At 68.9% G+C, this 43,229-nt stretch carries 45 protein-coding genes; 17 read left to right on the plus strand and 28 right to left on the minus strand.

Annotated features, from left to right (window positions below; genetic code table 11):
- The first annotated feature begins 371 nt into the window (after positions 1 to 371).
- The gene (locus D7V77_RS10450) at positions 372 to 761 is read left to right on the plus strand and encodes a hypothetical protein (protein WP_120576120.1); all 390 of its coding nucleotides are present in this window, start codon (positions 372 to 374) and stop codon (positions 759 to 761) included.
- Between the two features lie 21 nt (positions 762 to 782).
- On the opposite strand, the gene D7V77_RS10455 is transcribed toward D7V77_RS10450, so the two are convergent.
- Positions 783 to 1,769: an aldo/keto reductase gene (locus D7V77_RS10455; RefSeq protein ID WP_120576121.1), complete on the minus strand. Its 987-nt coding sequence runs from the start codon at positions 1,767 to 1,769 to the stop codon at positions 783 to 785.
- A 248-nt stretch (positions 1,770 to 2,017) separates the two neighbouring features.
- Between D7V77_RS10455 and sppA the strand changes: the two genes are divergently transcribed.
- A complete protein-coding gene (gene sppA, locus D7V77_RS10460; RefSeq protein ID WP_120576122.1) occupies positions 2,018 to 3,811 on the plus strand; it encodes a signal peptide peptidase SppA in 1,794 nt (597 codons plus the stop codon).
- A gap of 1 nt (position 3,812) precedes the next feature.
- On the opposite strand, the gene D7V77_RS10465 is transcribed toward sppA, so the two are convergent.
- Positions 3,813 to 4,376: a cysteine dioxygenase family protein gene (locus D7V77_RS10465; RefSeq protein ID WP_233596796.1), complete on the minus strand. Its 564-nt coding sequence runs from the start codon at positions 4,374 to 4,376 to the stop codon at positions 3,813 to 3,815.
- Between the two features lie 323 nt (positions 4,377 to 4,699).
- Between D7V77_RS10465 and D7V77_RS10470 the strand changes: the two genes are divergently transcribed.
- A complete protein-coding gene (locus tag D7V77_RS10470; RefSeq protein ID WP_120576124.1) occupies positions 4,700 to 5,710 on the plus strand; it encodes a general secretion pathway protein GspE in 1,011 nt (336 codons plus the stop codon).
- A 10-nt stretch (positions 5,711 to 5,720) separates the two neighbouring features.
- On the opposite strand, the gene D7V77_RS10475 is transcribed toward D7V77_RS10470, so the two are convergent.
- The 8 genes from D7V77_RS10475 to rpmH all read right to left on the minus strand — a co-directional run bounded on the left by D7V77_RS10475 (position 5,721) and on the right by rpmH (position 11,567).
- Positions 5,721 to 6,329 (minus strand): Uma2 family endonuclease, encoded by a 609-nt coding sequence (locus tag D7V77_RS10475; RefSeq protein WP_120576125.1) that lies wholly within the window; start codon positions 6,327 to 6,329, stop codon positions 5,721 to 5,723.
- A 77-nt stretch (positions 6,330 to 6,406) separates the two neighbouring features.
- Positions 6,407 to 7,765: a tRNA uridine-5-carboxymethylaminomethyl(34) synthesis GTPase MnmE gene (gene mnmE / locus D7V77_RS10480; RefSeq protein ID WP_120576158.1), complete on the minus strand. Its 1,359-nt coding sequence runs from the start codon at positions 7,763 to 7,765 to the stop codon at positions 6,407 to 6,409.
- A gap of 56 nt (positions 7,766 to 7,821) precedes the next feature.
- A complete protein-coding gene (locus D7V77_RS10485; RefSeq protein WP_120576126.1) occupies positions 7,822 to 8,049 on the minus strand; it encodes a hypothetical protein in 228 nt (75 codons plus the stop codon).
- A 46-nt stretch (positions 8,050 to 8,095) separates the two neighbouring features.
- The gene (locus tag D7V77_RS10490; RefSeq protein ID WP_120576127.1) at positions 8,096 to 8,890 is read right to left on the minus strand and encodes a hypothetical protein; all 795 of its coding nucleotides are present in this window, start codon (positions 8,888 to 8,890) and stop codon (positions 8,096 to 8,098) included.
- Positions 8,887 to 10,710, minus strand: coding sequence for a membrane protein insertase YidC (gene yidC / locus D7V77_RS10495; protein WP_120576128.1), 1,824 nt, complete (start codon positions 10,708 to 10,710; stop codon positions 8,887 to 8,889). The genes D7V77_RS10490 and yidC overlap by 4 nt, the downstream gene beginning before the upstream one ends.
- A gap of 54 nt (positions 10,711 to 10,764) precedes the next feature.
- Positions 10,765 to 10,983, minus strand: coding sequence for a membrane protein insertion efficiency factor YidD (yidD, locus tag D7V77_RS10500; protein WP_120576129.1), 219 nt, complete (start codon positions 10,981 to 10,983; stop codon positions 10,765 to 10,767).
- A complete protein-coding gene (gene rnpA, locus D7V77_RS10505; RefSeq protein WP_120576130.1) occupies positions 10,980 to 11,399 on the minus strand; it encodes a ribonuclease P protein component in 420 nt (139 codons plus the stop codon). Before rnpA ends, yidD begins: the two co-directional genes overlap by 4 nt.
- A 15-nt stretch (positions 11,400 to 11,414) precedes the next feature.
- Positions 11,415 to 11,567: a 50S ribosomal protein L34 gene (gene rpmH / locus D7V77_RS10510; protein WP_120526629.1), complete on the minus strand. Its 153-nt coding sequence runs from the start codon at positions 11,565 to 11,567 to the stop codon at positions 11,415 to 11,417.
- Between the two features lie 601 nt (positions 11,568 to 12,168).
- Here rpmH and D7V77_RS10515 point away from each other — a divergent pair.
- From D7V77_RS10515 to D7V77_RS10525, 3 genes are all read left to right on the plus strand, one after another.
- Positions 12,169 to 12,765 carry a DUF6310 domain-containing protein gene (locus D7V77_RS10515; RefSeq protein WP_306770452.1) on the plus strand — a complete coding sequence of 199 codons (597 nt, stop codon included), beginning with the start codon at positions 12,169 to 12,171 and terminating at the stop codon, positions 12,763 to 12,765.
- Positions 12,762 to 13,517, plus strand: coding sequence for a DUF5953 family protein (locus D7V77_RS10520; protein ID WP_120576159.1), 756 nt, complete (start codon positions 12,762 to 12,764; stop codon positions 13,515 to 13,517). Before D7V77_RS10515 ends, D7V77_RS10520 begins: the two co-directional genes overlap by 4 nt.
- Positions 13,518 to 13,699: 182 nt before the next feature.
- Positions 13,700 to 14,437, plus strand: coding sequence for a hypothetical protein (locus D7V77_RS10525; RefSeq protein WP_147452035.1), 738 nt, complete (start codon positions 13,700 to 13,702; stop codon positions 14,435 to 14,437).
- 30 nt (positions 14,438 to 14,467) lie between these two features.
- Here D7V77_RS10525 and D7V77_RS10530 read toward each other — a convergent pair whose 3' ends face one another.
- Positions 14,468 to 14,803 carry a hypothetical protein gene (locus D7V77_RS10530; protein ID WP_126936227.1) on the minus strand — a complete coding sequence of 112 codons (336 nt, stop codon included), beginning with the start codon at positions 14,801 to 14,803 and terminating at the stop codon, positions 14,468 to 14,470.
- A 330-nt stretch (positions 14,804 to 15,133) separates the two neighbouring features.
- On the opposite strand from D7V77_RS10530, the gene dnaA reads away from it, so the two are divergent.
- The gene (dnaA, locus tag D7V77_RS10535; protein ID WP_120576133.1) at positions 15,134 to 16,489 is read left to right on the plus strand and encodes a chromosomal replication initiator protein DnaA; all 1,356 of its coding nucleotides are present in this window, start codon (positions 15,134 to 15,136) and stop codon (positions 16,487 to 16,489) included.
- 5 nt (positions 16,490 to 16,494) lie between these two features.
- On the opposite strand, the gene D7V77_RS10540 is transcribed toward dnaA, so the two are convergent.
- Positions 16,495 to 16,935, minus strand: coding sequence for a CBS domain-containing protein (locus D7V77_RS10540; RefSeq protein ID WP_120576160.1), 441 nt, complete (start codon positions 16,933 to 16,935; stop codon positions 16,495 to 16,497).
- A gap of 184 nt (positions 16,936 to 17,119) precedes the next feature.
- Between D7V77_RS10540 and D7V77_RS10545 the strand changes: the two genes are divergently transcribed.
- Together D7V77_RS10545 and D7V77_RS10550 are read left to right on the plus strand one after the other, a co-directional pair.
- Entirely contained in the window at positions 17,120 to 17,932 is an 813-nt protein-coding gene (locus tag D7V77_RS10545; protein WP_120576134.1) for a hypothetical protein, read from the plus strand.
- 10 nt (positions 17,933 to 17,942) lie between these two features.
- The gene (locus D7V77_RS10550) at positions 17,943 to 18,710 is read left to right on the plus strand and encodes a hypothetical protein (RefSeq protein ID WP_147452036.1); all 768 of its coding nucleotides are present in this window, start codon (positions 17,943 to 17,945) and stop codon (positions 18,708 to 18,710) included.
- A gap of 9 nt (positions 18,711 to 18,719) precedes the next feature.
- Here D7V77_RS10550 and D7V77_RS10555 read toward each other — a convergent pair whose 3' ends face one another.
- Positions 18,720 to 19,529 carry a DUF4190 domain-containing protein gene (locus D7V77_RS10555; RefSeq protein WP_233596799.1) on the minus strand — a complete coding sequence of 270 codons (810 nt, stop codon included), beginning with the start codon at positions 19,527 to 19,529 and terminating at the stop codon, positions 18,720 to 18,722.
- A gap of 144 nt (positions 19,530 to 19,673) precedes the next feature.
- Here D7V77_RS10555 and D7V77_RS10560 point away from each other — a divergent pair, with 144 nt between their 5' ends.
- Both D7V77_RS10560 and D7V77_RS10565 read left to right on the plus strand, forming a co-directional pair.
- Positions 19,674 to 21,080, plus strand: coding sequence for a pitrilysin family protein (locus D7V77_RS10560; RefSeq protein WP_120576137.1), 1,407 nt, complete (start codon positions 19,674 to 19,676; stop codon positions 21,078 to 21,080).
- A 2-nt stretch (positions 21,081 to 21,082) separates the two neighbouring features.
- The gene (locus tag D7V77_RS10565; RefSeq protein WP_120576138.1) at positions 21,083 to 22,579 is read left to right on the plus strand and encodes a pitrilysin family protein; all 1,497 of its coding nucleotides are present in this window, start codon (positions 21,083 to 21,085) and stop codon (positions 22,577 to 22,579) included.
- Positions 22,580 to 22,645: 66 nt separating this feature from the next.
- Here D7V77_RS10565 and D7V77_RS10570 read toward each other — a convergent pair whose 3' ends face one another.
- Positions 22,646 to 22,927: a hypothetical protein gene (locus tag D7V77_RS10570; RefSeq protein ID WP_120576139.1), complete on the minus strand. Its 282-nt coding sequence runs from the start codon at positions 22,925 to 22,927 to the stop codon at positions 22,646 to 22,648.
- A 457-nt stretch (positions 22,928 to 23,384) separates the two neighbouring features.
- On the opposite strand from D7V77_RS10570, the gene thrA reads away from it, so the two are divergent.
- From thrA to D7V77_RS10585, 3 genes are read left to right on the plus strand one after another with little or no spacing between them, the layout of a single operon-like run.
- The gene (thrA, locus tag D7V77_RS10575; protein ID WP_120576140.1) at positions 23,385 to 25,841 is read left to right on the plus strand and encodes a bifunctional aspartate kinase/homoserine dehydrogenase I; all 2,457 of its coding nucleotides are present in this window, start codon (positions 23,385 to 23,387) and stop codon (positions 25,839 to 25,841) included.
- 24 nt (positions 25,842 to 25,865) lie between these two features.
- Complete coding sequence (locus D7V77_RS10580) at positions 25,866 to 26,516, plus strand: TIGR02269 family lipoprotein (protein ID WP_120576141.1); 651 nt, start codon at positions 25,866 to 25,868, stop codon at positions 26,514 to 26,516.
- Between the two features lie 29 nt (positions 26,517 to 26,545).
- Entirely contained in the window at positions 26,546 to 27,274 is a 729-nt protein-coding gene (locus D7V77_RS10585; protein WP_120576142.1) for a double-CXXCG motif protein, read from the plus strand.
- 4 nt (positions 27,275 to 27,278) lie between these two features.
- Here the strand turns inward: D7V77_RS10585 and D7V77_RS10590 are convergent, their stop codons facing one another.
- The gene (locus tag D7V77_RS10590) at positions 27,279 to 27,959 is read right to left on the minus strand and encodes a hypothetical protein (protein ID WP_120576143.1); all 681 of its coding nucleotides are present in this window, start codon (positions 27,957 to 27,959) and stop codon (positions 27,279 to 27,281) included.
- A gap of 32 nt (positions 27,960 to 27,991) precedes the next feature.
- Here D7V77_RS10590 and D7V77_RS10595 point away from each other — a divergent pair, with 32 nt between their 5' ends.
- Together D7V77_RS10595 and D7V77_RS10600 are read left to right on the plus strand one after the other, a co-directional pair.
- Positions 27,992 to 28,636 (plus strand): TIGR02269 family lipoprotein, encoded by a 645-nt coding sequence (locus tag D7V77_RS10595; RefSeq protein WP_120576144.1) that lies wholly within the window; start codon positions 27,992 to 27,994, stop codon positions 28,634 to 28,636.
- Positions 28,637 to 28,662: 26 nt separating this feature from the next.
- Positions 28,663 to 29,388 (plus strand): double-CXXCG motif protein, encoded by a 726-nt coding sequence (locus D7V77_RS10600; protein WP_120576145.1) that lies wholly within the window; start codon positions 28,663 to 28,665, stop codon positions 29,386 to 29,388.
- 5 nt (positions 29,389 to 29,393) lie between these two features.
- Here D7V77_RS10600 and D7V77_RS10605 read toward each other — a convergent pair whose 3' ends face one another.
- The 5 genes from D7V77_RS10605 to D7V77_RS10625 all read right to left on the minus strand — a co-directional run bounded on the left by D7V77_RS10605 (position 29,394) and on the right by D7V77_RS10625 (position 34,108).
- Positions 29,394 to 31,187, minus strand: a complete 1,794-nt coding sequence (locus D7V77_RS10605) for an alkaline phosphatase D family protein (protein ID WP_120576146.1) — start codon at positions 31,185 to 31,187, stop codon at positions 29,394 to 29,396.
- Between the two features lie 45 nt (positions 31,188 to 31,232).
- Positions 31,233 to 31,649, minus strand: coding sequence for a VOC family protein (locus tag D7V77_RS10610; RefSeq protein WP_120576147.1), 417 nt, complete (start codon positions 31,647 to 31,649; stop codon positions 31,233 to 31,235).
- 65 nt (positions 31,650 to 31,714) lie between these two features.
- On the minus strand, positions 31,715 to 32,572 hold the full coding sequence (locus D7V77_RS10615) for a helix-turn-helix domain-containing protein (RefSeq protein WP_120576148.1): 858 nt from the start codon (positions 32,570 to 32,572) through the stop codon (positions 31,715 to 31,717).
- Between the two features lie 10 nt (positions 32,573 to 32,582).
- Positions 32,583 to 33,602 carry an alpha/beta fold hydrolase gene (locus D7V77_RS10620; protein WP_120576149.1) on the minus strand — a complete coding sequence of 340 codons (1,020 nt, stop codon included), beginning with the start codon at positions 33,600 to 33,602 and terminating at the stop codon, positions 32,583 to 32,585.
- A 68-nt stretch (positions 33,603 to 33,670) separates the two neighbouring features.
- Positions 33,671 to 34,108 carry an SRPBCC domain-containing protein gene (locus D7V77_RS10625; RefSeq protein ID WP_120576150.1) on the minus strand — a complete coding sequence of 146 codons (438 nt, stop codon included), beginning with the start codon at positions 34,106 to 34,108 and terminating at the stop codon, positions 33,671 to 33,673.
- 56 nt (positions 34,109 to 34,164) lie between these two features.
- Between D7V77_RS10625 and D7V77_RS10630 the strand changes: the two genes are divergently transcribed.
- Complete coding sequence (locus D7V77_RS10630) at positions 34,165 to 34,494, plus strand: metalloregulator ArsR/SmtB family transcription factor (RefSeq protein ID WP_120576151.1); 330 nt, start codon at positions 34,165 to 34,167, stop codon at positions 34,492 to 34,494.
- 10 nt (positions 34,495 to 34,504) lie between these two features.
- Here D7V77_RS10630 and D7V77_RS10635 read toward each other — a convergent pair whose 3' ends face one another.
- The 8 genes from D7V77_RS10635 to D7V77_RS10670 form a co-directional block, all read right to left on the minus strand.
- Positions 34,505 to 35,779 carry an MFS transporter gene (locus D7V77_RS10635; protein WP_120576152.1) on the minus strand — a complete coding sequence of 425 codons (1,275 nt, stop codon included), beginning with the start codon at positions 35,777 to 35,779 and terminating at the stop codon, positions 34,505 to 34,507.
- Positions 35,780 to 35,993: 214 nt separating this feature from the next.
- A complete protein-coding gene (locus D7V77_RS10640) occupies positions 35,994 to 37,802 on the minus strand; it encodes a CapA family protein (protein WP_120576153.1) in 1,809 nt (602 codons plus the stop codon).
- 111 nt (positions 37,803 to 37,913) lie between these two features.
- A complete protein-coding gene (locus D7V77_RS10645) occupies positions 37,914 to 38,420 on the minus strand; it encodes a DoxX family protein (RefSeq protein WP_120576154.1) in 507 nt (168 codons plus the stop codon).
- A gap of 115 nt (positions 38,421 to 38,535) precedes the next feature.
- Positions 38,536 to 39,315 (minus strand): tRNA1(Val) (adenine(37)-N6)-methyltransferase, encoded by a 780-nt coding sequence (locus D7V77_RS10650; RefSeq protein WP_120576155.1) that lies wholly within the window; start codon positions 39,313 to 39,315, stop codon positions 38,536 to 38,538.
- A gap of 2 nt (positions 39,316 to 39,317) precedes the next feature.
- Positions 39,318 to 40,271, minus strand: coding sequence for a glutathione synthase (gene gshB, locus D7V77_RS10655; RefSeq protein WP_120576161.1), 954 nt, complete (start codon positions 40,269 to 40,271; stop codon positions 39,318 to 39,320).
- 81 nt (positions 40,272 to 40,352) lie between these two features.
- Positions 40,353 to 42,065, minus strand: coding sequence for a serine/threonine-protein kinase (locus D7V77_RS10660; protein WP_120576156.1), 1,713 nt, complete (start codon positions 42,063 to 42,065; stop codon positions 40,353 to 40,355).
- Between the two features lie 413 nt (positions 42,066 to 42,478).
- Entirely contained in the window at positions 42,479 to 42,805 is a 327-nt protein-coding gene (locus D7V77_RS10665) for a hypothetical protein (protein ID WP_233596797.1), read from the minus strand.
- An 8-nt stretch (positions 42,806 to 42,813) separates the two neighbouring features.
- A complete protein-coding gene (locus D7V77_RS10670; protein ID WP_233596798.1) occupies positions 42,814 to 43,068 on the minus strand; it encodes a hypothetical protein in 255 nt (84 codons plus the stop codon).
- Positions 43,069 to 43,229: the final 161 nt, after the last annotated feature.

The raw sequence follows: 43,229 nt of genomic DNA on the forward strand, positions 1-43,229 counted from the left end.
GGTCAGGGCGGCCGGCTTCGTCTGGGCGCGCGCGGTCGAGGAGGCAGCGGGTTTCGGAAGGGGAGCCGGGGCCCGGGCCCACACGGGCGGGGCCGCCACGAGCAGGACAGCCAGCAGGGCGAGCGGTGTACGACGCGTCATGCGGTCCTCAGGGTGCGAAGGAGTAGGCACGGGACTTCTAACCGCTCCACCGGGTCCTCCCATCCCGAGAAACCCAGGCCCACCCGGCAGGCGTCCACCCAGGGACACCCGTGGACCGTCCCAGGTCCTGTCCCGCGCTTCCAACCTCACAGGTCGTCATGTATCCTGGCGCGGATCCGATGTCAGGATGGGTTGGTAGGAGACTCGCGCGTCACCAGGGAGGGTACGGAATGGCGAAGGCGATGGGCGGGGACCTGATGCTGCAGATGCTGCAGGAGTTCCGCGAGATGCAGGAGGAGTCGGAGGTGCAGTACGCGCGAACCCAGAAGGCGCTGCGGGTGCTCCGCATGAAGTGCCGGGTCGTCTACAGGAAGACCCGGATCTTCGCGGATCAGGTCCGCGCCTTCTCGCAGGAGGTGGATGGGTTCCGCGACAACATGGGGGAGCTCACCACGCACGTCTCTGAGCTGGCGAGGGAGGTAGATGGCGTCAAACGCACCCAGACGAAGATGTTCGGTCAAATGGGTCGGATGCTGAATCACCTCGCGGATGCCCAGACCACGGACCGCAAGCGCATCGACGTCCTGGAAGTGCGCATGGACGGCCCAGGGGAGAACTGAGCCCTCCATGCGCCTCCTCACTCAGGCGTAGATGCCGCCAGGCGCCATCGCGGAGCCGGCCCCCAGGACCTCCTCCACCTCGCGGACCTCCTCGGACGTCAGCCGGAAGTCCCCCGCGTGGATGAAACCCTCCACCTGCTTCGCGCTGCGCGCCCCCACGATGGCGGCGGTGACGGCCGGATCCCGCAACGTCCAGGCAAGGGCCACCTCCGCTGGAGAACGCCCATGCCTCGCGCCCACTTCACGCATGCGCTCCACCAGCGACAGGTGATGCGACAACTTCGGCTCCTGGAAGTCCGCGCTGCCGCGGCGCCAGTCGTCATCTGGCATCGCCAGGATGCGCTCGCGTGTCATCGCCCCTGTCAGCAGGCCGGACGCCATGGGTGAATACACAATCACCCCGATGCCCTGTTTCTGGCAGTAGGGCAGCAGTTCGTCCTCGATGTCCTGATGGATGAGCGAGTACCGCGGCTGCAACGACGTGACCGGAGCAATGCGCCGCACCCGCTCCAGCTGCGAGACATTGAAGTTGGACACGCCCAACCAGCGCACCTTGCCCTGCCGTTGCAGCTCCGCAAGCGCCGTCCATCCCTCTTCAAGCTCCGCCTCGTCATCCACCGGCCAGTGCACCTGATACAAATCAATGGCATCCACCTTCAGCCGGCGCAGCGACGCCTCACACTCCTTGCGCACCGAGTCCGGCTTCAACCTGCGGCTGACCTTGCCCTCGTCATCCCAGACCATCCCGCACTTGGTGAAGACATACGGGCTCTTGTCCCGGCCCTTCAGCGCCCGGGCCACCACGTCCTCGGAGTGCCCCAGCCCATACACCGCCGCCGTATCAATCCAGTTGATGCCTGAATCCAGCGCGCGCTGGATGGCTTCAATGGACTGCGCGTCGTCCTGCGTGCCCCAGGCGAACGCCCAGCCGCCCCCTCCAATGGCCCACGCGCCGAACCCCAGCGCCGTGAGGTCCATGTCGGAATTGCCCAACCGTCGCTTCTGCATCCCGTGCCTCCCGGGGCCGGATGCCCCCTGGTTCCCCTGGCTCCAAGAGGGACGGTGTGCACCGCGGCGGCCCTCGCCCGGGGCCGGATGCTGGCCCGCCCCCGGGCCACCAGGAGGGGCGGGCCCTGGCTCCCCGTCCGCCGTCCATCAATGCATCGCACGCAAGCGTCGTCGGACGCGCGCGTTGATGGTAGGCCGCCAGATGGGGGAACGCCCCTCGGGTACTTGGGCACCAGGAGTCCTTCCGGATGAAACGCTTCTTCATTGGCGCGCTGGCCTTCATTGGAGCGCTGTCCATCCTCTTCGTGGTGGGTGTGGTGGGGCTGTTGATGCTCGCGGCATCGAGCAAGCCAGGCGTGCCGTCCAACCTGGTGCTGGAGCTGGACCTGCAGCAGCCGCTGCCGGAGTACACGCTGGACACGTCCCTGGCGGGCGCCTTCGGCGAGGAACCCACGTCACTCCGGGACGTGGTGGAGGGCCTGGAGAAGGGCGCCACGGACCCCCGGGTGAAGTCGCTGGTGGTGCGAATCGGGCAGCCGGGCAGCTCGGCGCAGGTGCAGGAGCTGCGGGACGCGGTGAAGGCCTTCCGCGCGTCGGGCAAGCGGGCGGTGGCCTACGCGGACGGCTTCGGTGAGGCGGGCAACGGCACGGGCGCCTACTACCTCGCGAGCGCCTTCGACGCCGTCTACATCCAGCCCTCCGGCGACGTGGGGCTCACCGGCCTGGTGATGGAGACGCCCTTCGCGCGCGACGCCTTCGCGAAGCTCGGCGTGAAGCCGGAGTTCGGCAAGCGCGCCGAGTTCAAGAACGCCGTCAACACCTTCACCGACGAGTCCTACGGCCCCCACCAGCGCGAGGCCACGGAGGCCTTTGGCGGCGGCCTCTTCCAGCAGGTGGTGAAGGGCGTGGCCGAGGGCCGCAAGCTGACCGAGGACGAGGTGCGCGCGCTCATCGACCGCGCGCCCTTCATGGGCCAGGCGGCCGTGGACGCGAAGCTGGTGGACGGGCTGCGCTACCGCGACGAGATCCACGACGAGCTGAAGAAGCAGGCCGGAGACGGCGCGGAGTTCCTCTACGTGGACAAGTACCTGGAGCGCGCGGGCCGGCCGCACCAGACGGGCACCACCATCGCGCTCATCTACGGCGTGGGTGAGGTGCTGCGCGGCAAGAGCCAGTCCAACCCGCTCTCCGGCGGCCAGGTGATGGGCGGCGACACGGTGGCGGCGGCCTTCCGCAAGGCGGTGGAGGACCCATCCGTGAAGGCCATCCTCTTCCGCGTGGACAGCCCGGGCGGCAGCTACTCCGCCAGCGACACCATCCGCCGGGAGGTGCAGCGCGCGCGCGAGGCGGGCAAGCCCGTCATCGTCTCCATGGGGACGTACGCGGCCAGCGGCGGCTACTTCGTGGCCATGGCCGGGGATAAAATCGTCGCCCAGCCGGGCACGCTGACGGGGAGCATCGGCGTGTACAACGGCAAGTTCGTCACGTCGGAGCTGTGGGCGAAGCTGGGCGTGAACTTCGACACCATCGCCTTCGGCAAGAACGCCACCTTCTCCAGCTCCGACAAGGAGTTCACCCCCGAGCAGCGCGCGCAGCTGGAGTCCGAGCTGGACACCATCTACCTGGACTTCACCAGCCGCGCCGCCCAGGCGCGGAACATGCCGTTGGAGAAGCTCCAGTCAGTCGCGAAGGGGCGCGTGTGGACGGGCGAGGACGCGCTGGAGCGCGGGCTGGTGGACGCGCTCGGCGGCTACCCGAAGGCGCTGGAGTTGGCCCGCGAGGCCGCGAAGCTGGAGAAGGACGCCCCGGTCCGCATCGTCGTCTTCCCGCGCCCCCGGCCCACGGGCCAGGTGCTGTCGGAGCTCCTGGGCAAGCACGAGGCGGACAACAGCGATGACGAGGCCACCGGCCACGCCGCCATGTCGTCCCAGGTGCTGGAGCAGGTGCGGGCCGTGTACCGCGTGGGCGCGAAGCTGGGCCTCACCGGGCAGGGCGCGGAGGGGCGCATGCTGTACGCGCCGCTTCCGGAGGTGCGCTGGTAGCTCAGACGTGCAGGGGGACCGGGACGCGGCCTTCGTTGGGCCGCACCGGCCGCCCGAAGATGCTGTGGTAGCGCAGGGCGTGCGACGCGCAGCGGTGGCGCCGCGGATCGAACACGAGACAGCTGGCCACCGGGCCGGCGTAGACGTGCAGCGTGATGCCCGGCGCGTTGCCGGCGATGCTCACGCGGTGGATGGGGGCGCCCGGGTCGCGGAAGTCCACGTGCCCGGCGCCCACCGGCCCCACTCGCACCGGCGCCCCCAGCCGCGCCAGGCCGGGCTGCGTTCCGCCCTCCAGCAGCGGGTAGTTCTCCAGGAGGAACTCGCCGCGCTGGATGCTGAACCAGCACTCCTGACCGTCATGGTCATGGATGGGCGAGGCCACGCCCGGGGACCAGCAGTTGACGATGATCTCCATGCCCTCGTCGCGGTGGACGAGGTTGCGCGTGTAGCGGCCCGGTAGGAAGTGCAGGTAGGGCTTGAGACTGGTGGGCTCCAGGTGCAGCCCCGCCATCCGCGCGTCCACCCCCGCGAGTCCCCCGGGAGCGGCACGGCGCGCGCGGAGCATCCGCACGAATTCTCTCAGGCACGCGTCAGCCATGCGTACAGGCTAGGAACGTCTGCGACATCCGGCCACCCTCGGGTCTGCCAATGAACGTCCGCTTTGTCGTCCCCCCCTCAAGGATTGAGGCGGGGTTCGTTGAAGGACGGAGAAACCGCGGGAAGGCGTGGCCGAACGGCACCTTCTGGGTCCGAGCAGGCAACCAGCACCTGGCTGCAGCTCGCTTCCTACGGTTTAACTGTAATTTTACACCCTCCTGACGTACAGGGGCAGGAGTGGTGGGCAGGTCGTCCCGGCCGGAGCACGGAGGGGGGCCGGAGGAGAACGAGATGAAGAAGCGCCTGGGGGACATCCTGCTCGCGCGGGGTGTGGTGGATGCATTGCAGTTGCAGTCGGCGCTGGCGTACCAGCGCAAGTGGGGCGTGGCGTTGGGGCAGGTGGTGGTGGACCAGCGCTTCTGCACGGCGGAGGCGGTGCTGTCCGCGCTGGCGGCCCAGTCCGGCGTGGAGTCGGTGGACCTGGACGCCTGCCCGCTGGACGCGTCGCTCGCGAGGCTGATTCCGTGCAAGGTGGCGGAGGCCCACCGCGTGGTGCCGCTGCGGCTGGAAGGGCAGGGGCTCCGGGAGGTGCTGGTGGTGGCCCTGGCCGCGCCGGCGAGCCTGGCCACGCTGGACGTGGTGAAGAGCGTGTCCGGCAAGGCGAGGGTGGTGCCCCGGCTGGCCACGGACGCGGCGCTGGGTCGGGCCATCGGGCGGCTGTACCGGGGTGAGCCGGCGACGCCGCGGCGCCGTCCCGGGATGGAGAGCTTCACCCTGCCGGAGTGGGAGGAGTCCATGCCCCTGGTGGTGGGCCAGTCCCTGGCGGAGCTGACGGACATGCTGGCGCCGGAGCCCGTCCGCGAACCCGTGCGGCAGGCGGACAGCGCGAACCTGCCCATGCTGGCGCCGCTGGAGCTCCCCTGGGCACCGGTGCCGAAGCCGCGCGTGACGGAGCGCGAGCAGGTGCTCGTGTACGGCTGGGGCGCGGACGCGGCGGCGGGCCTGGTGCAGGTGTTGAGCGGGGCGGGCTTCACGGTGAAGGTGGCGAGCACGGGGGACGTGTGCGCCGCGACCGAGGCGCAGGTGGTGGTGGCGCCGCTGCCCGCGATGGAGGTGCTGGCGCAGCGGCTGCGAGCGCAGGTGCTGGTGGCGGGCAAGGCGCCGGAGCGGGACCTGCCCCGCGCGCAGGCCGTGCATGCGCGAGGCTTCGTGGCGGCGCCGGTGGATCCGGATCTGCTGCTGCGCTCCGTGCGGCGGCTGTCGCGCGCCTCCGACGAAGCGCGCCTCAAGCACGCGAGCTGAAGCCGCGGCTTCAGGGCACCGCGACGAGCCGGGGCATCTCCTCCGGCGCGTCGGGGAGCCACAGCGAGCCGAGCTCCAGGGGGACGGAAGTAAAGGGCTCGGCGCGCACCAGGGCGTCGTCCTCGTGGCTCGCGGTGAGGAGCCAGCCGCGCTTGAGGCGCTGGTAGACCTCCAGCGTGCGCGCGACGGGGTCCACCAGCCAGACGTAGGACACGCCGGCCCGCGCATACAGGGGCAGCTTGCGGGCCCGGTCCAGCGCGGTGGTGGCGGGGGTGAGGACCTCGCAGACCCAATCCGGCACCAGGGTGAAGAAGGCGGCGCCGGGCTCCGGCGGGGCGGCCACGCGCTCACGGCGCCACGCGGCCAGGTCGGGCACGAGGATGTCCTCGCCCAGGTGCAGCTCCGGCGCGCGCAGGAGACACCAGCGGCCATTGCCGCCACGGCGCGTATCCAGCCGCTCTCCCAGCTCCACGCCCATCATGAAGGCCGCGCGAGCGGGCGCCACGGAGAGGCGGGGCGAGGCCACCAGCTCGCCATCGAGGATTTCCCCGACCCAGCCCGACGGAAGCGCCGAGAGCAGGGAGTGGGAGGTGGGTTGAAGGTGCTGAAGTGCCGTCATGAAGCCTCGGGGAGCGCCGGTGAACGCGAGGCATTCTAGGGAGGGGTCTGACATGCGGACCGCCGCCCGCGAAGGCGCTACTTCCCGATGCAGAAGCGCTGGAAAAGGGTGTCCAGAAGCGCTTCGGAAACGCTGGTTCCGGACACCTCGCCCAGGGCCTCCAGCGCGAGCCCCACCTCGCCGGAGAGGACCTCCAGGGTGGACACGCGTGACGCCGCTTCGGCGCGGCCCAGCGCCTCGGCGGTGCGACGCAGGGCGTCCGCGTGACGCTCTGAGACGAGCGCCACCGCGGAGGGAGTGCCACCGCCCCACAGCCGTGTGAGCACGGAGGTCCGGAGCGCCTCCACGCCTTCGCCCGTGAGGCCGCTGACGCGCGGCGGGGCAGGGGAGGGGAGGGCGGCGGAGCCGTGTTCCTCCCGAGCCCCCGGCATCACGTCGCACTTGCCGGTGACGGAGAGCACGGGCGTGGCGCCAGCCTCGCGCGTCCACGACGAGGCCTCGTCCCGCGAAGTCCCCGGAGGCAACACGAGCACGGCCAGGTCCACGGCCGCGAGCAGCTCCCGCGTGCGCGCGATGCCCAGGGCCTCCACGCGTCCGGGCGCCTCGCGCAGGCCAGCGGTGTCGTAGAGGGTGACGCCCAGGCCGTCCCATTCGACGCGAGCCTCCAGCGCGTCGCGGGTGGTGCCGGGCTCGTCGTCCACCAACGCGCGGGCCTCGCCCACCAGCCGGTTGAACAGCGTGGACTTGCCCGCGTTCACCGGGCCGTACAGCGCCACGCGAGCGCCCTGGCGCACCAGCCGTCCACGGCCCACCTCCGCGCGCAGCGCCTCCGCGGCGGAGCGCAACGCGGTGACGCGAGGGCCAGCTTCCGCGTCCGCGCCCTCCGCCTCTTCAGGGAAGTTGAGGACGCCTTCCAGGTCCGCGTGCAGCTCGCGCAGCGGCGTCTCCAGCGCGTGGATCCGCTCGGCCAACGCACCGGACAGGCCGGCCGCCGCGGCGCGCACTGCCGCCTCCGAATCCGCGGCCACCAGGTCCGCGACCGCCTCCGCGCGGGTCAGGTCGATGCGGCCATTCAGGAACGCGCGCCGGGTGAATTCACCGGGAAGCGCCGGACGCACGCGCTCATCTTCCAGCGCCCGCGCGAGCAGCAGCCGCAACAGTCGCGGACTGCCATGCGCCTGCAGCTCCACCACGTCCTCGCCCGTGAACGACCGGGGCGCCTGGAAGTAGAGGAACAGGCCCTCATCCAGCACCGCGCCCGCCGCGTCCACGAACGACGCCAGGTACGCATGGCGCGGAGTGGGAGACGCGGGGACACCGGGCGCGAGCCTCCGTCCCACCTCCAGCGCGGCCGGACCGGAGACCCGGAGGATGCCCACGGCCCCCGCGGCGGGCGCGGTGGCCAGGGCGACGATGGTGGCGGAGTCAGACGTCATGGAGGGCAGGGGAGCACCGGCGGACGGGCGCACGCATGACTCCCACCCTCGAGTCCCTACCGGACGCCCTGCGGCGGAGTGGAGCCGCGAGCGGCGCGCTCCACGACGTCGCGGTGCTCCTCGATGTACTTCTCCACCTCGGCGTCGTCGACCGCCAGGTCGCGCAGCACGCCCGGGTAGACGAAGCGGAACGCCGGGGACTCCTCGTCCCCTCGCAGGCGGAAGCTCATCTTCAGCACCGCCGCGCCGTACAGCTTGTCCTTCAAACCCTTCGACTTACCCATTCGCTCCTCTCGCGCCCGCCAGCGGCCCCGAAGCGGGCACACCTGCTCAGGCGTCGACGTCGTCCTCGTCGTCGTCCGGCAGCAGGCTCCGCTTGGGCATCGGGGCGGGCTTCGCCGGGGTGAACACCACGCGTCGGTTGCGGCCTTCGCCTTCCGCCGCCACCTTCACTCCACCCACTCCTTCTACTGCCTTCAGGACGCGCGCGCGGTCCTCAGTCTTCATCGCGGCGAACGCATAGAAGCGCCCCAGGCTGGCGGACTTCTCCGCGAGCTTGCGGACGGCCTCCCGGAACACCGGATCCTCTTCGACCTGCAGCGTGCGCTCGTCCGCCTCCGCGCTCTTCGCGGGGGCCTGTACCTGCTTCGCGGCCTGCTGCGCCGGCTGACCACCCCGGGCGTTGCGCTGCTGCGGCTGCGCGGCCGGAGCAGGCGCCGCGGCCCGGGCCGGCTGCTGCGCGGGAGTGGCGGCAGCCGCCTGCGCCACGGACGTGACCGGAGCGGCAGCGGCTGCCGGCTGCTGCGCCGCCGCCGCGTCACGGCGCGGCCGGGGCTCCGGGTGGGCGCCCGCGCCCAGCATCACCCAGCGGCGCTCCACGCCGGGGCGGTGGAGCATCTTGTTGAGCAGGAACTGAAGCGAATCCAGCACCTGGCTGCGCTTGCCCGGCTCCACGCCCGGAGGCGCACCGGACTCGAAGTGGAGCGCCACGGACAGGCTGCCGTCGGTGGCGTCCTGCAGGTCCAGCCGCGCAGGGAACCCCATCAGTCCGAGGATGTCCGTGAGCAGCTTCTCCACCCGGGGGCGGAAGTCCCCGCCGCCCGCCACCACCTGTGCCCCGCTCACTTGCGTTTGCCTCCCCCGGCGGTGACGACCGCCGGCGTCCCGCCGCCCGTCTGGTTCTTCTTGTTGCGGTCCAGCCACTTGCGCAGGCCCCACTGCTGGCCGATGGAGAGCACGTTGTTCGTGAAGATGTAGAGCGACAGGCCGGCCGGGTACTGGAGCAGCGTGAAGGTGAAGATGATGGGCATCACCCAGGTCATCATCCGCGCCTGCGCCGCGTCCATCATCTGCGGCTGCATCTTCTGCGTGATGATCATCGACACGCCCAGCGCCAGCGGCAGGATGTACGTGGGGTCCTTGTAGGTGAGGTCACGCCAGATGGGGCCGAAGAAGGGCTCGCCGTAGATTTCGAAGCTGTTGCGCAGCGACGTGAACAGGGCGATCCACACCGGCATCTGGATGAGCAGCGGCAGACAGCCGCCCAGGGGGTTCACCTTCGCCTCCTGGTACAGCTTCATGATCTCCATGTTCTGGCGCTCTTTGTCGTCCGCGAACTTCTTGCGGATCTCCTCCATCTTCGGCTGCAGCACCTTCACCGCCTCCATGCTGACCATGGAGCGGTAGGTGAGCGGCAGCAGCACCAGCTTCACCACCACGGTGAGCAGGATGATGGCGACGCCCCAGTTCCCCACGATGCCGTGGAAGAACTTCATGACGGCCAGGAGGATCTTGCAGACCACCGCCCAGATGCCGAAGTCGACCGTGTCCTCCATCATGGGATGGAAGGTCGTGGTGGACAGGCCCGCCACCGAGCGCAGCTCCGCGCCGGGCACCAGGCGCAGCAGGTCCGGATCCTTGGGGCCCGCGTAGCCGCCGAAGCGGAACGTGGCCACCTGGCCGGGGGCCACGTTGAGCGGGAAGCCCGCCGACACTTCGCGCGCGGTGGGCGTGGCGGTCAGCGTGCAGTGGCCGTTGAGCGCGCCGTCCAGCGGGTAGAGCGCGGACAGGAAGTACTGCTGGTTGATGCCGAAGAAGGAGATGGGACCCTTCGTCTCCTCCGGCGGCTTGTCGCCCGGGGACAGGTTGTGGAGCTTGTCCTCCACCCAGCACGTGGAGCGGCTCAGGTTGCCCACGCCGCCGAAGAAGGACGGCGCGTGCTCGAACTCCGGATCGATGGCGCGGCCGTAGTGCACCTTGAGCTCGCCCGACTGCGCCTGGGCGGAGGTGTTGCGCACCTGGAGGGTGTAGGTGAACTCGAAGCCCTCGCGCGGCCACAGCACCGTCTTCGTCACCTCCCACGGACCCTGGCGGCCGGTGAACACCACGCTGCCGCCGTTGTCGGTGGGGCCCTCCTGCACGGCGTAGCGGGTGTTCGCCGCCAGCGGAGCAGCGCCCTCAATCGTCACCGCGAGCGGCAGGGGCTGGCCGGGGACCGGGTGCGCCACGTTCATCTGCGGCGGCGGGGGGATGTCCTTGCCGAAGAGCTTCTCGAAGCCCTCCTTGACGGTGAGCGACTGCTGCTCGCGCATCTTCGTGCCCTGGAGCACGGCGGAGGTGAGGCCGGCGCCCTCCGAGGAGAAGGTGTACTTCACCTCCGGGCGGGCGAACTCCGCGGTGCGCGCGGGGGGCGGCGGGACCTCCGCGTGGGTGCCCGCGTCCTCGCCTCCCACACCCGGCGGCGGCACGGCGGCCATGCCCGGGGTGCCGGCGTCCAGCGTGGAGGCGACTTCGACGCCCGCGTCCGTCCCCTCCGCGCCCGGGGGCGGCCCCTTGGGGGCGAAGAAGAAGGTGTAGGCGGCGGTGGCGGCGAAGGAGAGGGCGAGCGCCAGGAGCAGCCGCTTCTGCGAATCGTTGGACTGGGGCGACAGCGGGTCGTTCGTCATGGAGTTCCCTATGCCCCGGCGGCACGGCGCCGGAGGGCGGGCGGAAGCAAACCGTCAGGGGACGGGATCGAATCCACCGGGGTGGAATGGCTGGCAGCGCAGCAGGCGCCAGACGGTGAGGGCGCTGCCCTTGAACCCGCCGTGCTTCTCCAGCGCCTGCATGGCGTAGGTGGAGCACGAGGGATGGAACCGACACGCCTTCGGCAGCAGCGGCCCCAGGAACCGCCGGTAGAAGCGGATGGGCAGGGCGATGACGAAGGCGAGTGGACTCATGGGGCGGGCTCTTTAGGAGGCACGCGCGGTGCCGGAAAGAGCCGTTGCAGCTTACGGGTGACACCGTCGAACGCACGGGAAACTTGCGCGAAGGAGGCTTCCTTCGCCGAGGAGCGAACGACCAGGACTACGTCGAGACCGGGGGGCCATTGCCCGCGGTGCTTGCGGAACAGCTCGCGGAGCACTCTGCGCAGGCGTGCGCGCACCACCGCGTTGCCCACCTTGCTGGAAACGGTGAGACCTACGCGGGAGTGCGCCCGGGAATTGCGTTGAACGAGGGCCAGGAGGCAGTCGGACGGAAGCTTCTGACCGCCCTCCTGGACTTCAAGAAACTCACGCCGCTGGAGCAGGCGAAAGGCCTTGGGGAAGCGCTCGTCGGTTGCCTGAGGCACCCGCGGCGCCGCTCCCTCGGCCATCGTCCGTGCGTCCAGTTACTTCTTGAACGACGACACCACCAGGCGCTTACGGCCCTTGGCGCGGCGGCGCTTGAGGACATCCCGGCCGCCCTTGGTGGCATTCCGCTTACGGAACCCGTGGGCGCGGTTGCGCCGGATCTTCGACGGCTGGTACGTGCGCTTGGACACAACGACTCCTGAGAGCTGAAGGCGGCACCTGGGAACTTCCGGCGCGACCCGTACAGTGGAAAGGGGGCGTCCGTAACCCTAATTCTTGGACAAGTCAATCAAGGATCACCTGCGCCGACCGAACAGCCCTGCGCCGGGTGGACTTGGCGATCATGTAGGAAAAGGGGGCAGGGGGCAAGGAAGAGGGTTTGGCTGAAGGACCCTGGGTCCGGCGTAGGGCGGGCCCGATCCAGGTCCTTCGCTGTTGACCCACGAGTGGTTGGCCGGTTGAACGGGCGTGGCCATGCGCCTCCCTGCCTGCATCCTGCTTTTGCTCCTAGCCTCGGCGTGCGCTCCCTCAACGCCCCTGAAGGCCCGCACGACCTCTTCCTTGAGAGTCGCCAACCTCCATAGGGCGTCAAAACTGCCCTGAAGTGATGAGGGACGATGCGTCGTCCAGGAGGCTTCTTCGCCTTGGTCCGTGGTGGTGGAGCGCTGCTTCGGAGCGCTGGACCATCACCGGATCCGGTTTCACGATCCGACGGGACGTTGCACGGTCGCCTCCGCTGGAGCTGCAACCCTGGGCCTTGGAGTTTGTGTCCTTGTCGCTCCTGAAATCGTCATGGGCGCAGTCATCATCACAGGGGTTGTCGTGGTGGGGGTCGCCATCAAAGAGGGACTGGACGCGTACGAGTTCCGCCAGCTCTATCCCGAGGAAGCTGGGGCCATGCGAGGAACGCAGGCCGTTCCCCGGGAGACCGTGGCGAAACGGAAGCCCAAGCTTGAACCCGACCCTGTCGGGAAGGACTGGCAGCCCCCGATACCTCCCGACGCCTTGGACCGGACGCGCCATCCCAGGTGCGAGCCCATTCCGGTCAAGCACCGGGGAGGAGACGACGCGCACAACCGGTGTGCCGACAGGATTCCACCGAATCGCTACCCCGGCCATGCCGTGCTCGTGAACGGCAAGCACTTCGATGCGTTGCAATTCGGTGTGCGCGTGCTGTGGGAAATCAAGACCGACCAGTTCGACACGTACAGCGACTTCCTTCAAGCGCAGGTGGTCAGGGACCAGGTGGCCGAGCTGCTGGAGGAGCGAGACATCGCGGGGGCATGTGGCTACGCCTTCGTGGTGGGCGTGAGCAGCGAGGCGCATAAAGCCGCGCTGAAGGAGATTGCCGACGAGTTGGATATCGTCGTCACGGGGTGCGGACGATGACGACGCGCGACCGCCTCATCCTGAATGTCCATGCGCCGGCTCTAACGATGGACGACGGCCGTACGCTCGCTGTCGTTGAAGGCATGGAACGGGCAATGCCCGGCATGCGTCTGGCGTGGGAGATATCCAAGGAAGGAAAGCCCGTCGCGCTATCTCAGCGAGACGCGTGGCTCGCGGCCTCAGCGGCACGAGGAGAGTTTCCGCTCATCTGCAACGGAGACGAGGACTACCCGGTGACGATTTCCGGACTGCGCAGATCCGCCAGTTCGAGTCCGGGCAGACAACCTCAACTCCAGGTCCATGCGAAGCTGCCTCAGGACGCCGCCAGCATCGCGGCGGCAGCGGATGTGCTGGAGCACGTCGCGGAGGGTGTCCGAGCATATTGGGGGCTCCTGGCGCCGTCATCCGTGATGCAGGTCATCGCGGATCAGACAGGCCCGAAGCGACATGGACCTGAAAGGCCACCTCTCGGCCTGCCCGCCCTCAAGCTCCCAGAAGCGATTTCCGCTCCAGAGATTCCACGCCACCTGGGTTGGCTGAACTACTGGTCTGCCTCAGCCGCGATGGCCATCGGGTTCCCGGACCCTTCGCGTGACGCCGAGTTGCTGTCACGTGCCCGGCGCACGGCTACTGGCGGGTGGGTGGTCCGGCTCACGGATGCTCCGCTCGACCTGGGAAACCGCGCGCACCTGGCAGCACTTCTGTGGGCCTACGAGCGTTTTCCGGAAATAGGCGGACGGTCAGTGCCTTGATCACACGAAAGTGCCAGCCCACGCTCTGCACTCCTAATCCGCGTGTCAGACCTCCATGGCATACCCAAGGCGTAGGAACGAGAGATCGACTTCGTGCCATGCCTTCCTCTGGATCTTTGGGCGCCCAAATGTCACCACCCCCTCCAACATCGCCTTCACCCAGAATCCTTGATGAGCGGCTCATGCTCCTATTGGAGGCGCTCGCGCTGCTGCCGGATGTAAAGCCGCGCCTGGCAAAGCAGACCCTTGACGATTTCGACAACGACTTCTCCAACGAGCACTACAACGCCTATAGACGGAACGAACCATGGGCGCAGTCCTATGTCCGAGAGGATGGAACTCCTCTCCCCAAACCACCGGATCCCCGACGACGGGAACCCAGCCCGGGTTTGATCATCACACCCTCGGACCTGGAGGAGTGCTTCAAAAGCCGCGAGCGCAACCGGGTGACCCCTGCAGGTGCGATCCTGCTCATCCGAATGTATGAGGCGGGACTCTTCGAGCTGCGCAAGAAGCGGGCGAGCCCGGGTGACCCTGTGAAACTTCGGGCGTATGCCAACTCTCTTCCGGAGATCCTCGAAGCAATGCGCAAGGATGAAGAGGCCCGGCAAGCACGTGCCCTCTTGATCGATCAGCCAGAACGCATCACCGAGCAGGATTTCACATACAGCCTGCTCAACAGCGTATTCATCCGCCACCATGGTTTACAGGGCGGCTCCATCCAAATGAGGATTGGGGGCCTGCTCGTGACCAAGGGGGTGTTCAGCCAGTGGAGTAACTCTGGGAAGAGTCACGACTCCGATGTCACCTTCTCGTGGGTTTCTGCTGACGGAACGGCCCAGAAGATTCAGAAGAAAAGCCTGTACGCCAACAATCGCCACAATGACCCGGACCGTAACTGGGGCCTGGGGCGGGAATGAGCCGGCGCGTGCGGAGGCCGCAAGGTCCCTTCAGAACAACCGGCGCGGCACGCCGGATGTTTCGAACAGGAAGTCCCGGGACGCGGTGACCCGCTGACGCAGGCCCTCCAGGTCCACGTCCACCAGCGCCCCGCGCCACTTGCGGACTTGTCCGGCCACGATGACGGTGTCCACGTTGCTGCGCTCCATGAGCGTCACCACGCCGCCCTTCACCAGGTAGCGGCGGCCCGCCTTCCCCGTGTCCTGTGACATCGTCTCGCGCACGGGCACCGTCCCCCGTCGAAGACATCCCGCGCCCAGGAGCAGAGCCCCCGCGAACAGCGCGCTCCTGCGCGTCAGCCCCGCTCCACGATGCGGTTCACACATCCCGCCGCTCCCAGGCCTCGAGGGTTCCCTCCCATGCTGCCGGGAGCAGGGGAGGGCCACGGACGGACCTCCGCCATCCGTCCAGCGCAGGACGTCCCGGACACACCGGTGGATCCGTTCAGGTGGCTCCACGGACCACCTCGCACAACCCACCGGAACGGCTCGCGCTAGAGGCGAAAAAGCGGATCCACCGGGAGTGATCATCCCCACCCGCCAGGGCGCCCCGCTGATCCGTGCTACAGGCCGGTTCCTTGATCAGCCGGAGAGCGGGTGTTAGCACCGCCGAACGCCCGCGGGTTCCCTCGTTCCGCGCCGTCCCTGAGCCTCCAAGTGAACGCCCTCGCCCAAGCCCCTTCGCCTTCGCTTCCCAGTGCCGGCGTCATCTGGACCCGCACGCTGGAAGCCATCCGTCAGGAGGGGCTGCACTACGCCCTCACCTGGCTGGAGCGGATGCGCCCCATGGAGGTGCGCGAGAACGCCCTGGTCCTGGGCGTGCCGGACCGCTTCTTCCGCGACTGGGTGGATGACCACTACCGCGCCATGCTGGAGACGCACCTGGCCCGGCTGGAGCCGTCCCTGGGCCGCGTCGCCTATGAGGTCGTCGTCGGCATCCCGCCGTCCGCGGACCTGCCACCCACGCCCATCGTCAAGGTGAACTCGCTGCGCCCCGCGCGGCTCAACCCGCGCTTCACCTTCGACACCTACGTCGTCGCGGACAGCAACCAGCTCCCCGCCGCCGCCGCGCAGGCCGTGGCCCACCGGCCGGGCCACAACTACAACCCGCTCTACATCTACGGCGGCACCGGCCTGGGCAAGACCCACCTGCTCCAGGCGGTGGGCAATCACATCTGGGAGAAGGACCCCACCCAGCGCATCGTCTACCTCTCCAGCGAGCAGTTCACGAACGAGTACGTGGAGAGCGTGCGCGAGCACCGCATGACGGACTTCCGCCGGAAGTTCCGCGAAGAGTGCGACGTGCTGCTCATCGACGACATCCAGTTCCTGGGCAAGCGCGAGGAGACGCAGAAGGAGTTCTTCTACACCTTCGAGACGCTCTTCGGCCTCAACAAGGCCATCGTGCTCACCAGCGACATGGTGCCCGCGGAAGTGCCCGGCATGGAGGACCGCCTGCGCAGCCGCTTCGCCATGGGCTTGATGGCGGACATCCGCGAGCCCTCCTACGAGACGCGCGTCGCCATCCTCCAGAAGAAGGCGGAGCAGGAGGGCCTCGACCTGCCGGACCCCGTGGCGCACTTCATCGCCAAGCACGTGCAGAAGAACGTGCGTGAACTGGAAGGCGCGCTCGTGAAGCTGTCCGCGATGCACAGCCTCACCAAGCAGCCGGTGACGGAGGAGTTCGCGTCCCAGGTGCTGCGCGACATCCTGCCCGCGCAGCGCGCCGTGGACGTGGACGCCATCCAGCGCGAGGTCGCCCGCTTCTACAAGGTGACGGTCGAAGCGCTGAAGGAGGACCGGCGCCACAAGGCGCTCGCGCACGCACGCCAGGTGGCCATGTACCTGAGCCGCAAGCTGACGAAGAGCTCCTTCCCGGAGATCGCCTCGCGCTTCAACAAGGACCACTCCACCGTCATCTCCGCCGTGCGCAAGGTCGAAGGCCTGCGGGAGACGGACGCGGCCGTGCACCGCGATCTGTCGGAGCTGGAGACGAAGCTCGGCGGCATGTAGCCGTCTCAGGGTGCGGCCGGCTGTGACGGGGCGGAGACCTCCTCGAGCGTCCTGCCGCTCTCCTGGTCGCTGAGCTCCGCCGAGACATCCCCCAGCGAGAGGATGCCCACCAACCGCTTCTCCCGGTTCAACACCAGGATGCGGCGGATCTGCGAGGCCCTCATCTTCTGGGCCGCCTGGGTGAGGTCGTCATCGTCGTAGACGAACTCCACGCCCCGGGTCATCGCCTGGGCCACCTGGGTGCGCTCGGCGTCCAGTCCCTGCGCCACCGCGCGGATGACGATGTCCCGGTCCGTGACGATGCCCACCAGCTGGTCGCCATCACACACGGGGATGGGGCCCACGTTCAGCAGGCGCATCTTCTCCGCGGCGACCCTCAGGGAATCAGACGGGCGGACGACCTCCACGTCGGATGTCATTACGTCGCTCACTCGTTGCGTTGCCATGGCGTCTCTCCTGTGGGGTTCCTCCTTCAGCGTGGGCACCGGCCTGTCCGCTGGCATGCGCCACCATCGCGGGTGTCTGTCCATTTCCCCGGGCTTCGGGCATGCTGTGGCTTCGTGGGCCCTCCGGGGTCCGCGCATTGGGACGCCCGGCCGGAGGCGCTCCCCCTCACGCGTTGCTTCCGACATGCCCTCCATCCCCTGGTTGCGTGCCTCCGGCCTTGCTGTCGCCGTGCTGTGTCTATCTGCCTGTGACAGCGACTCGGACACCACCGAGCTGCGCTTCGGCATCAACCCGTCGACCTACATGCGTCCGCTGACGGCGGAGGCCTCGCCGTCCCGGCGGATGACGATGGACGCCCCGCTCGCGTCGCCCACCTTCTCCTCGAACGACGGTCTCAAGTTCACGGTCGAGTCCGCCAACGCCACGCTGTTCGACGTGCGTCTGGAATTGCCGTCCGGGCGCGAGTGCTCGGACTACGAGGACCCGCTGGCCCCGTTGATGACCTGCACCGACGCGGCGGATGGACAGCCCGGGACGTTGAGCGTACGGGAGCCCCTCGACGTGAATTGGCTGAGCGCCACGATCATCCCGGACTGGACGCTCCGTATCCCCCAGGGAACCTATTCCCGCATCGAGGCCCGCCTGGGTCAGAACGCGCCCTCGCTCCCCAGCTTCAGCATGGCCGCGAGCTTCACCTGGGAGGACCAGCGCCATGTCCTGACAGTGGCCTTCCCGTCCACCGCGGCCCTGCGCTTCGAGCCGCGGCATCCCTTTGACCTCAGCGACGCCGAAAACCCCGTCGTGGTGGGCAGCCTGGACCTGACCACGTGGCTCGACGGCGTCCCCGTGGCGAGCTGTCTGGCGTTGGGAGACCTGACCCTGGACGGCACCACGCTGCGCCTGGAGAGCGGGACGGGTGCGTGCGCGGGCGCCGCCGAGCGCGTGAAACAGAACATCGAAGCCAGCACCCGGATGTACCTCGCTTCCCACCGGTGAACCCATGTCCATGACCTCACGTTGGCTGTGTCTGTCTTTGATGTCCCTGGGGCTGTCCGGCTGCGGTGACAGCCATCCCCGGCTGTACTTCGCGCTCAATCACTCGCGTCTCCAGGGGAGCTCCCTGGCGGTCCCGGCCTCGGGAGTCCGGGCGATGACGGATATCGCTCCGCTCCGCGACATCAAGTCGGGTGACGGCTCGGTCTTTCATTTGGACGGTGTCTACGCCGACGTGGCGGACATCCGTCTGGAATTGGGCGGGGGACTGCGTTGCGAGGATGTGGAGGACGAGCTCCCGGAGGGCACCGGGTGCGTCCAGTCGGGAGACGCTCCGGGCACGGTCACCATCGCGGGCCCGTTCTCCATGGACCTGTCGACTGGGAAGACCACGAATGACATGAAGGAACTGCGGGTGCCCCCCGGCATCTACCGGCGGGTGGACTTCGTGCTGGGGAAGAATGGCCTCAAGGCCTACACCCGCCTGGTCCAGGACTCGCGGGCCTGGGACATGAACCTCACCTTGCCCGAGGGCACGGCGCTGGGATTCGAGACCGCCTACGACCTCACGCTGGAGGAGGGCGGTTCCCTGCGCGTGATGTTCAACCAGGATGTCTGGCTGAAGGAGCTGCCGCTGGGGACGTGCTTCCTGGGCGGGGACCTGCCCCGGACAGACTCAGAGCTGCACCTGGACGAAGCGCGCGGCGAGTGCCAGGGCGCCGGGGACCGGGTGCGCGACACCATCCGCACCCGGATCTCGCTGCAGTCCCGCACCTTCTGACCACCGCGGTCAGGAGTGGATCAGGTCCGCCAACCACGGCAGCAGGACGAACCACCACAGCAGCGGACTGACCAGCCCCAGGACCAGGCCCGTAATGGCCTGGCCCTGGCGGCCAATGGGCGGGGTCGCCGCCGGGTCCACGCGTGTCAGCGCCACCGCGCCGCAAATCACCGCGATGGGTGAGAGCAGGGGCATCAGCACCGAGCCGAAGCCGAACCGCAGCGCCTGATGCGCCATCGGGTTGTTGAAGCGCTGGTCCCAGAGAAACTTCAGCGCCCCGGGCGACACCGGCAGCCGGAAGAAGAGCTGGTTGCGCACGTCCCGGTGGATGCGCAGCCCGGTGAGCACCCCGGGGATGGCGCACAGGAAGTAGAAGAAGCGCCCATCCCGGTTCATGGCATCCGCCGCCACGGCCATCACCAACGGCGTGACCAGCATGGCGTGCCGCGCCCAGCGCTGGCCCAGGAAGAAGGCCACGCCCACCGGAACGGGCAACAGCAGCAACAGCGTGAACAACGACGACTTCGTCGCGCGCAGCCCCCACTGCGCCAGCGCGGCGGCGGTGGCCACGCAGAGCAGCAGCGTCACGCCTCCCACCACCCACGCCCAGTCATCGCGCCGGCCCCAATAGCGCTGGCGCAGGGCCTCCAGGTAGTTCACGTCCGGGCGCGCCGCGCAGGCCGTGCAATACAACCGCGCGCCCAGGCCCGCCACGGACGTGGCGCAGTCCGCGCAGAAGAAGCTCCCGCAGCGGGAACAGGTGCCGCCCGCGGGCAGGTCCGGGTGGACCGCGCAGCGGCCCTGCTGGGAGAGGGGCACCTCCGGGCTCATGGCCGCAGTGTCGCACGGCGAGCAACACCCGGCACCCCCGGGCCCACCCCGTCTCCTTCCGGCTTACAGGCCCCGGGGCGCGTGCTAAGCGCGCGAGAGAACGTCCTGAACCGTGGAGGAACCTTGTCCCGATTGAAGGCCCTCGCCGCAGCGGCCCTGTTCGTGGGGCTTCCGGCGCTCGCTCAGACCCCCGAGGCGAAGCCGCTGGAGCCCGGCCGCGAAAACCTGGCCATCCCGTATGAGAAGTACACGCTGCCCAACGGCATGGAGGTCATCTTCTCCGTGGACCGCAAGCTGCCCGTGGTGGCCGTCAACATCTGGTACCACGTGGGCGCCTACGACGAGCAGCCGGGCCGCACCGGGTTCGCGCACCTCTTCGAGCACATGATGTTCCAGGGCTCCAAGCACGTGCCGGACGACGTGCACATCGGCCTGCTGGAGCAGGCGGGCGCCACGGACCTCAACGGCACCACCAGCTTCGACCGCACCAACTACTACGAGACCGTGCCCAGCAACCTGCTGGAGACGGCCCTCTGGTTGGAGAGCGACCGCATGGGCTTCCTGCTGGACGCGCTCACGCAGAAGAAGCTCGATACGCAGAAGGAGGTCGTGAAGAACGAGCGCCGCCAGAGCGTGGAGACGGCCCCCTACGGCGAGGCGCAGGAGAAGGCGTGGCAGGCGCTGTTCCCCGCGCCGCACCCGTACTCCGGCAACGTGATTGGATCCATGAAGGACCTGGACGCGGCCACGGTGGATGACGTGAAGGGGTTCTTCCGCAAGTGGTACGCGCCCTCCAACGCGACGCTCGCCATCGTGGGCGACTTCGACCCCGCGAAGGCCAAGGCGCTGGTGGAGAAGTACTTCGGCACGCTGACCTCTGGACCCAGGCCCCAGCGTCCGGACGTGAAGCCGGTGAAGGTCACGCGTGAGACGGTCATCCGCCACGACGAGAAGGTGGCCACGCTGCCCCTGCTCACCATGTCCTGGCTCACCGCCCCGTACCTGAAGCCCGGGGACGCGACGGCGGACGTGCTCGCCACCGCGCTGGGCACGGGCCGCGCGAGCCGCCTGTACCGCCGGCTGGTGCTGGACAAGCAGTTGGCGCAGAGCGTGGACGCCGTGCAGCAGAGCCAGGGCGCGCAGTCCGTCTTCTCCATCGAGGCGGTGGCCCGGCCCGGCGTCACCACGGACACGCTGAAGAAGGAGATCGACGCGGTGCTGGACGAGGTCCGCAAGGACGGCGTCACGCAGGAGGAGATTGTCCGCGCGCGCACCCGCTATGACACGCGCCAACTGGCGGGTCTGCAGGCGGTGGGCGGCTCCGGCAGCAAGTCCGACACGCTCCAGAGCTACAACCAGTTCGTGGGCGAGCCCAGCTACGTCGCGCAGGACCTGGCGCGCTACCAGGACGTCACGCCCGACGCGGTGAAGCAGTTCGCCAACGACGTGCTGCGCCCGGACGCGCGCGTCGTGCTCCACGCGGTGCCGTCCGCCGACAAGGCCGCGCCGTCTTCCGCCCCGGGCAAGGAGGCCCGCTAGTCATGCACCGCCGAATCCTCACTGCCCTCCTCACGCTGTCCGTCGCCGGCTGCGCCACCACGAAGCCCGCGGAGACGCCTCCCACCGAGACGCCTCCCACGGCGCAGCAATCCCAGACACCCGCTCCGGACGCGGAGGCGTTCCGCGACCAGCAGCCCAAGCCCGGAAAGCCGCCGGAGCTGGTGCTGCCCACGTTCGAGCAGGCGAAGCTGGACAACGGCCTCACCGTCATCGTCAGCACGCGCAAGGAATTGCCGCTGGTGTTCGTGGGCATCGCCTTCGCCGCGGGCGGGTCGCAGGAGCCCGCCGCGAAGCTGGGCATCGCGGACCTGTCCTACCGCATGCTGCTGGAGGGCGCGGGCAAGCGCGACACGGTGGCGCTGGACAACGCGTTCGCGGACCTGGGCGTGTCGCCCGCGCTGTCGGTGGACCCGGACGGCGCCTTCGTGGGCGCGCGCGTGCTCACGACCAACGTGGACGCGGCGATGAGCCTGCTGTCGGACGTCGTCCTGCGGCCCACCTTCGACGCGAAGGCCTTCGAGCGGCGCAAGAAGCAGCAGCTGGGCGAGCTGGTGCGCCGCATGGGCGACCCGAACTTCCTGGCGCAGCAGGCCTACTACCAGGCCGTGTTCGGCGCGGACCACCCATACGGCCACACGTCCGGAGGCACGCCGAAGACGGTGGAGTCGCTCACGCTGGCGGACGCGAAGAGCTTCTACACGAAGAACACGGGCCCTCGCGCCGCCGCGCTCATCATGACCGGCGACGTGACGCTCCCGCAGGCGATGGAGTGGGGGAAGAAGTACTTCGGCGGGTGGAAGGGCGGGGCCGTGGCGCCCAAGCCGCCGCCCGCGCCGCCCGCGCCTCCGCGTCAACTGGTGCGCGTGGTGCCCAAGCCGGGCCTGGAGCAGACGGTGGTGCTGGTGGGCCGTCCTGGCCTCGCCACGGGCCACCCGGACGAGTTCCCGCTGGAGCTGGCCACCACGGTGTTCGGCGGCTTCTTCGGCAGCCGGCTCAACATGAACATCCGCGAGGACAAGGGCTACAGCTACGGCGCCAACGCGCACCTGGGCACGCGCCTGGGCGTGGGACCGCTCACCGCGTACGCGGCCGTGCGGAAGGACGTGACGGGTCCGGCCCTCAACGAGTTCATCAAGGAGCTGGCCGGCATCAAGTCCAACCCCATCACGGAGAAGGAGCTGGCCGCGGCGCGCGAAGGCCTCATCCGCGCGTTCCCGGGCGCCTTCGAGACGGTGGAGGGCCTGGGTGTCAGCGCCGCGAATCTCTACTTCCACCGCCGGCCGATGGATGAGTTCAAGCGCACCGTGGAGGGACTGGAGAAGGCCAGCGCCGCGGAGGTGCAGCGCGTGGCCGAGTCCTACCTGGACCCGGCCAACATGCAGGTGGTGCTCGTGGGCGACCCGCTGGTCATCCAGGAGCAGGTGACGCCGCTCAACCTGGGCAAGCTCACGCTGGAAGAGACGCCGGCGTCCAAGTAGCGCAGCGCTTCACTTCGAGATGTTGAAGCCGGGGTCCCGACGTGGGTGTCGGGGCCCCGGTTTTTTTCATTCCCGGGTGGGCTCGTTCTCTTCCTGGCGGGCTTCGGCCCTGAGGCGGCCGCGCTCCTCGCGCTCCTCGTCGTCGACGTCATCGAGGACGCTCTGGGGGTTGTTGCGATCCCCGCCGACGGGGGCGTCGCTGTCGAAGGCGAACTTCTGCTCCTCGGTGGAGTGCTTGGCGTCGTCCGCGTACAGGGGCTTGGTGTCGTCCGCCTCCAGCCCCCGCTCCACGCGGTCCTTGGCGAAGCCGGGTTTGTGGGCGGTGTCGCTCTTCTTGCGGGTGGCCATGGGTCGCTCCTGAAGGGGGTGGGACAGCTCACACACGCTCAATGTCGGCAGCCCTGGCCGCATGCACCACGGTGGGAGCCCTGGGGCGGGGGGCTGGTCGCCTGCCCCCTGACCTTGGCGCGCGGAAGCGGCTAGGATGGGGACTCCATGGTTGGACGCAGCGGGAACAGCCAGCGGCACGAGGGGACGACGTCCTCCGTGGGCGCGCGCGTCCAGACCGTGATGACCGAGACTTGCACTCGCACCGGCCTGACTCCTCGCGGAGCGCGGACCGCCTGACTTCCGAAGCGGACCTCCTGAAGGTCCCTCCTTCCGAACCCGGCCCCGCGCTCCTCCCGAGCGCGGGGCTTTTTCGTTGCCCCATCTGCCAGTCGTCACCCCCGAGGACCCGCATGACGCCGCTTCCGATGTGCCGCCCCAGCCACCGAGTCCCGTCGTTCCGGAAGGAGTCCGTGTCATGCGCGTGATGAAATTCGGTGGCACCAGTGTCGGAGATGCGGAACGGATGCGCGGAGTGGTGGCGCTGGTGGAGGAGGCGCGCAAGGCCGAGCGGGTGATGGTGGTGGCGTCCGCGGTGTCGGGCATCACGAATCTCTTGGTGGAGGCGGCGAAGGTGGCGCAGGAGGGCGAGTCCGTGCAGGAGGCCTGCGCCCGGTTCGACGACACGCATTCAGCCATCGCGAAAGCGCTGAGCGTGGACCTGAAGCCCGCGCAGACGCGGCCACTGGCGGAGGGGTTGGTGGCGCTGGGAGTGGAGCTGCGAGGGCTGTTGCAGGGCGTGGGGTTGCTGCGGGAGTGCTCGCCGTCGGTGCTGGCGCACCTGTCGGGACTGGGAGAGCGGGCGTCGTGTCTGCTGCTCGCGGCGATGCTTGATGCGCGGGGCCTGGCGCCCGTGAGCGTGGACCCGAGGCAGGCGCTGGTGTGCTCAGGGGACCCGCTGCAGGCGACGCCCCGGGTGGAGGAGATCCGCGCGCGGTTCGCGACGCTGCGTGAGGGCGGGGCGGGGCTGATGTTGATGCCGGGCTTCTTCGGTGGGGATGCGCGCGGCAAGACGATGTCGCTGGGGCGCGGTGGGTCGGACTACTCGGCGGCGCTGGCGGCGGCGGCGTTGGATGCGCGGCTGTTGGAGATCTGGACGGACGTGGACGGCATCTTCAGCGCGGACCCGCGGCTGGTGCCGGAGGCGTTCGCGCTGGAAGAGGTGAGCTTCGAGGAGGCGATGGAGCTGGCCTACTTCGGAGCGAAGGTGCTGCATCCGAAGACGATTGCCCCCGCGAGGGAGCGGGGCATCCCGGTGCGGGTGTGCAACAGCTTCCGGCCGGAGCATCCGGGCACGAAGGTGACGGCCACGGCGCCGGTTTCGCGGCATCCGGTGCGGGGGTTGTCGTTCCTGCCGGACATCGCGCTCATCAACATCGCGGGGGCGGGGTTGAAGGGCGTGCCGGGCACGGCCGCGCGCGTCTTCGAGGCGATGGCGCTGGCGTCCATCTCCGTGGTGCTGATTACCCAGGGCTCCAGCGAGTCCTCCATCAGCTTCTGCGTGGGGGAGGCGGAGGCCAGCAGGGCAGTGCTGGCGCTGGAGGACGAGTTCGAGGTGGAGCGCGAGGCGGGGAAGGTGGACCCCATCGAGCACCAGCCGGGGCTCGCGGTGTTGAGCATCGTGGGAGACGGGATGCGGCACCGGGTGGGCGTGGCGGGGACGTTCTTCAGCGCGCTGGCGGACGTGGATTGCAGCATCGCGGCCATCGCGCAGGGGTCCAGTGAGCGCAGCATCTCCGCGGTGATTTCGAGGGAAGACGGGCCGCGTGCCATGGCACACGTGCACCGCAAGGCCTTTGGCACCACGGAGGTGGTGGAGCTGCTGGTGGCGGGCGTGGGCACGGTGGGCGGGGAGCTGTTGCGGCAGATTCATCAGCAGGCGCCGAAGCTGCGGGCGCATGGGTTGGATTTGCGGGTGTGTGCCATTGCCAACAGCAGACACAGCCTGGTGGCGCCGGAGGGCGTGGCGCTGGACGGGTGGAAAGCGCGGCTGGAGGCGAGCGAGTCTGGTTTCACGCTGGATACGTTCCGAGCGTGGGCGAAGGCGCGGCGTCCGGGCCGGCCCATCTTCGTGGACTGCACGAGCAGCGAGGACGTGGCGCTGGGTTATCCCGCGTTGATGGCGTCCGGGCTGCATGTGGTGACGGCGAACAAGAAAGCCAATGCGGGGCGGCAGGAGCACTGGAAGGCGCTGCGGGAGACGGCGGTGCGGCACCAGCGCAAGTTCCTCTACGAGACGAACGTGGGGGCGGGGCTGCCGGTCATCGACACGTTGAAGAACATGCTGCGCACGGGAGACACGGTGCACCGAGTGGAGGGCATCCTCTCGGGTTCGCTGTCGTTCATCCTGGGGCTGACGGAAGCCGGGGTGCCGCTGTCGAAGGCGGTGGGTACGGCGATGGAGAAGGGCTTCACGGAGCCGGATCCGCGCGACGACCTGGAGGGCACGGACGTGGCGCGCAAGGTGCTCATCCTCGCGCGAGAGCTGGGGCGGTCGCTGGAGTTGGAGGAGGTGGCGCTGGCGTCGCTGTTGCCGGAGGAGTTCGACGCGAAGGGACCGCTGCCGGAGTTCCTGGCGCGGCTGCCGCAGGCGGACGAGATCTTCCAGCGGAGGGTGGACGCGCACCGGAAGGAAGGGAAGGTGCTGCGTTACGTGGGCAGCGTGGGACCGGAGGGCGTGCGCGTGGGCCTGGTGCCGGTGCCGATGGAGCATCCGCTGGCGGCGGTGAAGGGCGGCGAGAACGCGCTCAGCTTCCTGTCGGAGCGGTACAGCCCCACGCCGCTGGTGATTCGAGGGTATGGCGCGGGCGCGGCGGTGACGGCGGCGGGAGTGCTCGCGGATGTGTTGCGATTGGTGGAGGGGCCGTTGCCCTGAGCGTGGGTGTTAGGCTTTTCCGCCATGAGGAAAAGCCTGACGTTCCTGGCCCTGACGCTGTGGATGGCGGCGTGCGCGTCCAGCACGCCGCTTCAACAGCGGTGGGACGAAGCCGAAGCGGAGTGCGGTGACGCGAGCAGCGACGCCTGTGTGACCCTGGTCTGTGGGGACACGGCGTGCGGCTTCTTCCGGTGCGAGGACGTGCCCGGGGAGGTGGTGCTGGCCCGGGGACTGCCACCCCGGCCGCCACCCGTGGCCATGGCTCCCGCGCCGGGAAGCGGGCCTCGGCGTAACTGGGGGCCCGGGATGGACCTGCCGGGCGGTGCGGAACCGGTGATGGTGTTCCCCTGGTACGGGAACCCCAAGCCCGTGCCTCCTCAGCGGCAGCTGCCAGCGGGGAAGTTCGAGAAGCACCACATCTTCCCGCAGGCGCGGGACCTTGCTGAGTGGTTCAAGAGCAAGGGGATCGACATCCACCAGTACACGATCCCCATTCCCGTGCACGTTCACCGGCGTATCCACAGCGATGGTCCCAAGGGAGGCTTGTGGAACAAGGCCTGGCGCGAGTTCAAGAACGCGAACGACCTCGCTCCCCCTCAAGAAATCTTCAAGCATGCCGGGGAGCTGATCTATCGCTTCCAGCTCCTGGGTGGTCCCATCCAGCGGTACAACTGAGCCCTCATTCCACCGAGGCTTGACGATCCATGCCCTCCTTCTTCTGGCTGCGTGACGACGAGGTAGCCACCTCCCGTTACAGCGGAGACTTCGATGCCGCGCACAAATGGCTCTTGCCTGGTCTCAAAGATTGTCCGGGGTGCGGCCTGACATGGGGTGGATCAGGGCGTCAATACCCCGCCGTGGACCTTTCGCTCATCCCCGAGCATCGGGAATTTGAAGAGCCCCGACCCGAGCCGTTTCACGAGCTCGTCCGTCTCCGCGAATTGGTGCGCCCACTGGTGCCACCGAATGCATCGCTCCCTCCCGGCACAAGCTTCGGTCCGCTCACGGGCACTGCGTCCGGTCAGTTCGGGCCTTTCACCTGGCAGGGGACCTCGCTGATGCTCATCCGCCGCGACGCACTCGATGGCCTCCAGGCCGCGGGCATCCGTGGACTTCTGGGCTGCAAGACGGAGCTGCGGTTCCGGCAGAAGACGCCTCCGGACATCCTCGAGCTCCAGATCGAACCGCGCGGCCTGCTGCACCGTGATTGCCTTCCGCCCGACCTGGATCCACCCTGTCCCACCTGCGGGCGGCAGGCCTTCCGACGTCCGGATGATCCCATCCTCGACCTTGCTTCACTGCCCACGGACACGGACCTGTTCCGTTTGGACAACTTCAGCACCATGATCATCGGCACGGACCGCTTCAAGGACGCGGTGGAGCAGGGCGGTTGGACCGGCATCTCCTTCCGCGAGCTGCCCGTGCGCTCTTGAAGCCCTACTCTGTCTTTCGTGAAGACAGTCGCTGGGGAAAGCGCTCTTCGACACCGGGAAGGAACAGGGGCTTCCCAGCACGGGCGGCTTCGATGGCCCGGCGGAAGTCGAGGTCGCCGTAACGGTCGAGCACCGAGGGGTCGAAGAACCCAGTGCCATCCCCGATGCCTTCGTTCTCGATGTCTGGCATCAGGGGATCCCAACTTCCCAGCGGCGCATAGATGAGCGACCGCATGCCTTCGTCCGCGTAGACGCGGGCGGTGTTCTCGAGAAAGACCGCCCGGGCCCGCAGCTCACCCTTGGCACTGAGGACCGCGTTGTGGTCTCCGTACTGGCCGAAGAGACAGTCCTCCACGAGGACGGAGCCCTCCACGAAGATCCGCGCTCCGTTGCCGAACGACAGCGTTCGGGCGTGCAGATCGCCACGAACGATGACCAGACCGGGATGATAGTCGTCGGTCCAGAGACGCAGGTGGTCCTTCGTCTTGAGTGGACCGTTGATCTGGAAGACATAGGGGCCTCGACCCGTGTCGATGCTTCCGGAGACATCCACGCCTGTGTCGCTGTTCCAGAAGGTGCAGGGATTGAGCCCCTCGAAGGTGCGGAGCTCCGGATCCCACCGGGGATGGTGAAGGGCGGCGAGGGTCGTTGCGTTGCACAGGTCTTCAAGTCTGACGTTGGTCACAGGGACACCGGATATGAGTAGGTTTTGCCGCCATGCGAAAGATCCTGACGTTCCTGGCGCTGTGGATGGCGGCGTGCGCGTCCAGCACGCCGCTCCAGCAGCGCTGGGATGAAGCCGAAGCGGAGTGTAATGACGCGAGCAGCGATGCCTGTGTGACCCTGGTCTGTGGGGACACAGCGTGCGGCTTCTTCAGGTGCGAGGACGTACCTGGGGAGATAGTGCTGGCGCGGGGTCTGCCGCCCCGGCCTCCACCCGTGGCGGTGGCTCCCGCGCCGGGAAGCGGTCCCCGGCGCAACTGGGGCGGCAGCATGGGCCTGCCGGGTGATGTGGAACCCGTGATGGTGTTCCCGTGGCACGGGATCCCCAAGCCCGTGCCTCCTCAGCGGCAGCTGCTGGCGGGGAAGTTCGAGAAGCACCACATCTTCCCGCAGGCCCCGGACCTGGCCATGTGGTTCAAGAGACAAGGCGTCGACATCCACCAGTACACGATCCCCATCCCCGTGCATGTCCACCGGCGCATCCACAGCAATGGGCCCAACGGGGGCATGTGGAATGAAGCCTGGCGCGAGTTCAGCAAGGCGAACAGGTTCGCCAAGCCTCCAGAGATCTTCAAACACGCTGGGGAACTCATCTATCGGTTTCAGCTGTTGGGTGGTCCCATCCAGCGGTACAACTGAACTCCGGTGATTCGATTCCAGAGACCATGACCCGCTTCTTTGATCTTCGTCGCGACAAAGCAATCTGGACCCCCTCCAGCGGGGATTTCAATGCCGCACCGAAGTGGGGCCTGCCTGGCATCAAGGATTGCCCAGGATGTGGCGCCACCTGGTCCACCTGGGGAGACCATTACCCTGCGGTAGACCTGTCGAATCTTCCCGAACGAGGCGAGTTCGAAGAACCCCGGCCCGAGCCCTTCCACAAGTTCGCGCGTCTCCGCGAACTGGTACGCCCACTGGCGCCCCCAGGCTCCGAGCTTGCCCCCGGAACGACCTTCGGCCCGCTGGTAGGCCATGCACGAGGCCAGTTCGCTCCCTTCTCGGGTCTGGAAAGCTGTTGGATCGTCGTGCGCCGTGACGCCTTTGACAGTCTCCAGGCAGCCGGGATCCGAGGACTCCTCGGATGCAAGACGGAGCTGCGGTTCCGTCAGAAGACGCCCCCGGACCTCCTCGAGCTCCAACTCGAACTGCGCGGCCGGATGCACCGCGACTGTCTTCCCCCCGACCTGGAACCGCCTTGTCCCACCTGCGGGCGCGTAGGCCTTCGCCTTCCAGACGACCTCATCCTCGACGCGGCATCCCTACCAACGGACACGGACCTCTTCCGCCTGGGCGACTACAGCACCGTCCTCGTCGGCACGGACCGCTTCAAGGACGCGGTGGAGCAGGGCGGTTGGACCGGCATCTCCTTCCGCGAGCTTCCGGTCCGCTGAAACCCTCAGCCCACGGCAGGGAAGGGCGGTGGCTCCACCACCACCTCCATCGGCAGGTTCTCCTTCTCCGCGATCCACTTCACCCACAGCTTCGGACGCGCGGTCGTGTCCCGGTGCTTGGGCCGCTCCAGCCGGATGGACAGCCAGTTGCGGTCCCGCAGGTACAGCTCCTTGCCCACCGGCAACAGCTCCGTCTGCAGGAACCCTGGCAGGTCCTCTCGGGAATCCTCCGACAACGCCAGCATCCCCTTGAACGCGAGCCATCCCGGCGGCGGATGCACGATGGGCGAGGACGTCGCCTGTTCGATGAACACCTCCCCCACCGTGCCCAACGCGGGCACCAGGTGGTCCGGATTGCGTGAACGCACGCGCGCCCTCGCTCCGACGTGCACGTCCCCCGACAACACCGTCACCGCGCAGTAGGACTTCTTCGCCAGCGAGAACAGGTTCATCAACAACCGCGTGCGCTCGCCCCGGTGCACCGAGGACTCCCACTGGTCCAACAGGTCGTCGCGCAGCTCGATGCCCCCTCCGCTCATCCGCTCCATCGCTGGACCGAACCGCAAGTGCACCAGCGGCACTGACGACACCACCAACACGTGCCTCGCCTTCTTGCCGTTCTCCGGCCGCTGGCGGTGCTCCTCGCGCCACGCGTCGAAGGCGTCCCACTGTGACCGGCTCATCACCGTGAACTCGGTCTGCGGATGCGCGTCTCCGGTGTCCAGCACCCGGCTGGTCCGGCCGCTCCTCAGGTCCAGCAACACCACGTCCAGGTCGCAGTCCGCCGTGGAGAAACAGAACGTCTGGAAATAGTGCTGCGCGGGCTTCACCACGCCCCGGTCGTCTGGCTCGCGCGCCTTCGCCGGCTGCTCCAAGAAGCCCCGCTGGAAGGCTTCGAACGCTTGCGCCGCCGCGCTGTAGAGGGCCCGATACCAGGGCGCCTGCTGCAGCTCCTCGTGCGAACCCCACCCGTCGAAGATGTCGTGGTCGTCCCACATGAACAGGCCCGGCACCCGCCGCAGCACCGGCGCGATGCCCTGGCTCCCGCCCCACCGCTCCCGGTAGAGCCAGACGTATTCCGCGAACAGCTTCTCCGAAAGCCCGTCCGGCACCGGCAGCTTCAACCGCTCCGACCGGGGCAACTTCATGAACGCGTTCAACACATCCATCGTGTTGTGCAACGAGTCCGCGTAGAGCTGATCGCCTCCCCCGAGCAACAGCTGGAAGCCCGGCGTCTTCGCCGGATCCGCCGGATCCTGCTGATGCTGTTGCAGCATCCGCTCCCATAGGGCGAAGGGCTGCGCCAGGTTGCTCCAATCACTCGCACGGCTGGCGCCGTTGCAGGAGAAGAACGCGATGTTCGGCGACACGCCCTTCGCGGGCACGATGACGTCGGCCACCACCAGCGGCTCCGGCGGGACGACCTTCGAGGACCACGGCCGGTCAGCTCGCGGCTGCGGACGCTCGAAGGTCACCGGCACGCCGGGCGTGTCTGTCGATTCGAAGTGATAGGACAGCCGCTGCGCCACGTCCGTGCGCGGCAGGATGACCTCCCAGCGCCACACCACGCCCCGGGTGTCCTTGGGCAGGGCGGTGAGGTCCGCAGCGGCCGTCACCTCGTCGAAGGCGGCGACCCGCTTGCCCTTCGCGTCGCGGAAGCACAGCCTCAACGCCGGAGGCTTCTTCGCTGACGTGCTGTCCAGGAACACGTTGACGAAGAAGCTCCACACGTCGTGGGACTTCGGGTCCGGCGTGGCCTGCGCCCGGGCGTACAGGATGGGTCCCAGCAAGAGCTTCATGCGGAAAGCCTTGCATGGACGCACCGCCCCGTCGACGAAGGCGCCTCACCCCTTCGGCGGAGTCACCGCGAGCGGCTGGTACGTGCCGAAGCTCCAGACGTTCCCCTCGGGGTCCAGCGCGCTGAAGTCCCGCGAGCCGTAGTCCGTGTCGTGCAGCTCCATCGCGATGGCCGCGCCCGCTGCCTTCGCTCGCGCGTACAGCGCATCCGGGTCCGTCACCACCACGTAGATGCCCTGGTTCTTCAGGGGCACGTCCTTCGACGCGGCCATCTTCAGCCGGCCGCCCTCCGCGCCGCCGAACATCACGAGCCCGTGGCCCAGCGTCAGCTCCACGTGGGCGATGGCGCCGTCAGGCTTGCGGTAGACGACCCGCTCCTCGCAGCCGAAGGCCTGCTTCAGGAAGCGCAGGGCGGACTCGGGGTCGGCGTAGTGGACGAAGGGATACAGGCTGGGCAGGGACATGGTGTGTCTTCCTTTCACCACGCATCCTGCCCATCCACCCCCGGCCTTTCTTGGACGGATTTTACCTACGCGCCGGATTCGAACCCGCCCGCGTCCGGAAGCGCACGCCGCAGGAGCGCGGACGGCGGCCCGCCGGTGAACTGGCGGAAGTCCCGGTTCAGGTGTGCCTGGTCGAAATAGCCCAGCTCCAGCGCCAACTCCGCCCAGCGCACCGGGCCTCCGGATTTGATCCGCTCCACCGCCCGGTCGAAACGCAACAGGCGCGCAAGCCTTCGCGGCGGCAGCCCCACCTGTTCGTGGAACTGGTGGATGAGGTGCTTGTGGCTGTGGCCCAGCTCGCTCGCCAGCGTGGCGATGTCCACCTGGCCTCCCGTGCTCTGGATGCGCTCCACCGCCCACTTCACGCCCGCGTCCACCGCGGGGCCCCGCTCCGCGCGTTGGAGCAGGAACGCGTCCGCGATGGCGAAGCGCGCCGCCCAGTCCCGCGCCTCCGCCAGGGACTCCACCAGCCGCCGCGCCTCCCCGCCCCACAGGTCCTCCAGGCCCGTCACCCGGTGGGCCAGCTCGTGCATGGGCAGGCCGAAGAGGCGCCTGGCCCCCAGCGGCGTGAGGTTCACCTGGAGCCCGTGGGACTCGCCGTTGTGCTCGGTGGTGCTCCAGCGCTCGTCCAGCCCCGCGACGAAGCCGGAGCGATGCCGCGTCACCTGGCCCGCGTCGTCCAGGTGCTTCAGCAGCGGACCGAACTCCAGGATGAGCACCACCTGCACGCCGGGCAGCTCCTGCCGGCGCATGGGCTGGGGCATGGCCTCGCGAAAGCCGCAGTAGTCCCGGATGAGCGGCGCCAGCGCCGGGGGCGGCGTGGCCAGCGCCATCTCCCAGCCGCCCCGCTCGGACGCGTGGCGCACCACGCGGATGCGATGCATGCGGCGCAGGTTACTTCGAAACCTTGCGCAGGAAGTCCAGCAGGGCCGCGTGCCACTTCTCCGGCGACTCGAAGTGGGGGATGTGGCCCACGTTCGGGATCTCCACCAGCGTGGCGCCCGGGATGGCCGCGGCGGTCTTCTTCCCCAGCGCCGGGTACTGCCCCAGCTTCGGCAGCAGCGCGGGCGGCACGCTGCCCTTGCCCACCACCGTGCGGTCCTCCTGACCAATCACCACCAGCGCGGGCACCTTCACCAACGGAAACTCGTGCACCACCGGCTGCTCGTAGATCATCGTCTGCGTGGCGGCGGACACCCAGGCCAGGCGCGGGTACTCACCGCTGAGCGTCTGGCGGTAGAGGACCTGGACGTATTCGTCGTACTCGGGCTTCCACTTCACGTAGTAGCCGCGCTGGTACTTGCGCAGCCCCTCCTCCGTGGCCTTCAGGTTCTCCTGGTAGAGGTCCTCGGTGGACTTCCAGGGGACGGACTCGCGGTAGTCCTCCAGGCCAATGGGGTTCTCCAGCACCAGCTGCGTCGTCACCTCCGGGTACATCAGCGCGAAGCGCGTCGCGAGCATGCCGCCCATGCTGTGACCCACCACCACGGCCTGCTTCACGCCCACTTCATCCAGCACCTGCTTCGTCAGCGACGCCAGCGTGTGGAAGCTGTACGCGATGGCTGGCTTGGACGACTTGCCGAAGCCAATCTGATCCGGCACCACGACGCGGTAGCCCGCGCCGGTGAGGACGCGAATCGTGTCCTTCCAGTACGCGCCGAAGAAGTTCTTGCCGTGCAGCAGCACCACCGTGCGCCCGTTCGCGTTGCCCGTGGGCTTCACGTCCATGTACGCCATGCGCAGGTCCTGACCCTCCAGCTTCACGGGCAGGAACTGCACGGGGGCAGGGTAGGGGTAGCCCTCCATGCCCAGGCCCAGCGCCTCCGGGGCGCGCTTGGACTCCTGTGCGTTCGCGGTGGGCGCGGAGAGGAGCAGGGCGGACAGGAGCAGGGCGGGGACGCGAACGGACGACATGGGGCTCCTTCGGAACGGGGCGCGAGGGAACGGCAGTCTGGCCGCGACATTCCCCCGCGTCGCGGATTTCAGAACGCCCCGCCCTCCCGAAGGTTGATGCCGTATTCCAGATAACCCTTGAGGCAGAGCATCATGTGCATCCAGCCACCCGCGTTGCCGTAGGACGCCGTGATGCCCTTCTCATCCGGCTTCCATCCGGACTCGCTGATCTTCACCATCGTGTTGCTTGCGTCCAACGGCACGAAGCGCATCTCCACGCGCGTGTTGTAGCTGTCGTCCGCGGGCCACTCGAAGACGATGCGCTCGTTGGGAATCACCTCGCGCGTGATGACGTCGAACTCGCCCGGCGCCTCCGCGAAGCTCCACTTCACCGTGGTGCCCTGCGCCAGCGGACCGCTGCTCGTCTTCACGAAGTAGCCGCTCAGCTTCGTGGGGTTCACCACCGCCTCGAACACCTGCGCCACCGGCTTGCGGATCTTCAACTGCACCTGGAACTTCGGCTCCATGGGGCACCCCTGGTCGTGAACTGGTCCTGCCCGCAAATAGGTTATAGAAATATAACATGTCAAGGAGCGACCAGGACGACCTCATCTTCAAGGCGCTGGCGGACTCGCGCCGGCGGGCCATCCTGGACCTGTTGAAGGACGCGCCCCGGACCACCGGGGAGCTGTGCGAGCACTTCGAGAAGACCCTGGACCGCTGCACCGTGATGCAGCACCTCAAGGTCCTGGAGAAGGCGGAGCTGGTGCTGTCCCACAAGGAGGGGCGCACGCGGTGGAACCACCTCAACGCGGCGCCCATCCAGGACATCCACTCGCGGTGGATCAGCTCCTACGCCACCCACGCGGTGAAGCTGCTGACGAAGCTGAAGCGGGACCTGGAGGAGGACTGACGGGCGCGCGTCAGTGCGCGCTGTCGGAGAACGGCTGGACGTCCGCCGGGGCCAGGGGCTCGTTCTCGAAGCGCGCGGGCTTGAGCAGGCGCGTGCTGAGCACCAGCGCGAGGAAGACGGCGCTGCTCCCGATGGTCACGAAGCGCAGGTGCATGCGGTCCGCCAGCGCGCCCTGGAACCAGACGCCCAGCGAATAGCCCGCGCCCAGCACCATGCTGTAGAGGCTGCCCATGCGGGCCTGCAGCTCACGCGGCACGCGGCCCTGGCAGGACGCGCTCAGGCTGCTCATCAGGATGAGGTAGTTGGCGCCGAGGAAGAAGATGCACACCGCCGCCACCTGGAGCGTGGGCGCCAGCCAGTACACGCCCGACAGCACCGCGATGGTCGTGGCCGAGTAGCCGCGCAGCTTGCGCTGCCCGCAGAGCTCCGCGAGCGTGCCCACGCACAGCGCCGCCGTCACCGCGCCCGCGCCCTGGCACGTCACCAGCAGCGACGTGGCCGCGGCGCCCTGACCCAGCTCACGGATGGCGAACACCGGCACCAGGCCGATGAAGGGCGCCACCAGCGCGGCCACGAAGAAAGTGGCCACCAGCACCAGTGAGATGTCCTCGTCGTCGCGCGCCACGGTGATGCCGCGGCGGATGCCATCCCAGAGCGGCTCGCGCTTCACGGACGGGTCCCGGGCCGGTGGCACCACGCGCCACAGCGCCACCAGCACCGCGAAGAAGGACAGCGTGTTCGCGAGCAGCGCCCACGCGGGCCCGCCCGCCTGAAACACCACCGCGGCCAGCGTGGGCCCCATGATGCGGCCCAGGTTGAACTGCGCGGAGTTGAGGCTGGTGGACAGGTGCAGGTCTTCCGGCGGCACCAGTTCGGCCAGCAGCGCGGAGAAGGCCGGATAGGTGAGCGTGCTCACGCACCCGTTGAGGAACGAGATGACGCCGATGACGGACACCGACAGCTGCCCGCGGAACGCCAGCACCGTCAGCACGGCCGCGAGCGCCGCCTGGAGCAGCGCGCCCAGCCCCGCGTACGCGCGACGGTCGAAGCGATCCGCCAGCGCGCCGCCCACCGGCGCCAGCACCACCGCGGGCAGGAAGGACAGCGCGACGATGGCGCCCGTCCACTCCGCGCGGCCGGTGGTCTGCGTGACGTACACGCCCATCGCCACCGTCTCCATCCAGGTGCCGATGTTGGAGATGAGCGCGCCCAGCCACACGGCGAAATAGCCGGGGTATTCGAAGGGGCGCAGCGAAGTCAGTCGTGGGAGTCGATGGGCAGGCACGTCGAAGGCTGTCTTAGCGCACGCCGCCCACGCATGCCTTGCACGGCGCGGCACCCTTGGAGGCGCAATGAAGCGCACGCCAGCCCAGGCAGCAGCCCGGCTTCAACAAAGCACGCATTCCCTGACGGTGATGCGCGATGCGTGACACACAAAACACCCACGGAGGCTGTGGCTTCCGTGGGTGCGGGTGCGGCGTTGTCGTGAAGACTCGGCGCTACGGCGCGGTGCTGGAGGCCGTGATGGGCGACTTGCGCGGAGAGAGGCGGCCGTCGTCGGCGATGCGGGCGCCCGTGTCGGGGAAGTCCTCGGTGGTGAGCTTGCGCACCAGCGAGACGACGTTGGCGGCCGGGTCCGGCTGCGTGATGCCTTCGCCCATCTGCTTCGTGGGGAGGATGCGGCCGTTGGAGAAGCCGCCACGGCTGTCCAGCTCCACTTCGAGAATCATGCCCAGGCCCTGCGGGCCCTTGAGGTTGAAGCGGCCATAGGTGGCGAAGTTGCCCATGGAGTAGGCGATGAGACGGCCCTGGTAGAACTCCATGGCGCGCGCGACGTGCGGGCCGTGGCCGAGCACCAGGTGCGCGCCCGCGTCCACCACCGCGTGGGTGAAGACGCGCAGGTCGCCGCGGTCCTCGCCGAAGAACATCTCCTTGCCGGCCGGGACGTGCAGGGCCTTGCCGCCCTCCGCGCCGCCGTGGAAGGAGACGATGACGATGTCGTGCGTGGCCGCGGTCTGCTTCACCAGCGCGGTGGCGGTGGGCAGGTTGTTGAGGTGGTTGCAGCCCGCGGACGTGTGGAAGGCCACCAGTCCAATCTTCAGCCCGTTGCGCTCCACGGTGGCCACGCTGCCCGGCGGACCACTCCAGGCGATGCCCAGCGCGTCCAGCGTGGATTCGGTGGCGCGGCGGCACTCCTCGCCGAAGTCGCCGGAGTGGTTGTTCGCGGTGGAGACCACGTCCACGCCGGCCTGCTTCAGGTAATCGCCGAAGGAGGTGGGGGAGCGGAACGCGTAGCAGTTCGCGGGCGAGCGGCACTTGGTGGTGCGGCCGGTGTCGCAGAGCGGCCCTTCCAGGTTCACGAAGGTGAGGTCCGCGTCCTCCAGCAGGGGACGCACGGCCGCGATGACGCTGCCGCCGCCCTCGGGGGGCAGGTAGCCCTCCGGCACGGTGGTGCCGAGCATCAGGTCACCGGCGGCGCGGATGCGCAGCTTCGCGCCCGGCGGCGGGGGCGGGCGGGGCGTGCTGTCCACCGGCTGCGCGAGCTTCGCCTGGAGCGCGGCCTGGCTGCGGGCCTGCGTGAGCGCGCCCTCCAGGTCCGGCTGGTTGGGATTGAGCGCGCGCACCTGCGTCCACTGCGTGAGGGAGTCCGCCCAGCGGCCCTCGACGGAGTAGGCCCAGCCGAGCTCCCAGCGGCAGTCGGCGCGGGACGGCGCGGCCTGCACGCACGCGGACAGCTCCGCGATGGCGGTGCGCGAATCCTTGGACTGGAGGGCCGCGACGCCCCGGGCGTAGTGCTCGTCCGGGTTGCCCACGGTGGCGAGGCCGGACGCGGAGGCCTTGCCGTGCATCGTGATGGCGGCGGCGCGCAGGGCACCGAGGCTGGCCTCCACGGCGATGCGGCCTGCTTCGGAGAGGGACTCTGTCTGGCTTTGCGCGGCGCCCGTGGCTGGCACCGTGTTCGACTCGCGGGGCGGCGTCGGGATGGACTCGGCGACGCCCGCGGGCATCCGCACGGAGACAGGCGTCTCGGAGTCATTGGGACGGTTCCGCGTGGCGGCCGTCACGGACGCGAGTCCTGCCGCATCCAGCTGCCGCGTCACCCGCGAGCTCCCCATCGCCCCTCGCACGGAGGCCATGCCCGCGGCTTCCAGCCGCCCGGTGCCCGCATCCCGGATGACGGAGCGCACGGAGGCAACGCCCGCCGCGGTGAGGCGCGCGGTGCTGGAGGACTCGGCTGTGGAGAAGTTGGGGACGGACGCGGCGGGCGCGGCGAGCGCCAGCATCAGCAGGACGGACGGGGGGGCCATGGCCCGCGCATCTTACGGGATGAAGCGGGGGCAGGGGCGCCACCGGCGTGCCCGGTTCGCTGGCAGCCGGGCAGGCGACACCCCTACACCCCTTGAAGGCCCTGGCCCCGGCTACCCGAGCGCGTCGAGCAGCACCGAGCCCCGGCGCTGACGCGGCAGCAGCCGGAAGTGCCTCAGCTCCCGGCGCTTCACCCGCCGCTCCAGCGCGCTGTGCAGGGACAGCCGCCCCGGCCCGCGCATCAGCGTCCCCAGCGCGATGGCGATGAGCGCCACGTTGAACTCGTAGCCGCCCTTGGTGATGTCGAAGCCGTTCTTCCTGTGCACCTTCGCGATGGCCATCGCCTGCGTGACGATGACCGACACCGCCGTGAAGCGCGTCGCGATGCCCAGGATGGAGCTCACCCCGGCCACCAGCTCCGTGATGCCCGTGGCCAGCAGCCACGGCTTGCCGGGCTTGATGCCCAGCTGCTCGAACATGCCCGCTTGCTCCTCGATGCCTTCCTTCTTCAGCTTCGCCAGGCCGTGATGAATCATCGTCGCGCCCAGCGACAGGCGCGGCGGCAGCAACGCGGCCGACTTCAGCAGCGAGGGTTGTTCGTTGAGCATCGTCACGTTCATGGGGCTCTCCTCGTCGGGACGCGGACGTCCGGTAGGTGAAGTGCCCCTTACGTTGTGACGCATCCGCCCATCCGGCCCCGACGCTCGCAGGGCCCGACGCTCAGCGTCCGGGCACTCAACCCCCGTTCCGCTCCGCCAGCGGCACGTCCATCAGCGCCGCCACCTCCGCGCTGTAGCCGCCGGGTCCCTCGCCATGGACGATGAGCGGCGCACGCACCGACAGGCCCCGGTCCTGGTCTCTCAGCGCCTGCACCAGGAAGCGCGTGGCGGGCGCGTCCACCCGCGCATGCACGGAGCGCAGCACCCGGGGGAACAACCGCGCGCCCGCGAGCACCCCCAGCACCTCCGCCAGCCGCGCCGCCGGATACACCAGGCTCACGCCACCCCCGGGCCGCAGGGCATGCCGCGCCGCCGCGACCACGGACGGCGCATCACACGCCACCTCCGACTTGGACATGGCCCGCTCCGCGTCCGGGCTCACCACGCCCGCCTCGGCCCGGCGGAACGGCGGGTTGGACACCACCTGCCCATAGGTCCCGGCCGTGAACAGCGACCGCGCCTGCCGCAGGTCCCCGAGCACCGGCCGCACCCGGCCCTCGCATCCGTTGAGCGCCACCGCGCGCGTCAGCCGTCCGTGCACCGCGGGCTGCAACTCCAGCGCATCCACCGGGCCCGCGACGCCGAACTGCTTCACCAGGAGCAGCGACACCACGCCGCTGCCCGCGCCCAATTCCAGCACGGGCCCGGGCAGGTCGCCGCCCTCGGTGGCCGCGAAGTGCGCCAGCAGCACCGCGTCCAACGTGAAGCGGTAGCCCGTGCGGCGCTGGAACACGCGCACGTCCGCGGTGCCAATGGAGTCCAGCGTCTCGCCGTCCTCCAGCTTGACGGGCTCCACGGTCAGCGCGCGCCGTGCATCCGCTCGGCGACGTCCAGCACGCGCGCCTCGCAGGAGACGCCGTCCAGGTGGCTGGCCTCCACCAGGCCCGTGGGACTCGTGACGTTCACCTCCGTCAGGTAGTCGCCCAGCACGTCGATGCCCACCAGCGTCAGCCCCTTCTCCTGGAGCGACGGCTTGAGGCGCTTGCAGATGAGCAGGTCGCGCTCGGTGATGTCCGCCTTCATCGGCGTGCCGCCCGCGGCCATGTTGCCCCGGTGGTCCGCGTCCGACGGCACGCGCAGCACCGCGCCCACCGGGTCTCCGTCCACCAGGATGATGCGCTTGTCGCCCAGGCGGCTCTCCGGCACGTACGCCTGCGCGAGGATGGGCTCCTTCCCGCCCTGCGTGAGCAGCTCCACCATGGAGCGCGCGTTGCGGTCCCCCGGCGCGAGGAACAGGATGCCCTTACCCCCGAACCCGTCGATGGGCTTGAGGATGGTGCCCTGCGCGTTCTTCGCCGCGAACTCCAGCACCACGGACAGCTCACGCGTGACGCGCGTCTCCGGCATCAGGTCCGGGAAGTTCAGCGTGAAGAGCTTCTCGTTCGCGTCGCGGATGCCGGACGGGTTGTTGATGAAGATGGGGGCGCGGTCCGGACACAGCTCCACCAGCTGCGTGGCGTGCAGATAGTCCGCGTCCACCGGCGGGTCCTTGCGCAGGAAGAGCACGTCCAGCTTCGACAGCGGCCGCACGTCCTCGCTCAGCACGTCGAAGTGGTGCCCCACCTCACGCCGCACCCGGACCCGGCGCATGCGCGCCTCCGAGCACCGGCCGTTGAAGCGCAACCACCCCTGTTCGAAGTAGTAGACGTCGTGCCCCCGCCGCTGTGCCTCCAGCATCAGCGAGAACGTCGTGTCGTGGTCCACCCGCACGCTCTCGAGCGGGTCCATCAGGAAGCCTAGGGAGAGGGCCATGAAGGGCGGAAGATAGCGGACGCCCTCCGCCCTTGCCGCTCCTTCGAGCATGCCTTCGTCCACGCTGGAACGGACGGGGGTCTAGCGGCCCGGCAGCTCCCTCAGCTTGAGGTTGAGGCGCACGGGCTTGCCCGTCTCCACCGGCACGGCGAGCACGCGGCGCTTCTTGTCCTCGCCCACCAGAATCAGCTCCGCCTGTCCCACCGGCAAGGAGCGCTTCACCAACGGTGCGCGGCCCAGGGACTTGTTGTTGAGGAAGATCTCCGCGGGCTCGTCCAGGAAGAGCGTCACCTCGCCCTTGCCCTTGCCCTTGCGGCTGCCCCGGTTGGTGGTGACCTCGTCCCGGTCGTTGTCCCGGTCCTTCGCGCCTGCCCGGTCGCGGTCCTTGTCCCTGGTGTCGCGGTCCTTGGTGTCGCGATCCTTGTCCTTGTCCGGCTCCACGACGGCCACGTCTCCGCCGGGCACGGGGGCGTTGGGCGGCAGGATGGGGACCATGGCGCCCAGGCCCATGGGTGGGGGAGGGGGCGCCTTCTCCTCGGCCTCCAGCAGCTGGGTGAGCCGGAACGCGCCGTAGGCCAGGCCCAGGAACAGCGACAGCGACATGAGCGCCCACACCCTGCCCAGCTTCGAGCGCTTCACCGGGGGCGCGGTCTCGTCGCTGCCGGGGCCTTCCGCGCGAATCTTCGCGATCTCCGCCTTCTTGCGCGCCTCCACCACGCTGAGCGCGGTGGCCTTGCGCTCCGGCAGGTAGGGGCCGTCATCCTTCTGGAGCGCCCGCTTCGCCGACGCCAGCACCTGGCTGCTCGTGGTGACGTCCGCGCTCTCCAGCAGGGAGCGCGTGGCCGCCATGCGCTCCGCGAACAGGCTCTTCATGAGCGCGGCGCGCTGGTCCGCGTCCATCAGCTTGCCGCCAGCCACCTTCTCGATGGCGCGCGCCATGTCCCGCCCGGACGGGTAGCGGCGGTCCACGTTGCGCTCCAGCGCGCGCATCACCACGCGGGAGATGTCCTCGGAGACGTGCGGCAGCAGCACCGACGGCCACGGGATGGCGTCCTCGAGGATCTTCACCATCTCGTCGCGCTCGGTCTTGCCCGCGAAGAGCCGCTCGCCGGTGATGAGCTCGTGCATCACCACGCCCACGGAGAACAGGTCGCTGCGGCCGTCGAGCGAATCGCCGCGCACCTGCTCCGGGGACATGTACCCGGTGGTGCCCTTCACCGTGCCCACGTTGGTGCGCTCCAGGCTGTTCTTCGCCTTGGCGATGCCGAAGTCGAGCAGCTTCACGGTGCCGTCGTACGTCACCATGATGTTCTTCTGCGCCACGTCGCGGTGGATGACGGGGCTCGCCTCGCCGCCAGCGGACGTGAAGGTGTGCGCGTAGTGCAGCGCCAGGCACACGTCGCGGGCCACGGACAGGGTGAAGGCCAGCGGCACCGGCTGGCGCTTCTTCATGCACGCGCTGGTCACCTGGTTGAGGTTCTGCCCGCCGATGAACTCCATGGCCAGGTAGAGCCCGTCGTCCTCCTCCCCCAGGTCGAACACCTGCGCGATGTTCGGGTGGTTGAAGGCCGCGGTGATGCGCGCTTCGTCCAGGAACATGCGGACGAACTGATCATTGGAGCGCGCGTCCGGGAGGATGCGCTTGATGACCACGTACTTGCGGAAGCCGCCCGGGCCCGACGTGTAGCCCAGGAACAGCTCCGCCATGCCGCCCACGGTCAGCTGCGTGAGCACCTCGTACTTCCCGATGCGCTCGCCCCGATGGAAGTCGATGAGCTCATCCTCCAGCGCCATGGAAAGAGGGCGCCCGCGTCGTGAAGAAAGCCGCCCGGACCATAACAGGGCTGTTGCATCCCGGGTCTTTCTTGCCGGTGGAACCCGCGAAGGAGGGGCCCGCATGCCAGCCCGCACGACCCCCAGGTCCCTGTGGATCACCTGTGGATGGTGTGGATGGCCCTGTGGACAACCCGGGGCACGGAAACGGCGTTGTGGATGCCCGGGGGAAACCGGCAATTTGCCCACATGTAGCAGATCGCCGATTCGTGAATGAATCCGCGAGCTTGCTGACTTGTCCCCAACTGGGCTGTCCCTACCTCTTCCACCAGTTGATCAACACTCCAATTAGACTGGTGAAAAGAAGCAGGGCCCGGGCAGAAGTCGGAAACCGACAGGCCTCCGCGGGACGACGAACGACGCGGGACAGAACGCTACATGATGGTGGCGCGAAGCCGCTCCAGCAGCCCGGGCAGTTCCTGGAGCAGCTGCCGGTCCAGGTCCTCCAACGCGGCGCGGTGCATGACCAGGTCCTCCGGCTCGCGGTCCGCGGTCATCATGCGATGCAGGCCGCGCAGGCGCTGGTTGCGCTGGACCAGGCGGGCCAGGGTGTCGTCCAGCTCCTCCGCGAGCGCCGAGTCCAAGCGCAGCTCGTGGCCCACCAGCTCCCGCAGCTGCTCCACGCGGTAGGTGAGCTCCCAGCTCTCCTCGTAGCCCGCGCGCCGGGGCAGCATCTGCCCATACGTCCACCGCTCGTTCACCGCGCCCTCTAGTGCGGCCGGGGCCGGGTGAGGCCCGTCAGGGACAGGCGGGTGCGCATGGGGTCCAGCTCCACGTGCATCCGGCAGTCCGCCACGTCCAGGCGCAGGGTGTAGGGAGGACAGGGCGTGTGTCCCGAGTGATTCTCGGAGGCCTCCGCGCCCATGCGGAACAACTCGGCCAGCACCGCCCGCCGGACCTCGGCCGAAAGTCCGTCCACGGTGGACTGCACCCCCCGGGCGATGAGCACCGTGAATGCCTGCAATCCTGGAGAATCGTGCGGAGGGCCGGCCAGGGTCATACCCGCGCTGTTGCCAGAACCGTACCCTGCGACAGGCCTGTCGTTCCGGGGGGTTGGAGGGGCTCGAAACCCTTGGGGCTGAAAAAAACTCAGCCAGGAAAGTGCCCAATCCTGAAACCCCGGGG

The sequence above is a fragment of the Corallococcus sp. CA041A genome, from assembly GCF_003612075.1.
In the GTDB taxonomy this organism is placed as follows: domain Bacteria; phylum Myxococcota; class Myxococcia; order Myxococcales; family Myxococcaceae; genus Corallococcus; species Corallococcus exiguus.

Excerpts from the sequence above, each read along its gene's own strand:
- D7V77_RS10660 (WP_120576156.1), bottom strand. The coding sequence starts at position 42,065 with ATGGCGCTGGAGGATGAGCTCATCGACTTCCATCGGGGCGAGCGCATC.
- D7V77_RS10455 (WP_120576121.1), bottom strand. The coding sequence starts at position 1,769 with ATGCAGAAGCGACGGTTGGGCAATTCCGACATGGACCTCACGGCGCTG.
- D7V77_RS10585 (WP_120576142.1), top strand. The coding sequence starts at position 26,546 with ATGCCCTCCTTCTTCTGGCTGCGTGACGACGAGGTAGCCACCTCCCGT.
- yidC (WP_120576128.1), bottom strand. The coding sequence starts at position 10,710 with ATGACGAACGACCCGCTGTCGCCCCAGTCCAACGATTCGCAGAAGCGG.
- D7V77_RS10450 (WP_120576120.1), top strand. The coding sequence starts at position 372 with ATGGCGAAGGCGATGGGCGGGGACCTGATGCTGCAGATGCTGCAGGAG.
- mnmE (WP_120576158.1), bottom strand. The coding sequence starts at position 7,765 with ATGACGTCTGACTCCGCCACCATCGTCGCCCTGGCCACCGCGCCCGCC.
- thrA (WP_120576140.1), top strand. The coding sequence starts at position 23,385 with ATGCGCGTGATGAAATTCGGTGGCACCAGTGTCGGAGATGCGGAACGG.
- D7V77_RS10465 (WP_233596796.1), bottom strand. The coding sequence starts at position 4,376 with ATGCTCCGCGCGCGCCGTGCCGCTCCCGGGGGACTCGCGGGGGTGGAC.
- D7V77_RS10600 (WP_120576145.1), top strand. The coding sequence starts at position 28,663 with ATGACCCGCTTCTTTGATCTTCGTCGCGACAAAGCAATCTGGACCCCC.
- D7V77_RS10485 (WP_120576126.1), bottom strand. The coding sequence starts at position 8,049 with ATGGGTAAGTCGAAGGGTTTGAAGGACAAGCTGTACGGCGCGGCGGTG.
- D7V77_RS10625 (WP_120576150.1), bottom strand. The coding sequence starts at position 34,108 with ATGGAGCCGAAGTTCCAGGTGCAGTTGAAGATCCGCAAGCCGGTGGCG.
- D7V77_RS10565 (WP_120576138.1), top strand. The coding sequence starts at position 21,083 with ATGCACCGCCGAATCCTCACTGCCCTCCTCACGCTGTCCGTCGCCGGC.
- D7V77_RS10620 (WP_120576149.1), bottom strand. The coding sequence starts at position 33,602 with ATGTCGTCCGTTCGCGTCCCCGCCCTGCTCCTGTCCGCCCTGCTCCTC.
- rnpA (WP_120576130.1), bottom strand. The coding sequence starts at position 11,399 with ATGGCCGAGGGAGCGGCGCCGCGGGTGCCTCAGGCAACCGACGAGCGC.
- D7V77_RS10475 (WP_120576125.1), bottom strand. The coding sequence starts at position 6,329 with ATGACGGCACTTCAGCACCTTCAACCCACCTCCCACTCCCTGCTCTCG.
- D7V77_RS10605 (WP_120576146.1), bottom strand. The coding sequence starts at position 31,187 with ATGAAGCTCTTGCTGGGACCCATCCTGTACGCCCGGGCGCAGGCCACG.
- D7V77_RS10580 (WP_120576141.1), top strand. The coding sequence starts at position 25,866 with ATGAGGAAAAGCCTGACGTTCCTGGCCCTGACGCTGTGGATGGCGGCG.
- D7V77_RS10525 (WP_147452035.1), top strand. The coding sequence starts at position 13,700 with ATGCTCCTATTGGAGGCGCTCGCGCTGCTGCCGGATGTAAAGCCGCGC.
- D7V77_RS10570 (WP_120576139.1), bottom strand. The coding sequence starts at position 22,927 with ATGGCCACCCGCAAGAAGAGCGACACCGCCCACAAACCCGGCTTCGCC.
- D7V77_RS10545 (WP_120576134.1), top strand. The coding sequence starts at position 17,120 with ATGCCCTCCATCCCCTGGTTGCGTGCCTCCGGCCTTGCTGTCGCCGTG.
- D7V77_RS10640 (WP_120576153.1), bottom strand. The coding sequence starts at position 37,802 with ATGGCCCCCCCGTCCGTCCTGCTGATGCTGGCGCTCGCCGCGCCCGCC.
- D7V77_RS10630 (WP_120576151.1), top strand. The coding sequence starts at position 34,165 with ATGTCAAGGAGCGACCAGGACGACCTCATCTTCAAGGCGCTGGCGGAC.
- D7V77_RS10595 (WP_120576144.1), top strand. The coding sequence starts at position 27,992 with ATGCGAAAGATCCTGACGTTCCTGGCGCTGTGGATGGCGGCGTGCGCG.
- D7V77_RS10470 (WP_120576124.1), top strand. The coding sequence starts at position 4,700 with ATGAAGAAGCGCCTGGGGGACATCCTGCTCGCGCGGGGTGTGGTGGAT.
- D7V77_RS10530 (WP_126936227.1), bottom strand. The coding sequence starts at position 14,803 with ATGTGTGAACCGCATCGTGGAGCGGGGCTGACGCGCAGGAGCGCGCTG.
- sppA (WP_120576122.1), top strand. The coding sequence starts at position 2,018 with ATGAAACGCTTCTTCATTGGCGCGCTGGCCTTCATTGGAGCGCTGTCC.
- D7V77_RS10645 (WP_120576154.1), bottom strand. The coding sequence starts at position 38,420 with ATGAACGTGACGATGCTCAACGAACAACCCTCGCTGCTGAAGTCGGCC.
- D7V77_RS10540 (WP_120576160.1), bottom strand. The coding sequence starts at position 16,935 with ATGGCAACGCAACGAGTGAGCGACGTAATGACATCCGACGTGGAGGTC.
- D7V77_RS10515 (WP_306770452.1), top strand. The coding sequence starts at position 12,169 with ATGGGCGCAGTCATCATCACAGGGGTTGTCGTGGTGGGGGTCGCCATC.
- D7V77_RS10615 (WP_120576148.1), bottom strand. The coding sequence starts at position 32,572 with ATGCATCGCATCCGCGTGGTGCGCCACGCGTCCGAGCGGGGCGGCTGG.
- yidD (WP_120576129.1), bottom strand. The coding sequence starts at position 10,983 with ATGAGTCCACTCGCCTTCGTCATCGCCCTGCCCATCCGCTTCTACCGG.
- D7V77_RS10520 (WP_120576159.1), top strand. The coding sequence starts at position 12,762 with ATGACGACGCGCGACCGCCTCATCCTGAATGTCCATGCGCCGGCTCTA.
- gshB (WP_120576161.1), bottom strand. The coding sequence starts at position 40,271 with ATGGCCCTCTCCCTAGGCTTCCTGATGGACCCGCTCGAGAGCGTGCGG.
- D7V77_RS10610 (WP_120576147.1), bottom strand. The coding sequence starts at position 31,649 with ATGTCCCTGCCCAGCCTGTATCCCTTCGTCCACTACGCCGACCCCGAG.
- D7V77_RS10550 (WP_147452036.1), top strand. The coding sequence starts at position 17,943 with ATGACCTCACGTTGGCTGTGTCTGTCTTTGATGTCCCTGGGGCTGTCC.